This is a genomic window from Aliidiomarina quisquiliarum, assembly GCF_023922585.1.
Classification (GTDB): Bacteria; Pseudomonadota; Gammaproteobacteria; order Enterobacterales; family Alteromonadaceae; genus Aliidiomarina; species Aliidiomarina quisquiliarum.
In genome coordinates this window covers 56,443-114,113 of record NZ_JAMFTN010000020.1, presented here as the reverse complement: position 1 = coordinate 114,113, position 57,671 = coordinate 56,443, and the positions used below count along the sequence as shown (strand labels likewise).

The 57,671-nt window shown below is 46.2% G+C and carries 58 protein-coding genes and 1 pseudogene (2 of these 59 only partly in view); 30 read left to right on the top strand and 29 right to left on the bottom strand.

Annotated elements, in window-relative coordinates; all coding sequences use genetic code 11:
• From M1L23_RS07435 to dprA, 9 genes are all read right to left on the bottom strand, one after another.
• A protein-coding gene (locus M1L23_RS07435; RefSeq protein ID WP_252626714.1) for a TetR/AcrR family transcriptional regulator crosses the window boundary here: on the bottom strand, window positions 1-23 show its beginning. 718 nt of this gene lie to the left of the window's left edge; 23 of the gene's 741 nt are visible here — the first part of the coding sequence; the start codon lies at window positions 21-23; its stop codon lies off the left edge, out of view.
• Window positions 24-44: 21 nt separating this feature from the next.
• Entirely contained in the window at window positions 45-2,051 is a 2,007-nt protein-coding gene (locus tag M1L23_RS07430) for an SLC13 family permease (protein WP_252626713.1), read from the bottom strand.
• Complete coding sequence (gene aroE / locus M1L23_RS07425; protein WP_252626712.1) at window positions 2,048-2,893, bottom strand: shikimate dehydrogenase; 846 nt, start codon at window positions 2,891-2,893, stop codon at window positions 2,048-2,050. The genes M1L23_RS07430 and aroE overlap by 4 nt, the downstream gene beginning before the upstream one ends.
• Before the next feature lie 96 nt (window positions 2,894-2,989).
• On the bottom strand, window positions 2,990-3,658 hold the full coding sequence (locus tag M1L23_RS07420) for a hypothetical protein (protein ID WP_252626711.1): 669 nt from the start codon (window positions 3,656-3,658) through the stop codon (window positions 2,990-2,992).
• Window positions 3,659-3,728: 70 nt separating this feature from the next.
• Window positions 3,729-4,661 (bottom strand): oxygen-dependent coproporphyrinogen oxidase, encoded by a 933-nt coding sequence (hemF, locus tag M1L23_RS07415; protein WP_252626710.1) that lies wholly within the window; start codon window positions 4,659-4,661, stop codon window positions 3,729-3,731.
• Window positions 4,658-5,233 carry an L-threonylcarbamoyladenylate synthase type 1 TsaC gene (gene tsaC / locus M1L23_RS07410; protein ID WP_252626709.1) on the bottom strand — a complete coding sequence of 192 codons (576 nt, stop codon included), beginning with the start codon at window positions 5,231-5,233 and terminating at the stop codon, window positions 4,658-4,660. The genes hemF and tsaC overlap by 4 nt, the downstream gene beginning before the upstream one ends.
• Before the next feature lie 86 nt (window positions 5,234-5,319).
• Window positions 5,320-5,874: a DNA topoisomerase family protein gene (locus M1L23_RS07405; RefSeq protein ID WP_252626708.1), complete on the bottom strand. Its 555-nt coding sequence runs from the start codon at window positions 5,872-5,874 to the stop codon at window positions 5,320-5,322.
• A 15-nt stretch (window positions 5,875-5,889) separates the two neighbouring features.
• Window positions 5,890-6,366 (bottom strand): DUF494 family protein, encoded by a 477-nt coding sequence (locus M1L23_RS07400; protein WP_252626707.1) that lies wholly within the window; start codon window positions 6,364-6,366, stop codon window positions 5,890-5,892.
• Window positions 6,367-6,371: 5 nt separating this feature from the next.
• Window positions 6,372-7,487, bottom strand: coding sequence for a DNA-processing protein DprA (gene dprA, locus M1L23_RS07395; RefSeq protein WP_252626706.1), 1,116 nt, complete (start codon window positions 7,485-7,487; stop codon window positions 6,372-6,374).
• A 130-nt stretch (window positions 7,488-7,617) separates the two neighbouring features.
• Between dprA and def the strand changes: the two genes are divergently transcribed.
• The 4 genes from def to trkA are packed head-to-tail and all read left to right on the top strand — an operon-like array spanning window position 7,618 to window position 11,827.
• Window positions 7,618-8,130: a peptide deformylase gene (def, locus tag M1L23_RS07390; RefSeq protein WP_252626705.1), complete on the top strand. Its 513-nt coding sequence runs from the start codon at window positions 7,618-7,620 to the stop codon at window positions 8,128-8,130.
• A gap of 15 nt (window positions 8,131-8,145) precedes the next feature.
• Window positions 8,146-9,099, top strand: a complete 954-nt coding sequence (gene fmt, locus M1L23_RS07385) for a methionyl-tRNA formyltransferase (protein WP_252626704.1) — start codon at window positions 8,146-8,148, stop codon at window positions 9,097-9,099.
• Window positions 9,096-10,403 (top strand): 16S rRNA (cytosine(967)-C(5))-methyltransferase RsmB, encoded by a 1,308-nt coding sequence (rsmB, locus tag M1L23_RS07380; RefSeq protein ID WP_252626703.1) that lies wholly within the window; start codon window positions 9,096-9,098, stop codon window positions 10,401-10,403. The genes fmt and rsmB overlap by 4 nt, the downstream gene beginning before the upstream one ends.
• Window positions 10,404-10,450: 47 nt before the next feature.
• Window positions 10,451-11,827, top strand: coding sequence for a Trk system potassium transporter TrkA (gene trkA / locus M1L23_RS07375; RefSeq protein WP_252626702.1), 1,377 nt, complete (start codon window positions 10,451-10,453; stop codon window positions 11,825-11,827).
• Window position 11,828: 1 nt separating this feature from the next.
• Here trkA and M1L23_RS07370 read toward each other — a convergent pair whose 3' ends face one another.
• The 3 genes from M1L23_RS07370 to M1L23_RS07360 are packed head-to-tail and all read right to left on the bottom strand — an operon-like array spanning window position 11,829 to window position 16,635.
• A complete protein-coding gene (locus tag M1L23_RS07370) occupies window positions 11,829-13,277 on the bottom strand; it encodes a TrkH family potassium uptake protein (protein ID WP_252626701.1) in 1,449 nt (482 codons plus the stop codon).
• Entirely contained in the window at window positions 13,277-14,608 is a 1,332-nt protein-coding gene (gene pepQ / locus M1L23_RS07365; RefSeq protein ID WP_252626700.1) for a Xaa-Pro dipeptidase, read from the bottom strand. The genes M1L23_RS07370 and pepQ overlap by 1 nt, the downstream gene beginning before the upstream one ends.
• Window positions 14,609-14,622: 14 nt before the next feature.
• Window positions 14,623-16,635 (bottom strand): transglycosylase SLT domain-containing protein, encoded by a 2,013-nt coding sequence (locus M1L23_RS07360; protein ID WP_252626699.1) that lies wholly within the window; start codon window positions 16,633-16,635, stop codon window positions 14,623-14,625.
• A gap of 115 nt (window positions 16,636-16,750) precedes the next feature.
• Between M1L23_RS07360 and fadB the strand changes: the two genes are divergently transcribed.
• From fadB to tusA, 3 genes are all read left to right on the top strand, one after another.
• The gene (gene fadB / locus M1L23_RS07355) at window positions 16,751-18,892 is read left to right on the top strand and encodes a fatty acid oxidation complex subunit alpha FadB (protein WP_252626698.1); all 2,142 of its coding nucleotides are present in this window, start codon (window positions 16,751-16,753) and stop codon (window positions 18,890-18,892) included.
• A gap of 18 nt (window positions 18,893-18,910) precedes the next feature.
• Window positions 18,911-20,074 carry an acetyl-CoA C-acyltransferase FadA gene (gene fadA / locus M1L23_RS07350; protein ID WP_252626697.1) on the top strand — a complete coding sequence of 388 codons (1,164 nt, stop codon included), beginning with the start codon at window positions 18,911-18,913 and terminating at the stop codon, window positions 20,072-20,074.
• A gap of 84 nt (window positions 20,075-20,158) precedes the next feature.
• Window positions 20,159-20,398 carry a sulfurtransferase TusA gene (tusA, locus tag M1L23_RS07345; RefSeq protein WP_252626696.1) on the top strand — a complete coding sequence of 80 codons (240 nt, stop codon included), beginning with the start codon at window positions 20,159-20,161 and terminating at the stop codon, window positions 20,396-20,398.
• A gap of 5 nt (window positions 20,399-20,403) precedes the next feature.
• Here the strand turns inward: tusA and M1L23_RS07340 are convergent, their stop codons facing one another.
• Window positions 20,404-20,886, bottom strand: a complete 483-nt coding sequence (locus M1L23_RS07340; protein ID WP_252626695.1) for a GNAT family N-acetyltransferase — start codon at window positions 20,884-20,886, stop codon at window positions 20,404-20,406.
• A gap of 121 nt (window positions 20,887-21,007) precedes the next feature.
• Complete coding sequence (locus tag M1L23_RS07335; protein ID WP_252626694.1) at window positions 21,008-21,607, bottom strand: DNA-3-methyladenine glycosylase I; 600 nt, start codon at window positions 21,605-21,607, stop codon at window positions 21,008-21,010.
• Between the two features lie 118 nt (window positions 21,608-21,725).
• On the opposite strand from M1L23_RS07335, the gene glyQ reads away from it, so the two are divergent.
• Both glyQ and glyS read left to right on the top strand, forming a co-directional pair.
• Window positions 21,726-22,730 (top strand): glycine--tRNA ligase subunit alpha, encoded by a 1,005-nt coding sequence (gene glyQ / locus M1L23_RS07330; RefSeq protein WP_252626693.1) that lies wholly within the window; start codon window positions 21,726-21,728, stop codon window positions 22,728-22,730.
• The gene (gene glyS, locus M1L23_RS07325) at window positions 22,727-24,799 is read left to right on the top strand and encodes a glycine--tRNA ligase subunit beta (protein ID WP_252626692.1); all 2,073 of its coding nucleotides are present in this window, start codon (window positions 22,727-22,729) and stop codon (window positions 24,797-24,799) included. Before glyQ ends, glyS begins: the two co-directional genes overlap by 4 nt.
• 94 nt (window positions 24,800-24,893) lie before the next feature.
• On the opposite strand, the gene gyrB is transcribed toward glyS, so the two are convergent.
• The 4 genes from gyrB to dnaA form a co-directional block, all read right to left on the bottom strand.
• Window positions 24,894-27,317, bottom strand: coding sequence for a DNA topoisomerase (ATP-hydrolyzing) subunit B (gene gyrB / locus M1L23_RS07320; RefSeq protein WP_252626691.1), 2,424 nt, complete (start codon window positions 27,315-27,317; stop codon window positions 24,894-24,896).
• Window positions 27,318-27,321: 4 nt separating this feature from the next.
• The gene (gene recF / locus M1L23_RS07315) at window positions 27,322-28,416 is read right to left on the bottom strand and encodes a DNA replication/repair protein RecF (protein WP_252626690.1); all 1,095 of its coding nucleotides are present in this window, start codon (window positions 28,414-28,416) and stop codon (window positions 27,322-27,324) included.
• Between the two features lie 3 nt (window positions 28,417-28,419).
• Entirely contained in the window at window positions 28,420-29,520 is a 1,101-nt protein-coding gene (gene dnaN, locus M1L23_RS07310; RefSeq protein ID WP_252626689.1) for a DNA polymerase III subunit beta, read from the bottom strand.
• A 66-nt stretch (window positions 29,521-29,586) separates the two neighbouring features.
• Window positions 29,587-30,966: a chromosomal replication initiator protein DnaA gene (dnaA, locus tag M1L23_RS07305; RefSeq protein ID WP_252626688.1), complete on the bottom strand. Its 1,380-nt coding sequence runs from the start codon at window positions 30,964-30,966 to the stop codon at window positions 29,587-29,589.
• A 264-nt stretch (window positions 30,967-31,230) separates the two neighbouring features.
• Between dnaA and rpmH the strand changes: the two genes are divergently transcribed.
• The 7 genes from rpmH (at window position 31,231) to M1L23_RS07270 (ending at window position 37,370) form a co-directional block, all read left to right on the top strand.
• Complete coding sequence (gene rpmH, locus M1L23_RS07300) at window positions 31,231-31,365, top strand: 50S ribosomal protein L34 (protein ID WP_252626687.1); 135 nt, start codon at window positions 31,231-31,233, stop codon at window positions 31,363-31,365.
• A 38-nt stretch (window positions 31,366-31,403) separates the two neighbouring features.
• The gene (rnpA, locus tag M1L23_RS07295) at window positions 31,404-31,796 is read left to right on the top strand and encodes a ribonuclease P protein component (protein WP_252626686.1); all 393 of its coding nucleotides are present in this window, start codon (window positions 31,404-31,406) and stop codon (window positions 31,794-31,796) included.
• Window positions 31,730-32,032 (top strand): membrane protein insertion efficiency factor YidD, encoded by a 303-nt coding sequence (gene yidD / locus M1L23_RS07290; RefSeq protein WP_252626685.1) that lies wholly within the window; start codon window positions 31,730-31,732, stop codon window positions 32,030-32,032. Before rnpA ends, yidD begins: the two co-directional genes overlap by 67 nt.
• Window positions 32,033-32,034: 2 nt before the next feature.
• Entirely contained in the window at window positions 32,035-33,720 is a 1,686-nt protein-coding gene (yidC, locus tag M1L23_RS07285; RefSeq protein WP_252626684.1) for a membrane protein insertase YidC, read from the top strand.
• A 122-nt stretch (window positions 33,721-33,842) separates the two neighbouring features.
• On the top strand, window positions 33,843-34,541 hold the full coding sequence (locus tag M1L23_RS07280; protein WP_252626683.1) for a substrate-binding periplasmic protein: 699 nt from the start codon (window positions 33,843-33,845) through the stop codon (window positions 34,539-34,541).
• Window positions 34,542-34,626: 85 nt separating this feature from the next.
• On the top strand, window positions 34,627-36,003 hold the full coding sequence (mnmE, locus tag M1L23_RS07275; protein ID WP_252626682.1) for a tRNA uridine-5-carboxymethylaminomethyl(34) synthesis GTPase MnmE: 1,377 nt from the start codon (window positions 34,627-34,629) through the stop codon (window positions 36,001-36,003).
• Between the two features lie 170 nt (window positions 36,004-36,173).
• Window positions 36,174-37,370, top strand: a complete 1,197-nt coding sequence (locus M1L23_RS07270) for a site-specific integrase (RefSeq protein ID WP_252626681.1) — start codon at window positions 36,174-36,176, stop codon at window positions 37,368-37,370.
• Here M1L23_RS07270 and M1L23_RS07265 read toward each other — a convergent pair.
• The 6 genes and pseudogenes from M1L23_RS07265 to M1L23_RS07240 form a co-directional block, all read right to left on the bottom strand.
• A pseudogene (locus M1L23_RS07265) lies at window positions 37,335-37,427 on the bottom strand (helix-turn-helix domain-containing protein); the annotation flags it as partial. The gene M1L23_RS07270 and the pseudogene M1L23_RS07265 overlap by 36 nt on opposite strands.
• A gap of 171 nt (window positions 37,428-37,598) precedes the next feature.
• Window positions 37,599-38,057, bottom strand: a complete 459-nt coding sequence (locus M1L23_RS07260) for a hypothetical protein (RefSeq protein WP_252626680.1) — start codon at window positions 38,055-38,057, stop codon at window positions 37,599-37,601.
• Between the two features lie 300 nt (window positions 38,058-38,357).
• The gene (locus M1L23_RS07255) at window positions 38,358-38,555 is read right to left on the bottom strand and encodes a helix-turn-helix transcriptional regulator (protein WP_252626679.1); all 198 of its coding nucleotides are present in this window, start codon (window positions 38,553-38,555) and stop codon (window positions 38,358-38,360) included.
• A gap of 651 nt (window positions 38,556-39,206) precedes the next feature.
• On the bottom strand, window positions 39,207-39,758 hold the full coding sequence (locus M1L23_RS07250; RefSeq protein WP_252626678.1) for a cysteine hydrolase family protein: 552 nt from the start codon (window positions 39,756-39,758) through the stop codon (window positions 39,207-39,209).
• 43 nt (window positions 39,759-39,801) lie between these two features.
• A complete protein-coding gene (locus M1L23_RS07245; RefSeq protein WP_252626677.1) occupies window positions 39,802-40,233 on the bottom strand; it encodes an MBL fold metallo-hydrolase in 432 nt (143 codons plus the stop codon).
• Window positions 40,230-40,472 carry a hypothetical protein gene (locus tag M1L23_RS07240; RefSeq protein WP_252626676.1) on the bottom strand — a complete coding sequence of 81 codons (243 nt, stop codon included), beginning with the start codon at window positions 40,470-40,472 and terminating at the stop codon, window positions 40,230-40,232. Before M1L23_RS07240 ends, M1L23_RS07245 begins: the two co-directional genes overlap by 4 nt.
• 123 nt (window positions 40,473-40,595) lie before the next feature.
• Between M1L23_RS07240 and M1L23_RS07235 the strand changes: the two genes are divergently transcribed.
• Window positions 40,596-41,570, top strand: a complete 975-nt coding sequence (locus M1L23_RS07235; protein WP_338021835.1) for a GlxA family transcriptional regulator — start codon at window positions 40,596-40,598, stop codon at window positions 41,568-41,570.
• A 439-nt stretch (window positions 41,571-42,009) separates the two neighbouring features.
• On the opposite strand, the gene M1L23_RS07230 is transcribed toward M1L23_RS07235, so the two are convergent.
• Together M1L23_RS07230 and M1L23_RS07225 are read right to left on the bottom strand one after the other, a co-directional pair.
• Window positions 42,010-43,356 (bottom strand): PDDEXK-like family protein, encoded by a 1,347-nt coding sequence (locus M1L23_RS07230; protein ID WP_252626674.1) that lies wholly within the window; start codon window positions 43,354-43,356, stop codon window positions 42,010-42,012.
• A gap of 10 nt (window positions 43,357-43,366) precedes the next feature.
• Entirely contained in the window at window positions 43,367-44,206 is an 840-nt protein-coding gene (locus M1L23_RS07225) for a hypothetical protein (RefSeq protein WP_252626673.1), read from the bottom strand.
• Between the two features lie 25 nt (window positions 44,207-44,231).
• Between M1L23_RS07225 and M1L23_RS07220 the strand changes: the two genes are divergently transcribed.
• A complete protein-coding gene (locus M1L23_RS07220) occupies window positions 44,232-45,155 on the top strand; it encodes a GGDEF domain-containing protein (protein WP_252626672.1) in 924 nt (307 codons plus the stop codon).
• 95 nt (window positions 45,156-45,250) lie between these two features.
• A complete protein-coding gene (locus M1L23_RS07215; RefSeq protein ID WP_252626671.1) occupies window positions 45,251-46,396 on the top strand; it encodes a dicarboxylate/amino acid:cation symporter in 1,146 nt (381 codons plus the stop codon).
• Window positions 46,397-46,441: 45 nt separating this feature from the next.
• Here the strand turns inward: M1L23_RS07215 and M1L23_RS07210 are convergent, their stop codons facing one another.
• From M1L23_RS07210 to M1L23_RS07200, 3 genes are read right to left on the bottom strand one after another with little or no spacing between them, the layout of a single operon-like run.
• Window positions 46,442-46,864, bottom strand: coding sequence for a hypothetical protein (locus M1L23_RS07210; protein ID WP_252626670.1), 423 nt, complete (start codon window positions 46,862-46,864; stop codon window positions 46,442-46,444).
• A gap of 57 nt (window positions 46,865-46,921) precedes the next feature.
• The gene (locus M1L23_RS07205) at window positions 46,922-47,779 is read right to left on the bottom strand and encodes a universal stress protein (RefSeq protein WP_252626669.1); all 858 of its coding nucleotides are present in this window, start codon (window positions 47,777-47,779) and stop codon (window positions 46,922-46,924) included.
• Window positions 47,780-47,792: 13 nt separating this feature from the next.
• Window positions 47,793-49,280 (bottom strand): SulP family inorganic anion transporter, encoded by a 1,488-nt coding sequence (locus M1L23_RS07200; RefSeq protein ID WP_252626668.1) that lies wholly within the window; start codon window positions 49,278-49,280, stop codon window positions 47,793-47,795.
• Between the two features lie 377 nt (window positions 49,281-49,657).
• On the opposite strand from M1L23_RS07200, the gene M1L23_RS07195 reads away from it, so the two are divergent.
• The 11 genes from M1L23_RS07195 to atpA all read left to right on the top strand — a co-directional run.
• Window positions 49,658-50,098, top strand: a complete 441-nt coding sequence (locus tag M1L23_RS07195; protein WP_252626667.1) for a flavodoxin domain-containing protein — start codon at window positions 49,658-49,660, stop codon at window positions 50,096-50,098.
• A gap of 426 nt (window positions 50,099-50,524) precedes the next feature.
• Window positions 50,525-52,438, top strand: coding sequence for a tRNA uridine-5-carboxymethylaminomethyl(34) synthesis enzyme MnmG (mnmG, locus tag M1L23_RS07190; protein ID WP_252626666.1), 1,914 nt, complete (start codon window positions 50,525-50,527; stop codon window positions 52,436-52,438).
• Window positions 52,438-53,091, top strand: a complete 654-nt coding sequence (rsmG, locus tag M1L23_RS07185) for a 16S rRNA (guanine(527)-N(7))-methyltransferase RsmG (protein WP_252626665.1) — start codon at window positions 52,438-52,440, stop codon at window positions 53,089-53,091. Before mnmG ends, rsmG begins: the two co-directional genes overlap by 1 nt.
• Window positions 53,092-53,114: 23 nt before the next feature.
• Complete coding sequence (locus M1L23_RS07180) at window positions 53,115-53,897, top strand: ParA family protein (protein ID WP_252626664.1); 783 nt, start codon at window positions 53,115-53,117, stop codon at window positions 53,895-53,897.
• A 10-nt stretch (window positions 53,898-53,907) separates the two neighbouring features.
• Complete coding sequence (locus tag M1L23_RS07175) at window positions 53,908-54,792, top strand: ParB/RepB/Spo0J family partition protein (protein WP_252626663.1); 885 nt, start codon at window positions 53,908-53,910, stop codon at window positions 54,790-54,792.
• Between the two features lie 156 nt (window positions 54,793-54,948).
• A complete protein-coding gene (locus M1L23_RS07170; RefSeq protein WP_252626662.1) occupies window positions 54,949-55,347 on the top strand; it encodes an ATP synthase subunit I in 399 nt (132 codons plus the stop codon).
• 15 nt (window positions 55,348-55,362) lie between these two features.
• On the top strand, window positions 55,363-56,214 hold the full coding sequence (atpB, locus tag M1L23_RS07165) for a F0F1 ATP synthase subunit A (protein ID WP_252626661.1): 852 nt from the start codon (window positions 55,363-55,365) through the stop codon (window positions 56,212-56,214).
• Between the two features lie 100 nt (window positions 56,215-56,314).
• Window positions 56,315-56,584, top strand: coding sequence for a F0F1 ATP synthase subunit C (atpE, locus tag M1L23_RS07160; protein WP_126756117.1), 270 nt, complete (start codon window positions 56,315-56,317; stop codon window positions 56,582-56,584).
• 38 nt (window positions 56,585-56,622) lie between these two features.
• Window positions 56,623-57,093 carry a F0F1 ATP synthase subunit B gene (gene atpF / locus M1L23_RS07155; protein WP_252626660.1) on the top strand — a complete coding sequence of 157 codons (471 nt, stop codon included), beginning with the start codon at window positions 56,623-56,625 and terminating at the stop codon, window positions 57,091-57,093.
• A 17-nt stretch (window positions 57,094-57,110) separates the two neighbouring features.
• Window positions 57,111-57,644 (top strand): F0F1 ATP synthase subunit delta, encoded by a 534-nt coding sequence (atpH, locus tag M1L23_RS07150; RefSeq protein WP_252626659.1) that lies wholly within the window; start codon window positions 57,111-57,113, stop codon window positions 57,642-57,644.
• A 14-nt stretch (window positions 57,645-57,658) separates the two neighbouring features.
• Window positions 57,659-57,671: the 5' portion of a F0F1 ATP synthase subunit alpha gene (gene atpA / locus M1L23_RS07145; protein WP_252626658.1), read on the top strand. The gene runs 1,529 nt beyond the window's last position; only the first 13 of its 1,542 coding nucleotides appear in the window; the start codon lies at window positions 57,659-57,661; its stop codon lies beyond the right edge, outside the window.

The following is a 57,671-nucleotide window of genomic DNA, read 5'->3' as shown; positions in this document are numbered from 1 at the left end:
TTTATTTTGCTTGAGTCGGACATGGTTGTTCCTGCTCCATTTTCTTACAGTGGCCATACTATTGGTAGCATGATCATGGCAATAATAAACACCAATATTTCCATGGGTAAGCCAAGTTTCCAATAGTCGCCAAAGCGAAATCCGCCTGGCCCTAATATTAACGTATTATTTTGGTGCCCTATTGGCGTAAGAAATGCGCACGACGCACCCACTGCAACCGCCATTAAAAATGCGTCGGGGTTTACCCCCAACTGCAAGGCTGCACTTATTGCTACCGGACACATTACCGCTGCTGTAGCGGCGTTATTCATAAAGTCTGATAAGGTCATAGACAAAATTAAAATAACGCCTAATGCCACCAGCGTATGGCCTTGGGCCACATACTGCAGCATTCCATTGGCCATCCAATCGGCGGTACCCGTGGTTGACATTGCACCTGCTACTGGAATAAGTGCTGCTAACAGCACCACAATAGACCAATCGATACTTTCATACAGTTGCCGTAATGGAATAAGCCTAAAGGCCATTAATGCCACCACGCCACCAGCAAAAGAAAGTGCCGCTGGCATTAAACCTAGCGCCGCACCCAACACCGCCAATAACATAATACCCGAGGCCATAAAGGCACGTTTTTTACTTGGCACACGAATGGTACGCTCCGCTAAAGGTACACAACCAAACTGAGAAGCAAACCCAGCTAGCCGTTCTGGCTCGCCTTGCATTAAAATTACATCGCCAGCCCCTATTTTGGTTCGGCGCAAGCGGTCAATAGAATGCTTACCATGGCGAGAAATAGCTAACAAATTTAAACCAAAGCGCGAGCGCAGCTCTAGGTCTTGTGCCGTGTGGTGAATTATTTTCGCATTAGGTAACACCACCATTTCTACTAAAACAATTTCTCGGCTGTCGGAGCTACCCCCGCTTTCGCTTACGGTTGACGTGGTTGGATCGCGCATACCTACTTGAAAACCACGTAGAGTACGTTCACTCGACACGGTAACCCGGCGGTCAAACCAGTTGCCCGCTAATTGCGCTACGGGTTTGGTGGGTATTTCTGTGGTTGGTTGTACCGGCAGCGAACCATGCGGCACGCGTTCACGCTCAAGCTTTACCGACAACACGGTAGCCAAAACATGCTCTTCAGCTTTTTTCGGCGTTGGTTTTACGTTTTCTAGTAATTGCAGGCCAAAGGCCGAGAGTAACTGGCTTAGTTTGTCTGGCTCGGCTTCTAGCATAAGTAAGTCGCCGGCTTTTAGAACTTTATTCCAATGGGGGGTAATTACTTTTTCGCCGTCTCGCACCATGCCTAATAGCTGGCCTTCTGAATCGTCTATGGCGCGCTCTAAATGCCAAATTGTCATGCCTTCAGCTTTACCGCCAGCAACTACCTTTACTTCAATTAAATAGCGCCCGGTATCGAAGCTTGCGGCGTCCATGCGCTGCCGTGCGGGCACTAAACGCCAACCTGCTAAAGCTAAGAAAGTGACACCAATAAAAGCCACCGCAAAGCCCACTGGGGTAAAAGAAAACATACCGAAGCCCTGATCAGCATATTCTGCTCTAAACCCAGCTACTATTAAGTTCGGCGGCGTTCCTATTAGAGTTGTCATGCCGCCGAGAATAGCTCCAAATGCAACGGGCATAAGTACCTGTCCAGGGGCAATTTTAAGCCTATTCGCTAACTGTATTGCCACCGGCATTAGCAACGCCATAGCACCAACGTTATTCATAAATGCCGACATAACTGCTGCTAGTCCAGTAAGCGCTGCAATAGTTAAGGTGGGCGACGTAGCTTTTGGAGCTAGCTTATTTGCTACCACGTCAATGGCACCAGTACGCTGTAGGCTGTAGCTCATAACTAACACACAAGCCACGGTAATAACTGCCGGATGGCTAAAGCCACTAAAGGCAATTTCACCTGGCACTACACCTACTGCAACGCAGGCAGTTAAGGCAAACAAAGCGACCACGTCGTGTCGCCATTTCCCCATAATAAACAATATGATAGTTACAAATAATATGACGAGTATTAATATTTGATCAACGCTCATAAAGAGCTCCAAAGGCCAAGCCGTTTGCGTAACAGTAGAAGTACTGGGGCTGTGTCAGGGGTTGCCTTTGTCCATCGCTGAAAACTTGCCGCAGCCTGATGAACCAGCATACCTAAGCCATCGGCAACCGGGCAATTATTATTCAATGCCCACTGCATAAAGGGTGTTGGCTGTTCGCCATACACCATGTCGTAACTAAAGGGTTGGGTTGTTAAAATTCGGCTTGGTAATGTTAACGACTGCCCTTGCAAACCGCTTGAGGTGCTATTTATAACGACTGTAAATGGGCTACTAGGAATTGCGTTAAGTGAGCCTGCACTAAGCTGTGCCAGTGGTGTGGTAGGTGCATGGCGAATAACATGGGTAATAAGTGCTTCGGCTCGTTCTGGGGTACGGTTAGCCACATGAACCCTGGCTACCTTTGCAGCCAATAAGGCCGGCATGACACCGCGTGCGGCACCACCCGCACCAATTAACAGCACCTGCGCACCAGCAAGCTTAACTTTATGGTATTGTAAATCGGCAACTAAGCCTATGCCGTCGGTATTTTCACCCAGCCATATATTGTTGTGCTTTATTAAAGTATTAACGGCACCCGCTTGGGTGGCTGCAGGGCTACATTGGTCGGCCCGTTCAAATGCCAACTGTTTCAACGGTAGGGTAATATTGGCCCCTACACCACCTTGGCGCACAAAGGCCGCAAAGCGATCGGCAAATTCTGTTGCCGACGCTTGAATGGGAATATAATCAATAGCTAAACCCACCTGCTTTGCGAACTCCGCATGAATTGCAGGCGACAAACTATGACTTATGGGGTCACCAAAAACAGCTAGTTTAATCATATTTACTCGTTTGGCTTAGCGCAGTGTAGGCAACGTTCAGGCGAACACAACTGCGGACACACCCCATGCCTGATCCATCATTTTAATTAGTTCAGTTTACTTGGCTTGCTTCTGTCGAGCTTTAATGCGCTCTATTCGACCTGCAAAACCGCTTTTAGTTTTGTCGTCTAGCCCAAACTTCAGTGCCTTTTGACACACCTCAATGGCCTCGTTATAACGCTCGTCTTCAAGTAGTAAATTAGCGTAGTTTTGGAAGGTCATTACTTGCGGTAATTTACCACCGTTGCTTTTCTTTAGCGGCGCTTTAATTTTTTCAAACTCGTTAATATGTAAAACAGAAAAATAATCGCATGCAGCGCGGTATTGCGCGTCTTTTCGTTTTTTGTAAGTTGTCTCCGTAATTTGCGACAACCAACGGTGTCGTGCTAAGGCGTCTTTCTCGCCCGTTAACGCACTAACCGCTTCCGCTAGCGCTTCAGGCAAATTAGGCTCTACCTGGGGGTATTCTTCTTCCACCACTGCTTGCGGCTTAATTGTTAGCGGTTGGTCTTGCTTAACTTCGGGCTGTTCTGTTTCTGTTTCTGTTTCTGTTTCTGTTACCGATGGTTCTTGTTCCGTTGGTTTAGAATCAACATTTGTTGGTTTTGCTACTGCCTGCTTAACCGCTTTTGTGTGGCTACTAGCGGTTGCTGTTTGCATTTTACGGTAAATTAATACGGCAATAACTACCACCACCACTACAATAATAAATATTATATTTCCCATTACGCTGTCCTGTTCAATTTTCAACCTAAGGCAGCTTAATACGGAATTACTTTGCGAGCAACACAGCCCATTATTTTCTGTTTAACCAATCCCTTGGTTTTAAATAATATTCTAGTTCTGCTTCAGCAGTGCCGGGCCTTGGCTCGTATGCATACTCCCAACGGGCTAAGGGCGGCATCGACATTAAAATTGATTCTGTGCGCCCTCCGGTTTGTAAGCCAAACAAGGTGCCGCGGTCGTACACTAAGTTAAATTCTACATAGCGGCCCCGCCGATATAGCTGAAACTCTCGTTCCCGCTCACCAAAAGGTAATTCTTTGCGCTTTTCAGCAATAGGAGTCCAAGCTTTTAAATAGTGTTCACCCACTGAACGCATTAAGGCAAAAGCGTGTTCAAAATCTAGTTCGCCAGCTGGGTTGGTATTTAAATCATCAAAAAACAAACCGCCAACACCACGAGTTTCATTACGATGCTTTAAATAGAAATAGTCGTCGCACCAACTTTTATAACGATGGTAATAATCGTCGCCGAAGGGTGCCACCGCAGCACGCGACATTTCATGCCAATGTACCACGTCATCTTTAAAGGGATAAAATGGCGTTAAGTCGAAACCGCCTCCAAACCACCAAACAGGTGCTTCACCTGGTTTTTCGGCAATGAAAAAACGCACATTAGCATGCGACGTGGGTACATAGGGGTTATGCGGATGCAATACTAATGACACGCCGCAGGCGTGAAAGCTGCGGCCTGCTAATTCTGGCCGATGCGCCGTAGCAGAAGCCGGCATTTGTGCGCCATAAACATGGCTGTAATTCACACCGCCCTGTTCAATTACTTTGCCATGGCGCATAACTCGAGAACGACCACCGCCACCTTCTTCTCGCTCCCAGTCGTCTTCAACAAAGGCCCCGCTACCATCAACGGCCGTTACCCCAGCGCAAATGTCGTCTTGTAATTGCATAAAAAATGCTTTTACCCGTTCTAAATAACGCTCTTCTTTCATGGCCGCAATATGTCTCCGGTTAATGGGTTTAAAATACGACTTGGCTGGGTGTTGCTACCTACCGCTACAGGCATGATCCAGTCGACTTGGTCACCAAATACTTGTTCTAATTGTTCAGCACTAGTGAGCGCTTGCCCACCCTGAACATTCGCGCTACTCGACACTAAGGCCGTGCCTAGTGCTTTACAAAGTTGCCGAGCTGGCTCAAAAGCAGTTACGCGTACGGCAATGGTATCGTGATCGCCGCGTAAAAACCGCGGTACGTCTGGCCGGGCTGGCAACACTAAAGTTACTGGTCCGGGCCATTGCGAAAATACTGCAAAGCGTTTGTCTTGAGGAATTTTGCTGTCGTCGACATAACTTAATAGTTGGCTGTAGTCGGCAGCAATTAAAATAAGCCCTTTGTCTGCCGCTCGTTGCTTCATAGCCAGCAGTTTACGCACCGCAATTTCGTCGTATGGGGCACAACCTAAACCAAATACAGCTTCTGTTGGGTAACCAATAACGCCGTGATTTGCTAACGCTGCACGGGCGCCAGCAAACTCATCGCTTTTTATATTTTTATCTGGCATGCCAGTAGGGGTCCTTTTTCTGGTGGCTGGTTCGGCGTTGAATATAATAAACGCCGCTGCTGCTCAACTATAATAAGCCATTATAGCTATTCAGCGCGGTAGCCGCATGCCTTTTGCGGACAGCGTAAACTATTGCGGCCATGCTGCCGATACTTTATCAACACTTGCCAACCGCAGTTAGGGCAGTGTTGGGCAACCGGCTCGTCATTTAATGAATAGCGACATTGTGGAAAGCTGTCACAGGCGTAAAACGATTTACCATAACGGCTAGTGCGTTGCACCAAGCGCCCTTTTTGACATTCTGGGCATGTGGGTGCCTGCTTTTCAGCAGGCGCATTGGGGTCGGCCATGTAATGGCACTGAGGAAAAGCACTGCAACCGACAAAAAAACCATACCGACCTTTTTTTAATACTAGTTCGCTTGCACAGTCGGGGCAGTGCTGCCCAGGTAAAGGTTGTGGTTCAAAGTCTGATTGTTCATGCGCTGAGCGAATATAGTCGCAGCTTGGGTAGGTAACACAGCCCCAAAATGAGTTTTTGCCACTATGGCGCAAACGCAACTGAGCCCCGCACTTTGGGCAAGGCTCAGTAGATTCCGGCGGGTGTCGTTGAACGTTCGAAAAAAGGTCGTGATCACTCATGGATAGCCAGCAGCATTAATGCAACAAGCCTTCGGGCTCATCAAATAATAGCTCTTCCATGCGTGAATAAGCGTCTTCATGGCCAGGCACGTTAAATAGCACCATAAGCACAACCCACTTTAAGTCTTCTAACATGAATTGGGGCGTGTCGAGTTCCATAACCCGATCAATCACCATTTCACGTGTGGTAAAATCCAACACTCCAATTTGTTCGAGATACATTAAGAAGCCACGGCTGGCACTGTCTAACCGAGCTTCTTCTTCCGGCGTATAGGCACGAAACGAACTTAACGGAGCCGTTTGTATAAGATAAGGCTTGTCTTGACTGTCTTGTAAGTCAGCAAGACGCTCAAGCCAAATCAAAGCCTTGCCAATTTCCTGACTATGGAAACCTGCGCGGGTAAGCTCATCGGTTAATTCGTCGTGGTCGACTACGACTTCCATTTCCGAGTGGATGTAGTTCTCAAACAAATACATGAGGATATCAAACATAATTACTACCCCCTCATTCTGACATAGCCACCAGGCACTGCCTTAATCCATCCATCTACTTCAAGACTTACCAATTCATTCATTACTTCTGCAACTGATAACTGACTACGTTGCAGTATTTGTTCAAATGACGTGGTTTCGAAGCCTACGTTAACTAACATTGCCGAGTTTTCCAACCCCGTTGCAAACATTTCATGCTGACTTTCTTCTGCAGGGCTATTAGTTGCTAAATTTAGCGTGGGCCACTCTTCTATTATATCGGTTGCACCAGTAACTAATTTAGCCCCTTGCTGAATAAGCCAATGACAACCAGCTCCAGTGGGATCATGCAACCCGTAAGGCACTGCAAAAACATCTTTTCCTTGTTCTGCAGCTAACCGAGCGGTAATTAACGACCCACTGCGCTTTGCTGCGGCCATTACCAGCACGCCCTTACTTAACCCACTTATTATACGGTTTCGCGCAGGAAAATGCTCTGTTTTTGCCGCGGTGCCGGGTAAATACTCGCTAACCACCAGACCATGCTGCTGAATTTCTTTTTTTAATTCCCAAGCTCGCGGCGGATAACACATATCGATACCACACCCGAGCACCGCACAGGTTGCTTTTGCTTGGTTTAGTGCCGCCCAGTGGGCGGCGTTATCAACCCCCATAGCTAGGCCACTGGTAATGGTTAACCCAGCTAGGGCAAGGTCGGTAGCAAACTGCGTGGTATTCAATAACGCCTGCGGCGAGGCTTTTCGGCTACCTATAACCGCCACTTGTTGGGAATGAGCAAAGCTTGGGTTACCTTCCCAACATAATAACCAAGGCGGATTAGCCACGGAACTTAATTGGCTAGGATATTCCGCTTGGCCTAAAACCCAAAAGCCTCGTTCGAAATCACTTTCATGCTGAAACCAGCACCAACTTTTTTCCAGCAATGCTGAATTTATTTCCGGTAGCTGTTTACGCCAAAACAAAGGAATGTGGGCAAAGGGTTCGCGCCAATTTTGCGGCCCTGGTAGTTCATGTGCTACTTGTAACTGCTCTGCATACTGTTTACTAATTAACCGCCTTATTTTTGCCGGTGCTAATGCTAACCGCAACCAGTCGTGAAGTATCTGTTTGGTCCATGCCATTTTCGCCTCCTTGCGCGCTTAAAACGAAGCAAGCCTAGGCAGGTAACTCGAAACAAACAATGGAAAAGGTGTTTTTTAAGCCTTGAACCGTTAAAATAGAATTATACCTATGAATAAAGGACCGAATAATATGGCAATTATGCACGTTTTACGTTATCCCGATCAGCGCCTACGCACCCAAGCCGTGCCGGTGGTTACTGTGGATGACAATTTACGTACCGTGATCGACAACATGTTTGAAACCATGTACCACTCTCAAGGCGTTGGCCTTGCGGCTACTCAAGTAGATATTCACCAACGGTTATTTATTGCCGACTGCGGCACTGAACAAAAAGAGCCTTTGGTGTTTATTAACCCTGAAATTATTGAGCAAGAAGGCCTATTTGAAAATGAAGAAGGCTGCTTAAGCTTCCCTGGTGTTTACGCCTCGGTTGAACGCGCTGGTACCGTAAAAGTAAAAGCCCTCGACAGAAATGGTGAGCTCTTTGAAATGGAAGCCGATGGTTTACTGGCTATTTGTATTCAGCATGAAATTGACCACTTAAACGGCAAACTGTTTGTTGATTATTTGTCGCCGTTAAAGCGCGACCGGATACGCAAGAAGCTGGAAAAAGAAGCTCGTTTTGCAGAGCGTGAAGCTTAATTGAAAGGAAGTAATGTGCGCATTGTATTTGCGGGAACACCAGATTTTGCGGCACAACATTTAGCCGCCTTAATTGCAGCCGAAAACTTCAATGTGGTGGCGGTGTACACCCAGCCCGACCGCCCCGCTGGGCGCGGCAAGAAACTTCAACCTTCGGCAGTAAAGTCATTGGCGCTTGACCATGATTTACCTGTAGAGCAACCCATTAATTTTAAAGCGAGCGACGCCGTAGCAATACTAGCGGCCTACAACGCCGATATTATGGTGGTGGTGGCTTATGGCTTACTGCTACCGCAAGTAGTGCTCGATACTCCGCGCCTAGGCTGTGTTAACGTGCATGGCTCGTTATTACCCCGTTGGCGTGGTGCGGCGCCTATTCAGCGGGCGATTTGGGCCGGCGACACTGTTACTGGCGTAACCATTATGCAAATGGACGCTGGCCTAGATACCGGCCCTATGCTAAGCAAGGTTGAATTACCTATAGCCGCCGACGACACTAGCACCACCCTTTACCACAAGCTGGCAGCCATAGGCCCTACGGCCTTGGTAGACACCTTAAAAAAGTTGGCTAAAGGCGAACTAACCGGTGAAGTGCAAAACGACAGCGACGCCACCTATGCGAAAAAACTTTCAAAAGAAGAAGCAGCCATTGACTGGCATTCCGATGCAACTTTTATCGAGCGCTGCATTCGTGCTTTCAACCCTTGGCCTGGCACCGAATTCTACTGTGGCGACCAACGCATTAAAGTTTGGCAAGCGCAGGCCCTAGCCAACGCTGGCAAAACGTTAGCACCACCAGGCACTGTATTAGCGGCGAACAAAGACGGCATCGACATTCAATGTGGCAATGGCGTTTTACGTTTATTGTCGTTACAAACCCCGGGCAAAAAGCCCATGCCCTGCCAAGACATACTAAATGCCCGCAGCCACTGGTTTGCCGTTGGCGAGCTAATTGGAGCCAATGCATGAGCGCTAAAGCCGCTTCAAGCCGCGCTGTAGCTGCTCAAGTGCTACAAAATGTTTTACAACACGGCCGTTCTTTATCGGCCGTACTACCAGAGTTACAACAACAACTTGCCCCTGCCGATCGGGCTTGGGTACAAGCAGTATGTTTCGACGTAATGCGGGAATTACCGCGGTATGAATGGCTTATTCAGCAACTAGTCGACAAACCATTAAAAAGTAAGGTGCGCATTGTGCACTACTTAATTATGGTTGGCCTGTCGCAACTACGCACGCTAAACACCCCGGAGCATGCGGCCCTTTCTGAAACCGTGAACGCTGCTAGCCAAGTGCGCCAAAAAGCTTTAAAGGGTTTAATTAATGGGGTTTTGCGTAATTATTTACGCCATCGTGACGCCCTAGAAAGCCAACTTAGCCAACAAGTTCCCTTAGCCGACTGTTTTCCACGCTGGATGCGCGAGCGTATTCAACAAGCCTGGCCGAAGCAAAGTGACGCTATTTTTAATGCTAGCCAACAACGCCCGCCCTTATGGCTGCGGGTGAATGCTAAGCAATTCTCTGGGGCTGAATACCTTCAGCTACTTAGCGAGCAAAACATTACTGCCACTGTTCACCCACAGCTAACGCAAGCGTTAAAGTTGTCAGAGTCGCTCGACGTACGCACCCTGCCGCATTTTGCCGAGGGCGCCGTTTCTGTCCAAGACATTAGTGCCCAATGGGCCGGCTACTATTTGCAAACGCAACCTGGCATGCGGGTACTCGACGCCTGTGCTGCTCCTGGTGGCAAAAGTGCTTTGTTATTAGAGCAAACCGCTGGTATTGAATTAGACGCACTTGATTTTGAAGAAAGCCGTATTCCGCGCATGATAGAGAACTTTGCTCGATTACAATTAACTGCCAATGTTATTCAAGGCGACGCGGCCAACCCTAGTGATTGGTGGTCAGGCATTGCTTACGACCGTATTTTGCTCGACGCACCTTGTTCAGCAACAGGAATAATGCGGCGCCAGCCAGACATACGCTGGCACCGCCGTGAAAGTGATATAGGCCCATTGGTTGAGCTACAACAACAAATTTTAACCGCCCAATGGCAGCTACTGAAGCCAGGTGGAATTTTAGTTTACGCCACTTGTTCTATACTGCCGGAAGAAAACGAACAGCAAATAGTGAATTTTTTAGCCAACACCAGCGACGCCAAACGGGCTGATCCGCTAGTTGAGCAAGGGCGCCAAATTTTACCTGGCGACCCAACCGGTGAAGACGGAGACGGTTTTTATTATGCTGTACTTCAAAAGCTAGGCAGCTCATAGTCAGCTTGTAATAAGCCACTTAAGCTAAAAGGATAAACGCAGGCACAATGAAAATTATAATTATTGGCGCCGGACAAGTGGGTGCTACCTTGGCTGAAAGCTTAGTGTCGGGCCGTAACGAAATTACTGTTGTTGATCAAAACCAACAGCTGCTAGACGAACTGCAAGACAAGCTCGACTTAAGTGTGGTGCATGGCAACGGCGCTCACCCCGATATTTTACGCCGGGCCGGTGCCGAAGACGCCGATCTTCTTGTTGCCGTAAGTAGTAGCGACGAAGTGAATATGGTGGCTTGCCAAGTTGCCCATAGCGTGTTTAAAACCTTCAAAAAAATTGCTCGTATACGCGCCCCGCAATATATTCGTTATGCGGAACAGCTGTTTCATAAAGACCACATGCCCGTTGATCATGTTATTGCTCCTGAAGAGCTAGTTACGGCCTATATCAAGCGCCTTGTAGACTACCCCGGTGCACTGCAAGTGTTGGAGTTCGCCGAAGGTAAAGTAAGCTTGGTTAGTGTGCGTGCCTATTACGGTGGTAAATTAGTTGGCCATGCAATTTCTGCCTTACGTGACCACTTACCCAACGTTGACGTGCGGGTAGCCGCTATTTTCCGCCAAGGCAAAGCCATACGGCCTTTAGGCACCACCATTATTGAAGCCGGTGACGAAGTGTTCTTTGTGGCTTCAACCCAGCACATTCGGGCCGTTATGGAAGAGCTACAACCCCTAGAACAGCCTTACCGCCGCGTAATGATTGTTGGTGGTGGCCTGGTGGGCGCAGGTTTAGCACGTGCGCTTGAAACAACACACCGAGTAAAGCTGGTAGAGCATAATGAACAACGAGCCATAGAACTTAGCACTGAATTGCAGCACGCCCTGGTACTTCACGGAGACGCCGCAGACCAACGGCTATTAAACGACGAGCGTATTGAAGAAATAGACGTGTTTATTGCCGTAACCAATGACGACGAAGCAAATATTATGTCGGCCATGCTAGCTAAACGCATGGGGGCTAAAAATACTTTAGTGCTTATTCAGCGCTCGGCTTATGTCGACCTTGTGCAAGGTGGCGAAATAGACATTGCCATTTCACCGCAACAAGCTACGGTGTCGGCTTTGTTACGCCATATACGCCGCGACTTTTTTGTTAATGACTATTCGCTTCGTAAGGGTGTAGCAGAAGCGGTGGAGTTAATAGCGAAAGGCGATGAAGCCACGTCGAAGGTGGTGGGCCGTGAATTGCGCCAGCTCGATCTTCCGCCTGGCACCACTGTAGGTGCTATTGTGCGCGGTAACGAGGTACTTATTGCCCATAACAAGGCAATTATTGAGCACGACGACCATATTATTTTATTCTTGGTGAATAAAAAATATGTGGAAGACATTGAACGGCTATTTACCCCTGGCGCGCTCTACTTTTAACTTAGTCGCGCCAAAAAGCTGGGCTAAATAAAACCAGCAAGGTAAATATTTCTAACCGACCAAACAGCATAGCTAATATTGCAATCCATTTCCCACCGTCACTCACTGCCTGAAAGTTGCTTGCCACTGCACCTAGGCCCGGGCCTAGGTTATTTAAGGTGGCTGCTGTTGCCCCAAAGGCCGAATAGTCGTCTAGGCCGGTGGCTATAAAGCCAAGCATTAGCAGCACAAACAACAACGCATAGGCGGCAAAAAAGCCCCATACCGCCTGCACCACTCGGTCGGGTAGCGCTCGCTTGCCCCAGCGCACCGAAAACACCCCTTTAGGATGGATTAAGCGATTAATTTCACGCTTGCCTTGGCGGTACAACAAAGCCACACGAATAACCTTCAAACCACCTGCCGTTGAGCCTGCACTGCCACCAATGAAGCTGGCGAAGATAAGTAAAATAGGCAAAAACAACGGCCAAACACTATAGTCGGCGGTAGTAAACCCGGCGGTTAAGCCAATAGATGCCGCTTGAAATATCCCGTCTATCCAGGCAGTGCTCAATGCAGCATCAGACTTCCACCACAGAGTAAGCACTGTTATAAGCATTATCGTGCCCTGTATGGCCAGTAACGCCCGAAATTCAGGATCGTACCAATAAGCTTTTAAGCTTTTTCCCCGGTAAGCAGCAAAGTGAAGTGAAAAGTTAACCGCAGCAATTAACAAAAATACCACGCAAATAAGATGTATAACCCAGCTATCGTAATGGCCCATGCTGGCATCGTAGGTAGAGAAGCCACCTATGGCCACGGTGGAGAATGAATGGCCGATAGCATCGAACGCATTCATACCTGCCAACCAATATGCGGCGGCGCAGGCAATGGTCATGCCTAAGTAAATAAACCACAAATGCTTGGCGGTGTCGGCAATGCGCGGGGTTAGCTTGCTGTCTTTCATTGGCCCGGGTATTTCTGCCCGATACAACTGCATGCCGCCTATGCCTAGTAAAGGTAATATCGCTACCGCCAACACAATGATACCCATTCCCCCCATCCATTGTAGCTGTTGGCGGTAAAAGCGATATGAATGTGGTAGCTCTTCGATGCCCGTTAATACCGTGGCGCCCGTAGTGGTTAAAGCTGAAAACGATTCAAACATGGCGTTGGTAATACTGAGTGTGTAGTCGTCGGGCATTAAAAATGGCACCGCCCCAACGGTACCAAGCACCACCCAGAACATAACCACAATAACGAAGCCTTCTCGGGTTTTAAGTTCTTGTTGGGCCTTTCTATTTGGCCACCATAATAGTAACCCTGCCACTAAGCTTAGAATAAATGCAGCAACGAAGGCCCAGCCACCACCGTCTTTATAAAAGTAAGCAAATAATGCGGGTGGTAAAAGGGTTACACTGAACAGTGCTACTAACAACCCAAGTATTCGTAATATGGTGCGAATTTGCATTAATGAAGCCCTAGTTCTCGAGTAATGTTCTCGTTACCTTCTCGGTGAATTAATATATTGTCTTCGATACGAATACCCCCATACGGGGCGAACTCGGCTATGCGCTGCCAGTTTATGTTTTTTGAGTAGTCGCTGTCTTGTAATTGATTCAACAACGTATCGATAAAGTAAATACCAGGCTCTATTGTTATGGCCATACGGGGCTGCAATTCGCGGGTGGTTTTTAATTTTGGGTAGTGCTTCGGCGTAGGTGCTAGCAAACCGCGTTCGTCTAGCAAATTTGCCCCCACGTCATGCACCTGCAAGCCTATAAAGTGGCCTATGCCATGGGGCATAAACACATGGCTAATTTGTTTCGCAACCATGTCTACTGGGTCCATAGTGCAAAAGCCAAACGCGAAAAGCAGCTGCGCTATTTGTAAATGTCCACGGCTATGCAGCTCGGCAAAAGCCATACCCGGCCTTGCTTCCATAGCTAACGCCTGAGCAATTTGGTCTACCGCCATAATAAGTTCAGCAAACTCATCGCTTGCTGCTACGCCAGCATAGGTACGGCTAATATCTGCAGCATAACCCGCCCAGTTGGCGCCTGCGTCTAGCATAAATGATCGCTGCTGATTAAAGGGTAACGCCTGCGTTGACCTTCCCGCATAATGCACCATAGCCGCGTGTTCGTTTTGAGCAATAATATGCGGATAATGCACTTCGTTTTCACCTTGTTTGCTGGCCTTCATGTAGGCCAACAAGCAGTCGAACTCCGAAGCCCCTGCATGCCAAGCATCTGCCGCGGCTAAATGTCCACGAATGGCAATTTCATTCGCTCGGCGCAAACATTGTTGTTCATATTCTGTTTTTAAACCACGATAAAAGTTTAAGTAACTTAACACTGGTTCTGGGTTTACGTGGGTAAAGCCTAATGCTTGCGCTACTTCTATATGTTCACCTAAATACACTACGCGGCTTTTATCATAGGGTAACAAACGGTCAATTTGATCAGGGCGGGCAATAAGTTCCACATGGAACATATTCAACCAAGCTTCCCTATCAAGGTTCGGTTGTTCTTGCCAAAAGTCTTCAGCACTTAAAATAACCAGAGTAGGTTTTTCTTGCTGGGCAGAAACCAACACCCAACTATGAGGAGCATTACCTAACGGGCACCAAGCTTTAAAATGCGGGTTGGCTTTAAATGGGTATTCCATATCATCTAGAAACTGCCGCTTTACCTGGCCAGCATGAATAGCAATTAAGTCATAGCCTTCTCGCTCACACAGATTATTAGCACGTAACTTCATTTCCGCTATATGGGCAGGAAACAAGGTGTGAAGTTCCATAGCTTTCCCTATTATTAACCGCGGTGTTCCGCATACATTTGTAAACTTATTAAAGGGGCAAGCACATGATCTTTCTTGCCCATTAAAATAGTATATATTTGCTGGTAGGCCAGCACGTTTTTTACATAGTCTCGCGTTTCTTGATAGGGCATGGTTTCTACCCATATATCAAAGTCGGTCGGCTGTTCTGGTAACCATTCAACCACCCTATTCAACCCAGCATTATAAGCTGCCGTTGCTATAATCCAGTTATTACCTGTGCGCTGAAGTAGCTCGCTCATATAACGTGTACCCAGCTGCACATTTTCTTCTGGGTTTAGCAGGCGGCTTTTAGAAATTCTACCTTGGTTAGGCCCCGGTGTTCGGCGTACTAGGTAATTCGCTGTTTCTGGCATTACTTGCATTAAGCCACGAGCGCCAGCTGGCGATATTGCATCGGTACGAAAGGCGCTTTCTCGGCGTACAATAGCGAACACCCAAGCGGGATCTAAACCTTGATTTTCTGCATGAGTACTTAATAGCTCTTTAAACGCTAAAGGAAAACGGCGCTCTACGTCATTAAACAAACCCGTGCGTGCCAAGCCAAATATGGCTTCTTCATAGCGGCCATTTTCATGGGCAAAAATAGCACTTAATACTTGCTCTTCGTAGCTACCCCGATAACCAATAACGTTCCATTCGCGCCTTGCTGCAAGTGTGCGGTCTAGGGCGTACAGCTCCATTGCACGCTGCATGGAAGGTTTATGCCGAAGTTGTTCTAGGGCGGCGGTTTCATAGTGTACTTCTTCTTGGCGTAAAGAAGGCGCCAAGCCTAATCGTGCACTGGCTAAAAACCCATAATAACTGCGGCTTTGTGCTACCTCCTGTAGCTCTTGTTCGCCGTCTGCAACAAAGCCAAGCTCAATTAATGCTCGTCCACGCCAGTATTGCCACTGATCTTTTTCTTGCTCTTCTTTAGCTAGGGCATTAATTAACATAGCTATACGGTCATACCGTTGTTGCCGTAACAATGAAGCCAAAAGCCATTGCTGCCCTGTCGCAGAAAGCTGCTGTACAGGCACTTTTTCTAGCCAGGCCAAGGCCCCCGCTTCGCCCCGTACCGACAAAGTAATACCTATGCGTTCATGCATGTCGTGTGTTTCGCTGCTACTGAAACTATATACATTTTGAAAATGCGCCCAAGCACGCTTAGCGTTACTTACATCGCGCCAAATTAACCGGTGCAAGGCCGAAGTTACTATTTCTTGCTCGCGAGGGTGTGTATTGGTGAAGTCGTTAAAACGCAAAATGGCTGCTGGGTTAGCTTGTACACGTCGACTTAACACTGCAAGGTAACGGTGCTCTTCTGGTAATAGTCGTGTTAAATAGCCAGCTAAACTATATTGTTTTGCCTTTACCGCTAACATTAAACGTTGCCATACAGCTTCTTCGGTACGCATTCCTGCTTCTACCCAAGCATTGAATACCCTGTCGCATGCAGCTGGCTGGCTACGTTCACTTATCCACTGATTACTTACCTGCGGCCATAATGCTGATAGGTTATCCGTGTGTTGCCATAAATAGTCTAAATAACGGCATTGCAATTGAGCGTTGCCACTGCCCTGATAATAATTTAGAAACACTTCTGCTTTGTTCTGCTCAGCTAAAAACTCGAGCCATGCGGTACGCAACTTTTCGGCAACTGGGGTATCTGCATACTCCACAAGAAAGTCGCCGATTAGTGCTTCGTTCGCTAAACTAAGATTCTGTTGCAGAAAAGCCGCTTCTAAGTAAGGATATAGAGCATAGTCCTGTAACTGGCTCATATTCTGCCGTGCTAGGCTAAATCGGCGAGCATTGATTTGCTCTTCAGTTAGCAAAAAAAGTTCACGTTGCTCAGCAACAGTCAGTGCTGAAGGCGTTGTGTTTTCAGAAGCTTGCGCAGAGTATAACGCTGCAGCAACCGCGGATATATTCCCGCACAGTAACAGCACAAACAGCAACAGCCGAGTTTGAATTTTAAACACCTGTTTAATTTTATTTCGCATTATGGGATGATGACAGCTAAGTGTTGACCATTCTTTTGTATCATAGTGTGGCTACAACTCAAGAGTATTAAGTATTTGTCGGCAGATTTTCTGCTAACAATTCAGGAGACCGAAGATGATCTATCAAGGTGACAACCTAAGTGTTGATATCGTAGAACCTGGCATTGCCGAACTAAAGTTTGACGGCCAGGGTTCTGTCAACAAGTTTGATGAGAAAACCCTGAATGAATTCAGCAGCGCCCTCGACGCCCTTCACGTTAACACCGACGTGAAAGGTGTGCTAGTTACTAGCGCCAAGCCTACATTCATTGTTGGTGCAGACATTACCGAGTTTTTAACTCTGTTTGCTGATATTGAACACACCAAGAAGTGGGTTCATACAGCTTCTCGGGTATTCGATAAGCTTGAAGACCTGCCCGTTCCTACTATTGCAGCTGTGAACGGCTTTGCTTTAGGTGGCGGTTGTGAGGCTATTTTAGCCTGTGACTTCCGTATTGCCGATGAAACAGCCGTTATTGGCTTGCCTGAAGTTAAATTAGGCCTTATTCCTGGCTTCGGTGGCACAGTGCGCTTACCTCGCCTTATTGGCCCAGACAACGCCCTAGAAGCCATGACCACTGGCAAGAACCATAAGCCCGAGCAAGCACTAGCGCTAGGCCTGGTAGACGCTGTAGTGAGCAGCGAGCACCTGCGTGAAGGTGCACTAACTATGTTACGCGGTGCTATTGCTGGTGAGTTCGACTGGCAAGCGGCGCGCCAACCTAAACTTGAGCCCTTACAGGCTAACGCTACTGAGCGCTTAATGACCTTTAGTACCGCTAAAGGTATGGTGTGGGCCAAAGCAGGTAAACACTACCCAGCCCCTCATGCTGCTGTTGAAGTGGTTGAACGCGGTGCTGGTGAACCCCGCGATGGCGCCCTACTGATTGAAAATGAATTGTTTGTAAAGCTGGCCCAAACCGATGCATGCCGTGCGCAAGTAGGTATTTTCCTTGCCGACCAATTGGTTAAAAGTAAAAGCAGAAAACTTGCTAAACAAGCAACAAAGCAAATTAAGCGTGCGGGGGTAATTGGCGCAGGCATTATGGGTGGTGGCATAGCTTACCAGTCGGCTGTAACTGGCGTACCTGTAGTGATGAAAGACATTAAGCAAGACGCCTTAGAGCTTGGCTTAACTGAAGCCGCCAACATTTTAGGGAAAGGATTAGAGCGGGGTCGCTTCGACGCCAATAAAGTTGCTAGCACACTAAATAAAATAACCACCACAACCCATAATATTGAACTTGAAAATGTTGATATTGTGGTTGAAGCCGTAGTGGAAAGCCCTAAAGTGAAAGCTTCGGTACTTTCTCAAATAGAAAAAGTGGTCGCCGACGACACTATCATTACCTCGAACACTTCCACTATATCTATTGACCGCCTTGCTGAAAGCCTTGAACATCGCGATCGCTTCTGCGGCATGCACTTTTTTAACCCAGTGCACAAAATGCCATTAGTAGAAATAATTCGTGGTAAAAAAACCTCTGATGAAACCGTCGCTACGGTAACGGCGTACGCCGTGCAAATGGGCAAAACCCCTATTATTGTGAACGACTGCCCCGGCTTTTTAGTAAACCGCGTATTGTTCCCTTACTTTGCTGGTTTTAGCATGCTGCTTGACGACGGCGTGAACTTTACAGCTATTGATAAAGTAATGGAAAAAGACTTTGGTTGGCCTATGGGTCCTGCCTATTTATGCGACGTGGTTGGCTTAGACACGGCTGACCATGCTAGTGGTGTGATGGCTGCCGGCTTCCCTGAGCGTATGCCTCGCGATGAGGAAGGTGCCATTGCAAAGCTAGCTGCAGCTGAACGCTTCGGCCAGAAAAATGGCAAAGGCTTCTATGAATATGGTGTCGATAAGCGTGGCAAACCAACCAAAGTAGTGAACGACGACGTTTATACTGTAATTGGCGAAAAAACCAGCGAAGCAGACAAAGAAGAAATTATCTTACGCTGCATGATTCCAATGGTGAACGAAATGGTTCGTTGTTTGGAAGAAGGCATTGTCGACTCTGCTGAAGAAGCAGATATCGCACTAATATACGGTTTAGGCTTCCCTCCTTTCCGTGGCGGCGTAATTCGCTACCTAGAAACGGTTGGCCTGAAAAAATTTGTTGAGTTAGCCGACAAGTACGCCCACCTTGGCGAACTTTACCAAGTAACCGACAGCCTACGCGCGAAAGCCGAAGCTGGCGAAACTTACTTTAAAAGCTAACTGCGAACGGAGAGTATTATGAAAGATGTCGTTATTGTAGATGCAATTCGTACCCCTATGGGGCGCTCGAGAGGCGGAGCATTTCGCAACGTTCGTGCTGAAGACTTATCTGCTGCATTAATGAAAGCTTTACTTGCACGCAACCCAGAAGTAAACACCGATGAGCTTGAAGACGTATATTGGGGCTGCGTACAGCAAACCTTAGAGCAAGGCTTTAACATTGCCCGTAACGCTGCGTTGTTAGCAGGTATTCCTCACCATGTGGGCGGCGTAACTGTTAACCGCCTGTGTGGCTCGTCAATGCAAGCCATTCATGACGCAACCCGCGCTATTCAAACTGGCAATGGCGAAATATTCATTGCCGGTGGCGTTGAGCACATGGGCCATGTGCCAATGATGCACGGTGTAGACTTTCACCCAGGGTTGAATATGACGGTTGCAAAAGCGGCTGGGTCTATGGGTTTAACAGCGGAGTTATTAGGTAAGAAATTCGGTATAACCCGTGAAGAGCAAGACGCCTTTGGTGCCCGCTCGCACCAGCTTTCTCACCAAGCCACCTTGCGGGGCGAATTCGATGCCGAAATTCTGCCTATTCTAGGTCATGATGAAAAAGGCGTGTTGAAAAAATTCCGCCACGACGAAGTCATTCGTCCAGACACCACTATTGCTACCCTTAGCACCTTACGGCCAGTATTTGATCCTGCTAACGGTACCGTTACTGCAGGTACTTCGTCGGCCATTTCCGACGGCGCGGCAGCAACATTAATTATGTCGGCCGACAAAGCTAAAGAGCTTGGCTTAAAACCACGGGTACGTATTCGTGGAATGGCTATTGCTGGGTGCGACCCGTCTATTATGGGTTATGGTCCAGTGCCTGCCACACAAAAAGCCTTGCAGCGTGCTGGCGTAAGTATTGGCGACATTGACTTGTTTGAGCTCAATGAAGCCTTTGCTGCACAAGCCTTAGCGGTGCTACGTGGGTTGAAAATTGAAGACCAAATGGACACTAAAGTGAACTTGCACGGTGGTGCAATTGCGCTTGGGCATCCTCTTGGTTGCTCTGGTGCACGTATTAGCACCACTTTAATCAACCTTATGGAGCAAAAAGACGCGACCTTAGGTTTAGCCACCATGTGCATTGGTTTTGGCCAAGGTATTGCAACGGTCTACGAGCGTATTTAACTAAGCCCTAACGCTGAAACAAAAAAGGCGATGTGCGTGTTATAATACGCCCTCGCCTTTTTTTATTTTAACGAGTAGTGCCTTATGGACTCTTTTTCCAACCCCACCGTACAGCTTGATACCCTAGGATTACGCTGCCCTGAACCGGTTATGCTAATTCGTGGCCGTATTCGCAAAATGAATAGCGGCGACACCTTACTGGTAATTGCCGACGACCCTGCCACCACCCGCGACATACCTGCTTATTGTCGCTTTATGGATCACCCTTTAGTTGCTTCCGACACCAACAGCACGCCATTCCGATATTTAATTCAAAAAGGTTAACTTGGTTATAGTTTGTATTCCCAAAATTCTGCTTGTCCCATACTCGGATCAAGCTGGTAAGGGGCAAAGCCAAACTTGCGGTAAGCCAACCGTGCCGGCTCGTTACCGCCTAGCACTTCTAAAGTAAGCTTACAGCAGCCACGCTTAGTGGCCTCTGCTACTACCGCTTGCATTAACTTTTGCGCTAAACCTTGCCCACGCAACCCAGCCCGAATAGCAATGTCATGAATGTTACATACGGGTTTGGCAGCAAAGGTAGAAAACCCTTCTACACAGTTTACTAGGCCCACCGCTTCATGGTTATCGTTCCATGCGATAAAACTAAACACGCCTGGCCGCTTATTCATTTCAGCTATTAGCACCTTTTTTGTTGTTGCTGGTAAAGCTTCTCCACCACCCATTTCGTCTTGGGCATAGTGGTCTAACATTTCTAAAAGTGCCTTTGCATGTGTTTCATTACTGTAATCAACTGCTTCTATTCGTACCATGGAGAAAAACATCCTCTGCTTGTTTGTAAACTGATTAAATAAACCTATGTATTGCTCACTACCGCCTTATAAACATGTTCTAAGCCATAGCCTTGAAAGTGATTATTCACCCAATAGCGCGCTATTTAAGTTGCTTGTGGCGGTAACAATGCACTAGGTGATCGTTCACCATGCCAACGGCCTGCATAAAGGCATAAACAATAGTTGGGCCAACAAAATTGAAGCCGACTTTTTTCAAATACTTCGAAAGTGCTCTCGACTCTTCTGTTTCAGTGGGAACCTCCGCCATGCTTTGCCAATTATTTTGGATTGGTGAGCCGCCCACATAAGACCAAAGTAATTCGCTGAAATCTATACCCTTTTTCTTTAACTGAAAATACGCGTCGGCATTTTTAAAAACTGATGCCACTTTTAGTTTATTGCGGATAATGCCGGCATTGGTTAATTGTGTAGCTATATGCTGCTCCCGCTCAGCCCCCTGCACCGCAGCAAGGCGTTCTGGGTTTAAATTAAAAAATGCAGCATGATAATTTTCTTGTTTGCGTAGAATAGTTATCCAACTTAAGCCTGCTTGTTGGCCGTCTAACACTAACTTAGCGAACAGTTGTTTGCTGTTATATTCCGGCACGCCCCAAATTTGGTCGTGATAAGCCACATAATCTTCGGCTTCGCCACACCACGGGCAACGTGCTAGCTGTGTATTTAATTCTGAATACGCCATAGAAACCTCATGTACTGCGCATTTCCTTTGCGTGTAACTGTAAAATTAAGCGCTGCTCAGGGTATAATCAACTTAATTACATTTAGCAATAAATAACCACAGGCGAATTGAGACTTTTATGGATAAATTTGACGTGAAAACATTTCAGGGCCTTATTATGGCGCTGCAAGACTTTTGGGCCCGCCAAGGGTGCGCCATTGTGCAGCCATTAGATATGGAAGTAGGCGCAGGCACCTTTCACCCAATGACATTCCTGCGCTCGATTGGCCCCGAGCCTGCAAGTTATGCCTACGTGCAACCCTGCCGTCGCCCTACCGATGGCCGCTATGGTGAAAACCCCAATCGCTTGCAACAATACTATCAGTTTCAAGTGATCATGAAACCTTCCCCGGAAAATATCCAAGAGCTATTTTTAGAGTCATTAAAAATGCTTGGCTTCGACCCGCTTGTTCACGACATTCGCTTTGTTGAAGACAACTGGGAATCGCCAACCCTTGGTGCTTGGGGTTTAGGTTGGGAAGTTTGGTTAAATGGCATGGAAGTTACTCAATTTACCTACTTCCAGCAAGTGGGCGGCCTTGAATGCTCACCAGTGGCCGGTGAAATTACCTATGGCCTAGAACGATTAGCTCTTTATATTCAAGGCGTTGACAGCATTTATGACTTGGTATGGACCGACGGCCCCCGTGGCGTTATTAAATATGGCGACGTGTTTCACCAAAATGAAGTAGAACAGTCGACCTATAACTTCCAACATGCGGAAGTGCCGGTGCTGTTTGAACGGTTCGACGCTGCTGAGCGCGAATGCGAGCACTTATTAGCGAATAACCTACCCTTACCTGCCTATGAGCAGGTTATGCGTGCATCTCATGCGTTTAACTTATTAGACGCCCGCCAAGCCATTTCTGTCACCGAGCGCCAACGCTATATTTTACGCGTGCGCAATTTAGCCAAAGGCTGTGCCGAAGGGTATTACGCTGCCCGTGAAGCCCTTGGTTTCCCATTGGCCGATCCCGAGTCTATTGCCATGAAGGCGGTGTTAAAGCGCGCAGAAGAACGCAACAAGAAAGAAGCTAAAAACAAACAGAAGAACACTAATGCCCAGGAGAAGAAAAACCCATGAGCCAATTCGCTAATTTACTCATTGAACTGGGTACGGAAGAATTACCACCAAAGTCATTAAAGGCGCTGAGCACAAGCTTCACCCAGAGCGTTGTTGAACAATTAGAAAGCTTAGCGATTAGCTTTGGCAATGTACAAAGCTTTGCGACACCACGCCGTTTGGCTGTATTGATTGCCAATACGCAATTAGTGCAAAACGACGAGCTTGTGGAAAAACGTGGCCCTGCCGTTTCCGCCGCCTTTGATGCCGACGGCAACCCAACCCGTGCAGCACAAGGCTGGGCCCGCGGTGCCGGCATAGACGTAGCCGACGCAGAGCGCTTAGTTACCGACAAAGGTGAGTGGTTACTACATAAAGCCACTGTGCCTGGCAAGGCCTTAAGCGAATTACTTCCTGAAGTTGTTAGCCGTGCGGCAAAGCAACTGCCGGTACCAAAAACCATGCGTTGGGGTAACGGTGAGTTTGCCTTTATTCGCCCCCTTAAACGCCTTACGGTGATGCTAAATAGCGACGTAGTCGATATGTCGTTATTCGGCATTAACAGCAACAACAAATTATTAGGCCACCGCTTTCATAGCGAAGGCGATATTGTTTTAGCGTCTGCAAATGACTATGAAGCCGCCCTTAAACATGCTTATGTTGTCGCTGACTTTGCGAAACGCCGTGAATTAGTGAAAGAAGGTGCAGAAACCCTTGCTAGTAGCATTGGCGCCCTACCTGTTTGGGACGACGAGTTACTCGACGAAGTCGCTTCACTGGTTGAATGGCCGGTTGCTTTGCTAGCTGAATTCGATCCGGCATTTCTCGATGTTCCTAAAGAAGCGCTAATTTACACCATGAAAGACGACCAGCGTTACTTTCCCCTAGTAGATAAAGCCGGTGAACTGTTAGCTAAATTTGTATTTATTACTAATATTGAAAGCCGTAACCCGGCCCTGGTGGTCACTGGCAACGAAAAAGTAATCCGCCCTCGCCTTGCCGACGCTGAGTTCTTCTTTAGCAACGACAAAAAAGTAACCCTTGAGTCGCGCATTGAAAAGCTAGACGACGTTCTTTTCCAAAAACAGCTAGGAAGTATTGGCGACAAAGCACGCCGTATTTCACAGGTTGCTGGCGAAGTTGCCGGTTTAATTCAAGCTGATCAAGCAATTGCTAGCCGTGCGGGTTTGCTCGCTAAAGCCGACCTTGTTACCAACATGGTAATGGAATTTCCTGAAGTACAAGGCGTTATGGGCATGCACTATGCCCGCCATGATGGCGAAGCCGAAGGTGTTGCGGTTGCAATTGAAGCCCATTACCACCCACGTTATGCAGGTGACAGCTTACCGGCAACCAAAGAAGGTGCTGCTGTTGCAATTGCCGACAAACTCGACACTTTAGTTGGTATATTTGCCATTGGCCAAACCCCACGGGGCGATCGTGACCCCTTTGGTTTGCGCCGTGCCGCCATAGGCTTATTGCGTATTCTGGTTGAGCTTGAACTAAACCTCGACTTTAAAGAAGTAATAACACTTGCAGCCAATGCTTATAAAGGAACGATTGACGTAACCGCTGAAACGCAAAATGATATTTTTGAGTTTTTACTGGGTCGCTTCCGGGCTTGGTACCAAGAACAAGGCATTGCTGTTGATGTCATTCAATCGGTATTGGCTCGCAAGCCTCAAAAAGCACTCGACTTTGATCGCCGAGTAAAAGCAGTAACGGCCTTTATTCAATTAACCGAAGCAGACGCACTTGCTGAGTCGAACAAACGCGTGAGTAACATTCTTGCTAAAGCAGAAGGCACACCAACTTCTGTTGATGCAAACCTACTTCAAGAGCCCGCTGAAAAAGCTCTGTATGAAGCTCTAGCAGCAATGAAAGACGAAATACAGGCAAGTACTGCCGCAGGAGATTACAGCGCAGTACTAACGCGCTTAGCCAGCTTGCGTAGCCCTATTGATAACTTCTTTGCCGACGTTATGGTGAATGCAGACAACCCTGCCGTACGAAACAACCGTTTAGCAATTCTTACGGAATTGCGAAATCAATTTTTAGGTGTTGCAGATATATCACTACTTCAAAGCTAGTTTTTTAAAGGTTTTACGGAAATAAAAAAATCCCGCGCTTCAGTTATTGAGGCGCGGGATTTTTTATATCTACTGCTTTATTAAAGCATATTCACTACACGTCTAAGTTCGCTACTCGTAGTGCGTTGTCTTCAATGAAGGCACGGCGTGGTTCAACCTGGTCACCCATTAAGGTGGTGAACAACTGGTCGGCACCAATGGCGTCTTCAATGGTTACTTGCAGCATACGGCGGCTGTCTGGGTCCATGGTGGTTTCCCAAAGTTGATCTGGGTTCATTTCACCTAGCCCTTTATAGCGCTGAATGTACAAACCGCGTTTAGACTCATTAATTAGCCACTCAATAGCTTCAACGAAGTCTTTCACTGGTTGTTTTTTCTCACCACGTTGTACATAACCACTTTCTTCCATTAAGTCTTCAATATCGTCGCCTACGGTTACTAAGTGGCCGTAGTCTTTCGACACTAAAAACTCATAGTTCAGTAGGTAGTCACGTTCAACACCATGGCGTAACAAACGCACTACAGGTAAGTAAACATTACGCTCTGTGTCTTTTTCTACCAAAACATTGTAAGTAGACGACTGTGATTCAGTGGCCATTAAGTCTTTGGTGTACGCTTCAGCCCATGAACGTACAAAGGCTTCGTCTTTTAAGTTCTGCGTTGTTAAGCGTGGAGCATACACTAAGCGCGACAAAATATGCTCAGGTAAACGGCGGCTTAAACGCTGAATTGAGTCCATGGCATATTGGTAATCGCGTACCATTTTCTCTAATGCAACACCGGTAATACCTGGTGCGTCGGCATTAACATGTAACGACGCTTTGTCAAGCGCTTGGCTGGTTAAGTATTCAATAAGTGCTGCGTCGTCTTTTATGTACTGTTCTTGGCGGCCACGCTTAGCTTTATACAGCGGTGGCTGTGCTATATAAATATAGCCACGTTCAATTAGCTCAGGCATTTGGCGATAAAAGAACGTAAGTAATAACGTGCGTATATGCGAACCGTCTACGTCGGCATCCGTCATAATAATAATGCGGTGGTAACGGGTTTTGTCTGGGTTATATTCATCGCGGCCAATACCACACCCTAATGCAGTAATAAGGGTAGCCACTTCTTGTGAGGCCAGCATTTTGTCGAAACGGGCTTTTTCCACGTTAAGAATTTTACCTTTCAACGGTAAAATAGCCTGGTTTTTACGGTTACGGCCCTGCTTCGCAGAACCGCCCGCTGAGTCTCCTTCCACAATATAAAGTTCAGAAAGAGCGGGGTCTTTTTCTTGGCAGTCGGCTAACTTGCCTGGCAAACCAGCTAAGTCGAGCGCACCCTTACGACGTGTCATTTCACGGGCTTTACGCGCAGCTTCACGTGCTCGAGCCGCATCAATAATTTTAGTCACAATTACTTGCGCTTCTTTGGGGTTCTCCATTAGGAAGTCCCACAACTTCTCGTTCATTGCTTGTTCTACCGCATTTCTCACTTCAGAAGAAACAAGTTTTTCTTTTGTTTGCGAAGAAAACTTAGGGTCTGGAACCTTAACAGAAATAACTGCGGTTAAACCTTCTCGGGCATCGTCGCCCGAAGCATTGGTTTTAGCTCGCTTACTATATCCTTCTTTGTCCATATAGTTATTCAGCGTGCGAGTAAGTGCAGAGCGGAATCCTGCCATGTGTGTTCCACCATCTCGCTGCGGTATAGTGTTGGTGTAGCAGTAAATATGCTCTTGATACGAGTCGTTCCACTGCAACCCTACTTCAACTGTAATACCGTCTTCACGATCAAGCTGAAATTGAAACACCGTTGGGTGAATTGGGGTTTTTTTGTCATTTAAGTAACTTACAAAAGCACCAATTCCGCCGTCGTAATGAAAATGGTCTTTCCGTTCTGAATTTTCATCTAGCAAACGAATAGACACACCAGAGTTCAAGAAAGAAAGCTCGCGTAACCGCTTGGCTAAAATGTCATAATGAAATTCAATGTTAGTGAAGGTGTTTTCACTTGGCCAGAAACGTATTTCTGTTCCCGTTTCATTAGTTTCACTAATCGCCTTTATATCGGCTTGGGGTTCACCATGTAGATAAGTTTGTAAGTACTTTTTACCGCCACGCTGAATGGTTAAGTCTAGCTGTTTAGATAAAGCGTTAACAACCGACACACCTACGCCGTGCAAGCCACCTGAAACTTTGTACGAGTTGTCATCGAACTTACCGCCCGCGTGAAGTACTGTCATAATAACTTGAGCAGCAGAAACCCCTTCTTCCGGGTGTATTTCAACTGGAATACCACGACCATCATCGCGAACAGAAATAGACCCATCGTTATGCATGGTTACATATATTTCAGAACAGTGGCCAGCTAACGCTTCATCAATTGAGTTATCGACAACTTCAAACACCATATGGTGAAGGCCGGTGCCATCGTCGGTATCGCCAATATACATCCCTGGACGCTTACGTACCGCGTCTAAACCTCGAAGAACCTTAATATTCGATTCATCATACGTATCATTTTGTTGTGACATAGATTCATCCTGTCGTTGTATCTAAAATTGCCCCATGTTCCACGTGGAACAATCGGGTCTCGGCCCGTGTGAAATGGCTGAGAATATTGTTTTTGTCTATCGCCGTTACAAACACCTGGCTTTGCGTGTCTAAAATGGCTTGGCAGAGTTTTGCTTGGTTATCGACGTCCAATTCTGCCGGTAAGTCGTCGATTAAATATATGCACGAAGTACCTGTAACTTGGCGGTAATGTTCGCCTTGTACGAATCGTAATGCTGCCATTAGTAATTTGAGTTGGCCTCGGCTAAGGCGCTCACGGGCGTCAGCGCCATCGGCCCTTATTTGCCATTCAGCTTTACTTGGCCCAACACTGGTAAAGCCCTGCCGTAAATCAAGCTCTACTCGTTCAGCTAAAGCTTCTTCAAAAGAAGCAAAACGTTCGCTCCATCCCGGCATAAGTTTGAACTCGAAATTAATTTTCGGTAAAAAACGTTGGCAGTACTCGTTAAGCTGTTCATTCAGCGCTGTTAAATACCGTTGCCGTGCATGGGTTAACTCTGTTCCTGCCTGTGATAGTTGCTGGTCCCAGAAGGCCCCACCATCTTGAATAAATCGTCCCGAACGCAGCAGCGCATTGCGTTGCTTTAGCAAACGTGAATACTGCAACCAATGAACGTAATCCGATTGTTCCACGTGGAACAATCCCCAATCCATAAATTGTCGCCGCGCTTTTGGTCCATCTGTAATAAGCTCTACGCCCTCAGGCGTTATTAACTGTACTGGTACATAACGGGCTAATTCAGAAAACCGACGGCCGCGCTCCCCATTTATTCGGGTGTCACTTTCTCCTTGTCGGTTTCTTTGAAAGCCAACCCGCGTTTCGTTTTCAATACCGTCTAATTTTGCAAATACTGTAAAAGCATCCGACTCGGTTTGTATAACCTGTCTTGCTTGGTGCGTGCGAAACGAACGACCGAAACCCAAACAATATATAGCCTCTAACACACTCGTTTTACCGCTACCGTTTTCACCATAAACAATATTAATGCGGTTCGTGTTTTCTATTTCTACATGGCTTAAATTGCGTAGGTTTGAAATGGTTAACGAGCGTATTTGCATTCATTAAAGTCGCATCGGCATGATAACGTAAACGGCACCATCGGTTGCTGCGTCTTCAACTAAAGCACTGCTGTTTTCATCGGTTAAAGTAAGCTTAACTTGTTCGCCTTCAATTGCATTAACAACATCTAGCAAGTAGTTCACATTAAAGCCAACTTCCATGCTTTCACCGTTGTAGTTTACTTCTAACCGCTCGTCTGCTTTTTCTTGTTCTTGGTTGTTGGCAGTTAACGACATTTCTTGGCCATCGAGGGTTATACGCACGCCACGGAATTTCTCGTTCGACAAAATAGCCACTCGAACACAAGACTGCTTAAGTAATTCACGACTAGCAATAACAATACGATTTCCACCGGTTGGAATAACGCGGCGATAATCAGGAAAGCGGCCATCAAGTAATTTACTGGTAAAGGTCATGCCGCCGGTTTGTACACGAATATGATTTTGGCCCAAAGACAATTCAAGTAGCCCGTCGTCAGAATCAAGTAAGCGCATAAGCTCGCTAATACCCTTACGCGGAACTATTACCTGCTTGTGCGGCAATGCACTTTGTTCTAAGGGGCTCGAAGCCATAGCAAGGCGGTGGCCGTCGGTAGCAACCGTACGTAACACATTATCGTTTACTTCAAACAACATGCCGTTTAAATAATAGCGAACATCTTGGTTAGCCATTGAAAAGTGGGTACGTTCAATAAGATGCTTAAGTTTACCCTGGGTAATTTCAAGCTTAATTTCACTTTGCCACTCTTCTATATTCGGGTAGTCGGTGGCAGGCAAACTACTTAGAGTAAACCTACTTTTACCAGACCGAACAATAACCTTGTCGTCGGCTGCTTCAATGCGAACATCGGCGCCTTCACCAAGGCTACGCACAATATCGAGAAGCTTTTTTGCGGGCACAGTAATGTCGCCTGGCTCTGCACCTTCAAGGGTAACCGAAGAAACCAGCTCTACCTCTAAGTCTGTGCCTGTCATGCGTAGCGAATCTTCGCTCACTTGCAGTAACACATTGCCTAATATGGGCAATGTTGAACGGCGCTCAACAGCGCCACTTACTATTTGCAGCGGCTTTAATAAAGCGTCGCGGGTGATGGTGAATTTCATATCACTGGCTCTCCTATTCTTATTATTGCAGCCATTGTGCAACTACGTTTTAAACAAACAACGGTTTTAAACAGACAAGGTGCGGTTCAAGTTGCGATAGTCTTGTTGTATTTCGTGACTTTCTTCACGTAACGACTTTATTTTACGACATGCATGTAGCACAGTCGTGTGATCTCGCCCACCAAAAGCGTCGCCTATTTCAGGTAAGCTATGGTTGGTTAATTCCTTTGCCAGCGCCATGGCAACCTGTCGTGGTCGGGCAATTGACCTACTACGACGTTTTGAAATTAAATCTGAAACTTTAATATTATAATATTCCGCTACCGTACGCTGAATATTATCAATAGTGACCATTTTTTCTTGTGCTATTAAAAGGTCGCGCAGGGCTTCTTTCACGAAATCAATAGTGACTTCTTTACCGGTTAAATTCACATTAGCAATAACACGGTTAAGTGCACCTTCAAGTTCACGAACATGCGAACGCAACCGCTTAGAGATAAAAAATGCCACTTCAGGTGGTAACTTCATACCCCGTTCTTCAGCTTTACGTTCTAATATTGCTACGCGAGTGGGTAAGTCTGGTGGCTCAATAGCCACCGTTAAACCCCAGCCAAAACGACTTTTCAAACGATCGTCAACGCCGTCAATTTCTTTGGGATATACATCACTAGTAAGAATAACCTGTTGATTTCCTTCAAGTAACCAGTTGAAAGTGTGGAAAAACTCATCTTGAAAATGTTCTTTTTTGGCAAAAAACTGAACGTCGTCAATCAGCAACGCTTCAACAGAGCGGTAGCTTTCTTTAAAAATATCAATTTTATTGTGCTTCATGGCATACACCATGTCTTGCACAAAACGTTCCGCCCGCAAGTAGTACACTTTAGCTTCAGGATTACGTTCTAAAATAGCGTTACCAACCGAATGCAAAAGGTGAGTTTTACCAAGGCCCGTACCGCCATATATAAATAAAGGGTTATAAGCACCGCCGGGGTTCTCTGCCACCTGCATAGCTGCCGCTCGCGCCAATTGGTTTGATTTACCTTCAACGAAGTTATCAAAGGTGTGGCTTGGCGCTAAATTAGAGTGTTGCAAAGAAATAGGACGGTCACCCACAGCGGCAATTTGCCGTGGCCGTGCCGTTTGTGGTTGTCGATACCCACTTGAGGTGCCCGCTACTGGCTGCTCAGCGCTAGGTACTTCTTTGCGAGAGCCTACCCGCAACTCTACATTAGGAGCCTTATCGCCCGCTGTTTCACGTAGAAATGTGATAATTTGTTTTAAATACTTGTCCTTTACCCAATCCATAACATAGGGATTAGGCGCATACAAAAAAAGCGTGTTTTCTTCTATATCGGACTGCAGGGGTTTAATCCAGGTATTAAAGTTTTGCAACGACAACTCGCCCTGTAAGCGAGTAGCACATTGCTGCCACAAAGAATTACCCACGAACCCCCTCCCATGAATTTATAAGAATAGTTTTTGGTAGCTGTTAACCAAACAAGGCCTCTGGAAACCAAATTGTAGGGCTTTTACCCTTACGTTATAATTAGCCTATCATACGAAATTCAGGCCATTTGCGCCACCTTTTTACCCGAACTTCATGGAAGTTATCCACAGGGCAAGGTTCTCTTTAGTATTTGACACTGATCGATTTAATAGGTAAGATCCGCGCTCATTTTGACACACTGATCAGCAACGGAAATTAGAGCGATGAAAAGAACATTTCAACCAAGTGTAATTAAACGCAAGCGCGACCATGGCTTCCGTGCACGCATGGCAACTAAAGGTGGCCGTAAGGTACTGGCTCGCCGTCGTGCCAAAGGGCGTAAAGTACTGTCTGCTTAATTGCAGGCAGTATACCACCCTATTGTGAAGCACTTTATGTGAAGCACTATGCATATTCACGGGAGTTACGCCTGTTAACTCCCGCGCATTTTCAACGCGTATTTCAACAGCCTCCTGTTAAAGCCGTTAGTAAGCATCTAACCTTTCTTGCCCAACCGAATTCCTTAGCATACCCTCGTCTTGGTGTTACTGTTAGCAAACGTAACGCGCGTTTAGCCGTACAACGAAATCAAATTAAACGTATAATTCGAGAAACCTTTCGGTTACAGCAGCACAAACTTGTTGGCTTTGATATTATCGTCATCGCCAAGCCTGGGGTAACAGATTTAGACAATGCGGCGCTCAGAGAACTATGCAATTATTTATGGCGAAAATTAAGCAAGCGCTGCAAGCAATACTCGTCGGCATTATCCGACTCTACCAGCTCTTAATTAGCCCATTACTCGGGCCCCGTTGTCGGTTTGTGCCCACATGCTCCGAGTACGCAATTCAAGCCATAAAGCGATTTGGGGTAATAAAAGGTAGTTGGCTCGCCATGCGGCGAATAATTAAATGTCACCCGGGAAATCCGGGTGGTTTTGATCCTATACCGGGTGACGAGCTTTCGAGCGACAGTACCCATGAGTCTAGCGAGCAATCGCTGAACAAAAAACGAGAGAAGAAGTAACTATGGATTCGCGACGCACAGTACTAATCATACTTTTCTTGGTTATGTCATTTTTTATGTACCAGCAATGGTTATTAAAAACCACAACCAACACTCCTGGCGTTCAAGCGCCAACCGCAGAAACAATAAGCGGTGGCAACCAAACACTGGGTGATGGCAGCCTAAGTTCAACCGCTGGTAGTTCCACAACAGCCAGTGGCGACGTACTACAGCAGGCTACTTTAGGTGGGTCTGAAACCATAGTGGCAGGCACTAACAACAGCGAAACTATTCGTGTTACTACCGACTTGTTTGACATATCCATTGCCCTTGAGGGTGGTGACATTGTGCGTAGTGAATTACGTGAGCATGCTGAAACGCTTGGCGAATCTGCCCGTTATAGTATTTTATTTCAACGCCAAAGCGGTGAACTGCATATTGCTGAAAGTGGGTTAAATGCAGAAGCTGGCTTTTATGGTTCGGTGAAACGGCCTACCTACACCGCAGCGGCAAATAGCTATGAATTAAGTGGCGAAACCTTAACAGTGCCCCTTACATACATAGCTGACAATGGTAGCCGTATTACCAAAGAATTTGTTTTTACTCGTGGTGACTATGCGGTAAATGTGCACCATAAAGTTGAAAACAACACCAACACAGACATTCAAATGCAGTTATATGGGCGTTTAATTCAAAGCATGGTCGATAACGGCCGGAGCATGTTTATGCCCACTTACCGTGGGGCGGCCTACTCGTCTGAAAGCGAAAGATATAAAAAATATAGTTTTAAAGACATTCAAAAACGCGCTCTAAATCAAAATACCGAGGCTGGCTGGGTAGCCATGCTAGAACATTACTTTGTTACTGCATGGGTTCCCGATCAAACAGCTAGAAACACGCTTAAAAGCCAAATTGTTAGCGGTAATAATGCCCGTATTAGCTTTGAAGGACCTATTGTAACCGTAGCTGCTGGCTCTAGTTACGACTTTGAAAGCAATATTTATATGGGCCCGAAAAACCAAGAGCGCCTAGCAAAACTTGCCAAACACCTCGACTTAACCGTGGATTATGGCTTTCTGTGGTGGTTAGCCCAACCTATTCACTGGTTAATAGCTTTCTTGTTTGGCTTTGTGAAAAACTATGGTGTGGCCATTATTTTAATTACTATTATTATTAAAGGGCTGCTCTACCCGCTTACTAAAGCACAACATACCTCTATGGCAAAAATGCGCAAAGTAGCACCGCGCATGGCAGAGCTTAAAGAACGCTTCGGCGACGACAAGCAGAAAATGTCGCAAGCAATGATGAAAATGTACAAGGAAGAAAAGGTAAACCCGCTCGGTGGTTGTTTGCCTATGTTCCTACAGTTACCTATTTTCTTATCGTTATATTGGGTGCTGTTGGAAAGCCCGGAAATTCGTCATGCCGACTTTATGCTGTGGATAACCGACCTTTCAAGCCGCGACCCCTATTTCATTTTACCGGTGTTAATGGGTGCTAGCATGTTCTTTATGCAGCGTTTGCAGCCAACACCGATGACCGACCCCATGCAGCAAAAAATAATGCAAATGATGCCGGTGGTGTTTACGGTGTTTTTCTTATTCTTCCCCGCAGGTTTAGTATTATATTGGTTAGTAAGTAACTTAATCACTATATTGCAAATGCTATGGATATATCGTCAGTTCGATAAAGAAAACACTGCAAAATAATATAAAATTCATTTTTTCCCATATAAAACCCGACCTAGCGTCGGGTTTTATTTAGTGACAGTTAGCTATCGTTAGATTACAATATAACAACATTTAACTTATATTGGGTTTTAGCCGTACTAATGAAACTTCTGTATTCTGCGCTCTGCGCCGCCATTTTTTCTTTTACTGTTAGCTCTACGAGCATTGCAGAACACTTCGGCGAGCCTCATTTCGATCTTGTCATAGGCACAATGCAAGAAGTCGACACTTCACATGTTTCTTTCAAATATGTAGAAGCTGCATATGCTAAAATTGGCTACCATATTTCATTATTGCCAATGCCCTATGCCCGTAGTTTTTATGAAAGTAACCGCGGTGAAATACTCGATGGTGAACTTGCGCGAACTGAAGACGCCGGCTTAAAAGCTCCAGACATGATACGAATTCCCGTACCATTGGAAAAAGTTGCTGCTACCGTATTCACCAATGACTATTTATTTCACCCAACCAGTTGGGCTGACCTGCGTGGCAAACGTATTGATATTTTAGAAGGCACCGACATTATTTTAGGCCGCCTTGGTGACATTCCTTCCACTAGCGTGACAACCTTAGAGCAAGCTTTTTTACGTTTGCAGAGCGGTCGTACCGACGCTGTTATTGTACCCGGTGAAATAGCCCAACAAGTACTTGACCACATGCATGTAGACAATATTTATCGGGTTACCCCAGACTTAGAAACCTGGCTGGTGTATCACTATATTCACAAACGTCATGAAAACCTTGTAGAACCACTAACAACCGCCTTAACCCAAGTAATGCAGCAACATTCCTTAGACTAGGCAATAGCACAAAGTGCTCTATGTTAATTCAGCTAGCTCGGTATAATAGCTTCTATTCTTAGTTGCACTTTATACGGGTTACTTCATGAGCGATCTTACTTTCGACACCGACACCATTGTTGCCCAAGCAACGCCACCTGGCAAAGGTGGTGTTGGTATAGTTCGTGTAAGTGGTTCCCTAGCAAAGCAAATAGCCATACAAATTGTTGGCCAATGCCCTAAACCCCGCTACGCCTTATACACAGACTTTAGAGACGCCAACGGCATTCTAATCGACCAAGGTATTGCCCTGTTTTTTGAAGGCCCTAACTCGTTTACGGGTGAAGACGTATTAGAACTACAAGGCCATGGTGGCCCCGTGGTCATTGATATGCTTATTCGCGCCATTTTAACCAATAGCAACGTTCGCTTAGCACGCCCAGGTGAGTTCAGTGAGCGCGCTTTCATGAACGATAAAATTGATTTAACCCAAGCAGAAGCCATTGCCGACCTAATTGATACTAACTCAGAGCAAGCTGCCCGTATGGCCTTACAAAGCTTACAGGGTGAATTCTCGCACCGTATAGACCAACTTGTAGACGCAGTAATTCATTTGCGCATGTATGTTGAAGCAGCTATTGATTTTCCCGATGAAGAAATAGACTTTCTCAGCGACGGCAAAGTTGCTGCCGACTTAGAAGCTATTCTTAACGCATTATTAAAAGTAGAAAGTGAAGCCAAACAAGGTAGTTTATTGCGCGAAGGTATGCGTGTGGTTATCGCCGGACGGCCGAATGCAGGCAAGTCGAGTTTGCTAAACGCCCTGGCTGGTCGAGAATCGGCTATTGTTACCGATATCGCCGGCACCACCCGCGACGTGCTACGGGAACATATTCAAATAGACGGTATGCCGTTACATATTATCGACACCGCTGGCCTGCGCGAAAGCCCAGATAAAGTAGAACAAATTGGTATTGAGCGCGCCTGGGCTGAAATTGAACAGGCCGACCGCGTATTATTTATGGTCGACAGCACCGAAACCAATGCCATTCATCCCAACGACATTATGCCTGAGTTTTTTCACCGCATGCCGCACAATATTCCATTCAGTGTTATCCGCAATAAAGTCGACTTAACCGGAGAACCCGCTGGTTTAACAGAGTATGAAGGTATTCCTGTTGTCGCTCTGTCTGCATCTGGTGGCGACGGGCTTGCCACTTTGCGCGAACATTTAAAAACCAGCATGGGCTTTAATACCAATATGGAAGGTGGCTTTATGGCCCGTCGACGCCATTTAGAAGCCATAGAACGGGCCAAGAAGCATTTGTACATTGGCCAAGAGCAGCTTGAAACTTACGCCGCGGGCGAAATACTAGCCGAAGAGCTACGCTTGGCGCAGTCACATTTAAATGAAATTACTGGCGAATTTACTAGCGACGACCTGCTTAGTAAAATTTTTGGTAACTTTTGCATCGGGAAGTGAAACGGCCAAAAAGATCGAAAAGCATCCAATCAAATACAAATAAGCCATTGTTTTACAAATAATTTTATTCTGTTTCTTTGCAAGCAGTTTGATCCGTTTTGCCCCCTCTTGCTCCGTGTGTGCTCCGAGTATAAGTTTTCGGAGCACTCGGAGCACAAAAGGAGCAAAACATGAAAATCACTATCCAGAAACGCGAACCAGACAAGAACGGCCACCGTGTCTTGCGACTGGTCTACTATCAAGGTTCTAAGACGGGTCAGGACGGTTCTCGGCCGCAGAAGCGCTCATATGAATCCCTGAACCTGTTCCTCTACGACAAACCCCGCCTTCCGGCGGAGCGTGAGCACAACAAGACCGTGAATCAGAAGGCTGAGGCCATCCGGGCAAAGCGGCTGTTGGAAATCGAGTCGTCACGACATGGATTGGATGATCGGACCAAGCTGTCTGCCAGCTTCTTCGATTACTTCGACCAGTTGACCGACGAGAAGGCTTCCGGAAGCAAATCCAACCATTCGATCTGGATCTCCACCCGTCATCACCTGCACCGTTACCATGGCTTGTCTGAACTTACCTTTGAACAAGTCGATAAGCGATTCTTGGAGGGGTTCTGGCACTACCTTCTGCATGAGGCCACCACCAAATCGGGTACCAAACTGGCCAAGAACACGACCAGCAGTTACTTCAACAAGGTTCGGGCAGCGCTCAACCAGGCCTATCGAGACGGCATTGTCCGCGACAACCCGGTTCAACAGGTTAAATCCATCAAGCCGGAAAACACGAAACGGACTTACCTGACCTTGGAAGAGGTCCGGGCTCTGACCAAAGCCGAATGCCGGTATGACGTGCTGAGGCGGGCTTTCCTGTTTTCCTGCACTACTGGCCTTCGCTGGTCAGATATCCACAAGCTGGTCTGGGGTGAGATAGAGGAATTCGCCGATGGCCACTACCGCATCATTTTTCGGCAGAAGAAGCTGGTGAACGCCGGGAACTCACTGCAATATCTGGATCTTCCAGACTCAGCGGTGAGATTGTTGAACCTGGAGAGTCGCGGTAAGCCAGGTGATAGGGTATTCAAGGGTCTGAAGTATGACTCCTATACCAACGTTGCGTTGGCGCAATGGGTCATGCGGGCAGGAATCACCAAGAACGTCACTTTCCATGCCGGACGGCACACCTTTGCGCTCAATCAACTGGCCAGGGGTGTGGATATCTACTCGGTGGCTCACCAGGTGCTGAGCAGCCGACTGCTCGATCTCGTCCGCCGTCGCGATCCGGTTGGACTGGAGCCACTTCAAGATGTCTGCGCGGCGAAAGAAAATCCGGTGACCATTTGGTTTGAAATGAGGAATCTTCTTTTGGGAGGTTAGCTGGTACAGGGTGCTTTTCTTCAGCCCCGTGTATTCCGCACAGTCTTCAAGACTCATGATCTCCTTGTCGGCTTCTGGGGCCTTGCTGCCACTGATATGGTCCAAAATTATCTTCTTGAGAACCATCATGTCCTGCAACACCCGTTGCAGCATTTCTTTTTCTGTCATCTCTCTACCCCTACACCGCCATAACCAAAGTGGGAAAACTGGGAAATTGGGAACACCAGGTCAGTCCTCATGTTCAATCTCACTGAGAGTGCGCTCCCAGACTTTCATTGCCCGCTCCAGCGCTTTGAGAAGACGGAATTCCTCAGAGTTTCTGGAGTGGCTTCTATTATCCAGCCAAGCCTTCAGAGTTCTGTGGACTGCCGGCAGAGACTCCTCTTCGGACCATGGGAGGATGAAATTTCTGCTTCCAAGACAAAGTGCTGCACCAATCAAGGCAAAACGCCGGATGACTCGTTGCACCTGGGATACCATCTGATCGTTTGTCCAAACACTGCTCAGACGACCAACCTCATGATTTAGATACTGACTGAGCTCAGTGTGACGCTCGATCAGCAATGACACCCACTCCCAGATGACAGTGCCGTGGTAACGCTGACAAGACGATTTCAGCTCGTCCACAAATTGCTGAGGATGATTGTGGCCATGTAATTCGTCGAACGCACCGTAGGTGCCAAACACCGGGAGCTCCACCAGACGAATCTGCTGGCCTGCCCGGGTGTCAGTGGATAACCGGTATCAACCAGCATATCTCGCACCTGTCGGGCATTATCGCTGTTGAGATCTCGGGCATAGACGACCTCACGTAGCTTCACACCATCGAAATTCTGCCATTCAAGCAACGCTCCGTGTCCGTGCCGTTTGTCGGTTAATCTGGTTCGAGCCATTACCTGAATCCAACCGCCTACACGCTGCCAGTGGCCACCTGACAATGCATAGAGCCCATCTTCTTGAACTTTATATTGCATCAGCTCCACCCTCTCACAGCTTGTCCAACCACGCTTTTACGTCCTGGTAGCGAAAGCGAACAGCCCTGCCATTAGGGTTCGGCTTCATAGGTGCCGGGAACCGACCTTGTTTTACATAGCGGCGTAACGTTGCCTGCGATGTCTTCAGAACAGTGCAAACTTCTTCGTACGTCAGCTGAAGCTCTGTCGTGTTACTTGATTGTTTCCTCATGACTACTCCCAGTTGCTTATGATTTGACAGGAGCTATCATCGAAAATATTGGTCTGGAGGGAGAACCGTGGAATTGCCCTTAAAGGGCACAAAGGCGAGGATGGCTAATAAGCCATTGATAATTAATAGATAAAAACAAACTAGAAAAAAGAAGACATTATCGGAAAAACAGGACATATCCCAAGGAATTAAGAGTGTTTTGTAACCACATAGCCTTGTGACTTTCACATGTGAAAGTCATTGTCTGATCTCGTACCATTTTTTGATTCAATGATGATGGATGGATTTATAGTCACGTCCTTCATAACGACCGAACCGATGGGCGAATTATTTAAAAAAGGCTTTTTGAGGGCGTTTCAAACCAGATTGGACAGCACAGTCAAGCCGTTAATCGAAAATAGCCTCCTAAGAGTCTGTTCTGAGGCCCCTTCGTCGCTTCGCACCAGTAAGAAGTCAGGCTCTAAAACATCAAACAAATATGCAAAAGGTCCTTTTTGAAGCTCTTAGAAAAAATGCCGAAGCGAAGAACCCTGCCCGCTAACATAGGTAATTAATCACCAAAGTTTATCGGCAATCATCACATCGGAGACATGAAGCGGCCAGCCAGGAACTATTCCTAGCTGGTTAGTCAGCTCCAATAGGTTGAAATGATCAATAGCTGTTAATGAAACCTGCTGTGGATTTTATACTCGCATAGGCGAACTCAAGAGCTGCCATAGCAGTGGCATGAACTTGCGCCGCAGGCACTTTCACACCATTGAATTCCAAATCCAATGTGGCGCAGGCATCCTCGACAACTGTAACCTTATATCCAAAGTCTGAAGCGGCGCGGCTAGTCGCTTCGATGCACATGTGGCTCATGGCACCAATCACTACTACTTCCTCAATGCTGTTGGTATCCAGCAGCTCTTTCAGGTTGGTATTCAGGAACGAGTTGGGGTAATTTTTCAGAATTACCGGCTCATCGCCATCAGGGGCGACGGATTCGTGAATCTCAACGCCGTCGCTGCCCGGTGTGAATAGCGGCGCATTCGGATCGGGAAACTCATGGTGGACATGAATCAGAAGGTTCTTGTTCTGACGAGCCATCTGTATGACTCGTGCAGCATTGGCCGCAGCCTGCTCTATATTCACCAATGGCAGTTTGCCAGATGAAAAATATTCATTTTGGATATCAACAACAATAACGGCTCTTTTGCTCATTTGATTGCTCCTTTCTCGGTAATATTTTCCGGATGTGTTTGAATTAAAAAGAAATAGTTTCGCCATCCGCCGGAATCAAAACATGCTCTTCAATTCCCGCGTTTTGCACAAAATCCGCCAGTCCTTCGCGACTGAGAGTCATGTGGTTAACCGCATCCATGTGTACGGCAACGATAGTCGCTTCCGGTGCGGCACGGTGAACCCGCAAAGTGTCCTCTTTGCCCATGATGATCGGATCGCCCTCAAAACCGTTCACTTCGGCAGCACCAGTGTTCAGCACAATTACGTCGGGGCGGTAACGGTCCAGTGACTGCATAACTTCATCGCGCCATACGGTATCGCCCACAACATAGGTTGTTCTCTGCCCCTCGGCCTCGAAAACAACGCCCATCACCTCGCCTAAAGACTCGGCCAGCTCGGGAACGGCATAAAGATTATCGGAACCGTGCTGCCCGCCGGTTTTGTGGAGTGTCACGCCACCAAAGGATTGCGCAGCTCACTGCGGTAAGTGTTTTCAAAGCCAGGATAGGTTCCTTTATCTGCCAACATGGGATCTATCAGAAACGTGGTTTCACCGTAGGTAACCTTTATTGTGGCGTTCCGAATGTGCTGCATTTCCTGGGTCAACGTGCCTGAGCCAGACTCCGCGAAAGCACTGCCTACAAAAGCAGCGGATGCCAGCAACAGTGTGCTAGCGATGGTTTTAATCAACATGGTGTTTGTCCTCCAAATGGGTGTTCGTTGATGGGTAAAGTGTAGGGAGTTTTGGTCGCCACAAATATTGACCTGAAAGACAATCATCGAAAAGATCGGGCCAAAGGGTTATCATCGGGTCGGATGAACCAAAGGAGTATGACCATGAGGCGACCCAGAGTTGGGCTTATCCTTCACCCGCAATTCAGTCCTTTCCATTTCTCGGTGCCCTACATGGTTTTCAGTATTACCCTGCCTGATGGCCCGTTGTTCGAATTGGTGATTGTGGCTCCGGGAGGACAGCCTCTGAATTCCGAGCGGGCAATGACTATTGAGCCTGATGGAGGTTTGGAGCTACTGGATAACGTTGATATTGCCGTGGTGCCCGGCTGGCATGACTTGAACGAGGCGCCACCGTCAGAATTAACAGAGGCGCTTGCTCGTTGCCATGAGCGCGGCGCGCATGTGGTCGGCCTTTGTTATGGAACCTATGCTCTAGCCTACGGGGGATTGCTGGACAATAAACGAGCTTCAACCCACTGGCTGGCTGAGCAGGACTTTCTCGAGCGCTTCCCGAAGGTAAAACTCGATACCAATGCCCTTTATGTTGAGGATGATCGGCTGGTCACTTCCGCAGGAACGGCTGCGGGGCTGGATTGCTGCCTATTCCTCGTGCGTGAATACTATGGCGCCAAAACGGCCAATACGATTGCCCGACTCATGGTACTCCCGCCTCATCGGGAAGGCGGTCAGGCTCAGTTTATTGAACAACCCGTCGCGATCTCTACCCAGGATGCCCACATCAACCGGCTTCTAGATTACCTGCGGGAAAACCTGGCCGACACCCACACCATTGATGAGCTCGCCGCCCGTACCGCTATGAGCCGACGCACCTTCACACGTCATTTTCAAAAAGCTACCGGCATGACGGTGTTGGAGTGGTTGGTGAGTGAGCGGTTACGGCAAGGGCGTGAGCTACTTGAAACCACATCGCTGTCTGTTGAAGCCATAGCGGAAAGAATTGGCTTTCATACAGCTACTTCTTTCCGACAGCACTTCAAACAACGGCATCATGTGAGTCCGCGAGACTGGCGCAAGACGTTCGGGGATGCCGTCTAAGTGCGTGCCATTTCCATCTGATTTAGAAAACTCACGCCCTGGAATTCCGACGAAAACTTATCCAGATTAATAGCGTATGTGCTGCTCATATCTCCAAGAGGCGACCTATTAGAGCGCATGGAATGAGCTCAAAGTTATCCAAATCAGATAGGTATGTGTAGCGATTGGAAAGTCCTCCAGGGCGGTAATCCTCTCGTCCTGGAGAAATATCGGAGCAGGCTTGCGTAGATGCCGGCACTAATGACACGTCAGTACAGGCTTACGCATTCCGTAACTCTTCAAACTTACTCCGAGGCAGCCACTCAATTGCCAGATCACGGCCGCAAACTTTTACAACGCCCTGGCTAGCGTTCGGTTTATCGTGTTCGGCGCGATACACCAGCAAGGTACTGTTCCGCCAGTTGGTTGAGTCGGGTTTGATCAAAGTTAGCGTCGTAGCTCATATCTCGTTTCCTTCTGATAATGTCGTGCTATCAGCACAACCCAAGCTTGTTAAAAGTTCGCCCAGAATTTCCCGCTGTGGGCTGTTAGAAAAGTCGGCAAGGTGGATGATGCCTTGGTACTCAAGGGCTTCGGCGTATGTCATAACCCGAGGAAATATCTTGCTTTTCAGTGCAGCAGGCTCTGAAAGCTTCAGAGTCGGCATCAGGCCCTCTATAGAGCGATCAGCATGCTCTGTCAGCAGGCAGCCCACATGGAGCATCTTGGAGCCGTAAAACAGCATAAGAACCGCCTCTTTGGCCCATGGCCCGGTCTCCAGTCGATAGAAAGCGCCACGGTTACGCGTCCCATTACCCGCTCGGAAAAAATTAAATCTAGGCGCGTACAGGAGGCCGGAAGCATCTTTTTGAAAAGCGGTATGGACGAAGGGGCTCAGCAACTCTACGTTTTCCGGCCCAATCCTGGTCATGTCACCATTACCGACAAACGGCTCGAATAGCTCTTCGAGATTGCTTGTTAATGCTTGTTCAAGCCAACTTGCGTGTATGGCAGGTAATTCTCTGGTCAACTGGATTGCCTGCTCATGGTGTCGCTTTCCCTCGGCAATGCCCTCTTCGAGAATGTCTTTTAGCGTTTTCACCTTGCTCACATACTCCTTCGTTGCCCGTTCTACCACTGCCTGATAATCCCGCAACGCCCAAGCGATGTGAGATTGCCGGTCGACAGCGTTGACGCATGACTCAAGCCAAGTATGAATACTGTCTTGTTGGGTATTTTTCCGGTAACTGAGATTTTGATAGTGAGCGACCGGTTGGCTGCTGGTGTTGAGCAAACGGGATGTCCGGTGACAAACCGTTAACCCACCCAAACCAAAGGCAGAGGGGGCCTGTCGATTTTTAGTCAGGTAAATAAACAGCGTCTCGTCTGCCTGTGCCGGATCCGTGGCATTAATCACCTCAAGGTAACGCGCAACCTGCCGGGGCTGGTCCTGCGCATTGAGTTTGTTTTCGACAACGATCTGACGTTTACCATCAGTTATCCACAGGTCAATCTGATCTCCCTGGCCATCCGGACAATGTTCTTTCAGCACGGTTACAGATGTCGGATCCAGCCAATCCTGTCGTCCGATAACCTCCAGGAAGAGTTCAAGAAATCGCGTTCCCTGATAATGCTTCCCCTTCGGATTCAGCAGAGCATAGATAAACCGGGTATGAAGCCGGACTTCATCATTGACGGACAGAACCGAGCTGAGCAGATTGAAGTCATTCAATCCCTTTCGTTTTTGTTCTGCTTGTTCCTCGTCAAACGCTTCCAGCGCAGCGAAGAGTTCTTCCCATGATTCCATTTCGCCTGCCTTATCCCGTCTCAACGCTGGTTTTGACCTGGTTATACACAGCCCGCATCAGGTACTGAGAAGCGATATTACGGAAGGACTCGTCGTTCATCAAGCGTATGAAGATGTCCTCGTTGCCGTCCATGCGTTCTACAAACAAGTTCTCCAGGCTGTTGGCCATGACGGCCTGCCGTAGCTGTTCATTGGCAACGGCGGTTTCCTTCACCTGATCGAAGAACAACTGATCCGCCGGGGTAAACTCTGTGCCAAACCGTTCGTTCAGCTTGTCGACCAGTGTCGATAACTGTACCTCTTCATCAGCTTGCCCCGTACCAACCTCGGTCGGGCCATACAAGGCATCTGGTTCACCAGCCTTCAGGTCGATGGCGCCCTCACTGATTTTCTGCAGCCGGTAGTATTTCAGCTCTACCTCGTCATCAACCTGAACCGTGCGCGTATCGGCGGTGTAAGGCAGTTTGGTGAGCAAGAAGCGGGAATAGGTGTACAGCTTCTCGTGGTCCGAGCCCTGATAAGGAATAATCTGGGCAACGAAGCCGTACAGGTTACGGAAGCTGACCAATTGCCCCTTGAACAGGGCTTGGTCTTCCTCGCTCAATTTCTTGAAACGCTCGACAGCCAGGTCAATCAGACTATTCAGCTTCTTGTGTTCACCGCCCGTCGGGTTCAGTCGGTTGCGGAACCAGATCTCGCACCAGGCGCTCACCTCTCCCTCCGTGAAAATCTGCCAGGTGGACAGGGTGTGGGCCAGGTTATTGAGCTGTTGCGGGTCGGTATCCTCTTCCTTGGTGGTCACCTCGTAATAGGGTTTGAACGCTTTGTAGATTTCATCCGGCTCGTTCACGAAGTCCAGGACAAAGGTATCTGTCTTGCCCCTGGCCGTTCGGTTAAGCCGCGACGACTTAAAAGTACAAGTTTGGCACCCTGAATTATGGCAACTAATGCAAGCTTCCTCTGCTGGCAGTGTAAATATTAACGGTCATTTATTTACTTATGAACGAATCAACATAGCCAATGTTTATGAACAAACCTCCCATGCACGCTATTTAGACGACTTAGGCATAACCAACGACGTTCAGCAATTAGAGTGGACCATACTAGTGCAATCAGAACCGTCGCAATGGCAACAGCTTGCCAACTTCCGCGATTTATATGAGAACGCTCCCATTGGCTACATTACCCTTTCGAGCGACGGTTTAATTACCAATGTAAATAAAATGGTATTAGCATATTTAGGTTATGAGCGCGAAGAATTGGTAAATAACCGTAACTTCAAAGACCTTGTCGTTGAGAAAAACGATAAACCGGCAGAAGAACTACTAAATGCATTAGAAACAGCGCGCGACCAACAAACCCGCTTACAAATGCGTGGCAAAAATGGTCAAATTATTGAAGTGGCTTGTAACCTTTCATCACGAGTTAACAATGAACCAACTCTTGAAGTGGGCCGCTGTAGCGTACTCGATATTAGCGATGAAGTACTAAAAGCTTTAGCTGAATGTTGTGAAAATATATTGCGTGTTACCGACATTATGGCTCGTTTTGGTGGGGAAGAATTCGTAATTTTACTTTCCGATACTAACTACACAGAAGGTTTGGCCAAAGCAGAAGAGCTTCGCCAAGCCTTAGCTAAGCTACCGATTTATTTGCCCGACGGCACAACGTTTTACTTTACCGTGTCATTTGGTGTTGCTAGTTTATCGGCAGAACTTGATTCCATAGAAAAACTATTAAAAGCTGCCGACACGGCGCTTTATAAAGCCAAGCAAACAGGGCGCAACAAAGTATACTAACACATTGCCCTTGGTAAGCTTCACATGGTCCGGTGCCGCATTTCATTCAGCCATGTTATGATGCGGCAAGAACTAAAATAATTTTGAGACCCCCTATGAAACTCATACTTAAATTAATTGCTGGTATTGTTCTTGGCTCCTTGGTGGGCCTATTTGCACCGGAATTTTTCATTCGTTTACTACTTACCTTTAAAGCTTTGTTTGGCGAATTCCTGTTTTTTATAATTCCCTTGCTTATATTGTTCTTCATCACCAGTGGTATTGCTGCCCTGCCAAGAAATAGTGGTACCTTGTTGGGTCGAACCCTAGGTATAGCCTACCTTTCAACCATTGTTGCCGGTGTTGGGGCTTACTTTGTGGCCCGAATTGTAGTGCCCATGCTAACCACTGGAAGTAAAGCAGTGGTAGACACCGCTACCAATGGCTTACTGCCCTTTATAGTGATGGATGTGCCGCCAGTATTTAGCGTAATGACAGCGCTAGTATTAGCTTTTGTGCTGGGTTTAGGAATTTCGGCTATTAAGGCAACCACTATTAAAACGGTTAGCGACGAAGGCCGCGACATTATTGAACGCTTATTGGTTAAGCTTATTATTCCGCTGCTACCTTTTTATATTGCAGGTGTTTTTGCTGAAATGGCCGCCGCCGGCACCGTATTTGAAACCTTAAAAACCTTCGGTGTAATACTTGTTTTAGCAGTTGCTCTACACTGGGTGTACTTAACCAGCATGTTTGTTCTTGCCGGTATTAAAGCGGGTAAGTCGCCTGTAAAGCTAATAAAAAATATGCTTCCGGCCTACTTTACTGCGCTTGGAACCATGTCGAGCGCAGCCACCATTCCGGTAACTTTACAAAGCGTAAAAAATAATGGCGTTAACGACGACATTGCTAACTTTACGGTACCCTTGTGTGCAACCACTCATTTAGCCGGTTCCACCATTACTATTGTTAGTTGCACCATTGCTGTTATGGTGCTGCATAGCGAGCTTGTTATACCGTCTTTCACTACTATCCTGCCGTTTATACTAACTTTAGGCGTTGTTATGTTAGCAGCTCCTGGTGTGCCTGGTGGTGCGGTTATGTCGGCGGTGGGCTTATTAGGTTCAATGTTGGGCTTTGGCGATACCGCAATAGCCCTCATGATTGCTCTATACATGGCCCAAGACAGCTTTGGAACTGCCTGTAACGTAACCGGCGACGGCGCAATTGCGTTATTTGTGAATACTGCAGCTAAAAAATAACGTTTTAACGATAAGTAAAAGTTTTAAGCAGAAGCCCTCAGCAATTTATATGCTTGAGGGCTTTTTTAATGGGGGTCGGTGATAACGGCTACGAATCCAATTTAGCGAGCGTAAAACACCTGGCTTACATACCAACCAACGTTCTACTTTATATTTACCTGGTAAATCAGACACCATAACGGCCATAAGTATGGTTAACAACCCTTGGCCCGGCAACACGAGCATGGCAAGGCCCGCCAACAAAAGCAGCAAGGCTACACTATTGCGAAGTATATAGAATAGTTTTCTAGGTAAGGTCCACTTACGAACACGCCGCTTACCCACAAAGTAATGCGACGGCATACGCACCACTAATATAGGCAGCACAAACAACGAAATAAGTAGCGACACCACACTTACACTAATAAGTATTGGCAGCCATGGCTCTATCCAAGCCAACCAACTAGGTAAACGATCGAAATTCAACATAGCTTTCTCATTAATACATAGCCGTTATTTTAAATCGAACTAGTTTAAACCCACTGGTTAACGTAACAACAACACCGGTATAACAGCATTTTGTATTAATGCATTGGTATGGCTACCGACGAAAAATTTACGGATACGAGAATGGCCATACGCGCCCATAACCATGGCATGTATATTATGGGTTGCGGCATAGTTATTTAATACTTGCTCAACTTCACCCGCAATTAGCGCGGTTGTAACTTCAAAACCTTGTTGGCTTAATTTGGTTTCAGCCCATGTTAGTTGCGCACTATGGTCGGCCGTTTCTGGGCCAACCATCACCACGTGTACCGGCAAGCCTTTAAATAAAGGGCTATTAGCAACCATAGTTACTGCCTTCTGGGCCGTTTTACTGTGGTCGTAAGCAAGCATAATGCGCTCGGGCTGTTGAAAATGACCATGCACCACCCACACTGGACAAGACACCGTGCGAATAACCCGTTCCACCTGATGTCCAATTCGCTGCCCAACGCGATTAGTTTGGCCTCGTTTACCTTGGCGGCCAATTACTAACAAACGAATATCGCTTTCAATAGCGCTTAATGCCCCAGATAAATCACCATGGCGTTGGCGTAATAAAGGCTCTGCATACTGCTTTTCTATGTGGGCGCGAGCAGCTTCCAAAAATACCAAGCCTTGTTGACGAGCTAATTTGGCCCGTTGTTCTTCTAAATCTGCTATGTCAGCTAAAATACGTACGCGCTGATCAATACTTATTTTGCCACTAAAGTCGCTCTCATCCGCCCCACGTGCATCGTCAAGCACATTCAATAATACAAGTTGGCTATTCATGCGATTAGCCGACCAAGCGGCGTAGTCTGCTACTGTGTCGCTTAATGCAGAGCCGTCGATACATGCAACTGTGTTTATTGTCATTGTAGTGCCCTTATTAAGAATGATTCGACAAATGGTCTATAGCGTCGGGTTTATCCGACAAGCCAAATTTATCAACAACAGTTGCCGTTGCTTTATTCATGCTTTCAACCACTACTTCTGTGCCTTCACGACGGAACTTTAGTATCACTTTGTCAAGCGCACCTACGGAAGTAATGTCCCAAAAATGTGCTCGGTCTAAGTTTATCGTTACCTTTTCTAGGGCTTCATGAAAGTCGAACGACTCACCAAATTTTTCCGATGAACTAAAAAATACTTGCCCTATTACATTGTACTGCCGCTCTCTGCCGTCAGCTGAAAGGGTAGACGACACATGCATATAATTACTTACTTTAGCAGCAAAAAACAGTGCGGCTAGTAGTACCCCAATAAACACACCTAAGGCTAAGTTGTGAGTCCACACTACTACCACAACGGTAGCTATCATAACGATATTGGTACTCATAGGGTGTTTTTTCAAATCTGCTATCGACTGCCAACTAAAGGTACCAATAGACACCATAATCATTACTGCAACTAGGGCCGCCATGGGAATTTCCGACACCCAGTCACTTAAAAACACCACTAAAATAATAAGCCCAGTACCTGCTACTAGCATTGATAAACGGCCGCGACCACCAGACTTTACATTAATTACCGACTGACCAATCATGGCACAACCTGCCATACCACCCATAAAACCAGCCCCAATATTAGCAATACCCTGGCCTCGACATTCTTTGTTGCGATCCGATTTAGTGTCGGTCATATCGTCTACAATAGTTTGGGTCATCATTGATTCAAGCAAACCTACCATAGCTAATGGAAACGCATAGGGCAGAATAATTGTTAAGGTGTCCCAGTTAAGCGGAATATTAGGTAAGAAAAATATTGGTAAGGTGTCGGGTAGTTCACCCATATCACCAACGGTACGTACATCAATGCCAAAGTACATCACCACCGAACTAATAACTATAATAGCCACTAAAGGCGAAGGTATGGCTTTAGTAACATAAGGCAAGCCATAAATAATACCCAAACCCGCTAAGGTAAGCGCGTATACATGCCATGTTATGTGCTCTCCTATTAGTTCGGGTATTTGCGCCATAAAAATTAAAATAGCCAAGGCATTAACAAAACCCGTAACTACCGAACGCGACACAAAACGCATTAAGCTGCCAAGTTTAAGCAAACCAAAAATAAGCTGAATTACACCCGTTAAAATAGTTGCAGCTAGTAAGTAATCGAGCCCATGGTCGCGTACTAAGGTAACCATTAACAATGCCATAGCACCCGTGGCAGCCGATATTTGTCCTGGGCGACCGCCTATAAAGGCCATAATTACACAAATACAAAACGAGGCATATAAACCTACTTTTGGATCAACGCCCGCAATAATAGAAAAGGCAATGGACTCTGGAATAAGCGCTAACGCCACCACCAACCCGGCTAGGATGTCTGGGCGAATATTGCCAAACCATTCACTTTTCCAATCACTTTTCATTGTTTTTCCTATTTAGTAAAAATACATTTATAAAACGTACACGCGTAATTTATCTGCACCTGGTTACTAACTAACCACCATTAAATTAAATTAAATCATTAAATAACAGATACTTACAATAAATATAAGCTTTATTTACAACGATAAACTGATGCGGCGAGCATAATAATGACTTTTTACAAGCAACCCCTACTATTTACTATGAATTGCCTGTAACTGAGTCCATTAACAAGGGATAAATACAAATAAGGGGCGAATAATAAACATACAGATAGCGACTTACAAGCTGGTTAAGCATAAAATTCATGGTTCTCATTGATTTTTTCATCAATAAGCTTCAAATTAAAACTTATCTACCATCTTAAAAAGATTCTTTTATGGCCTTACCTATCGAAATTTTAGTTGGTTCAACAGCTGGTAATACAGAGTATTTGGCCACTGAAATTGAACAAAAACTAAACGCTAGTAATCATACAACACAATTTCACGACTTCCCTAAATGGGAGGAAATAAACTTTAATGCCACTTTTTTACTCTGTATTGCTACTCATGGTGCAGGCGAGTACGCAGAAAGTATAGTTGATTTTATGGAACATCTGGAACACCGGCAGCCAGATCTTACCCACCTGAAATTTGCTCTTATTGCCATTGGAGATTCAAGTTACGACACCTATTGCAGTGCCGGTATTAAAGCCAGTGAATTATTACAACGCCTTGGTGCTAAAGAGATTTCTTCAATGCTAAAGATCGATATGCAAATTACCACCGAGCCAGAAAAGATCGCTTTAGAATGGATCGATCAAATCAGTTGGCCATAGTTAGTTACCAGCTTATACACATGCAATAATCAAGCTTATCAACAAAAATAAGATCCTGTGGACAAACTATGATCTTACCTGTGATCTGATCGGGGTACAGATCTGGGGATAACTTAGTCTGTGCATAAGTCGATAGTTATCCCACTGGTTATGCTTACTGATCAAAGGCTTTTACCCACAACCTAAACCGACACTCAACTTATTGTTTTATAATGATTAATTGCAGTTAACCACAGAAAACAGCTTAGCTAGTAATAACAATAATAATCTTCTTTAAAAGAATATAGATCTTATAACTACTACCGCAGTAGCCATTTCACGATCCTGAACAAGCAAACATTGATCGTTTAATATTCTGCTCGATCCAAGGTATACTAGGCCGATCATTTGGTAGTGACTGACTACATTTAACAGCTAGGGTTTTGTATGACGGTAGAAAATAAGTTTGATGTAATTGTAATTGGAGGAGGACACGCTGGAACTGAAGCTGCTTTGGCAGCAGCCCGTATGGGCCAACGTACTTTACTGCTAACTCACAACATCGACACCCTTGGCCAAATGTCTTGTAATCCTGCCATAGGTGGTATTGGTAAAGGCCATTTAGTTAAAGAAATTGACGCTTTAGGCGGTATAATGGCCAAAGGCGCTGATCGAGCAGGCATTCAATTTCGTATGCTTAACGCCTCTAAAGGGCCTGCAGTACGTGCCACCCGCGCCCAAACTGATCGACAGTTATACCGTACTTTTATTCGCAGAACACTTGAACACGCACCTAATTTAAAACTATTTCAACAAGCTGTTGACGACTTAATTGTTACCGAAACAGGCCAGGGACCTCGTGTTGAAGGTGTTGTAACCCAAATGGGGCTAAAGTTTTATGCTTCCCGAGTGGTGTTAACTGTAGGTACTTTTTTAGGTGGCCAAATTCATATTGGCATGTCGCAATATAGTGGCGGCCGAGCCGGTGATCCGCCTTCCATAGCTCTGGCAAAACGTTTACGTGCGTTACCATTGCGGGTTGATCGATTAAAAACTGGAACCCCACCCCGTATTGACGCAAATACGGTCGACTTCTCAGTTATGCAGGAACAGCCAAGCGACGATCCACGGCCAATATTTTCTTATACGGGTTCAAATGCTGATCAACCACGGCAAATAAGCTGTTTTATTACTCATACCAACACTCAAACTCATGAAATTATTCGCGGTGGCTTAGATCGATCGCCCATGTATTCAGGTGTTATTGAAGGTGTTGGGCCGCGTTATTGTCCTTCTATTGAAGACAAAGTAATGCGTTTTGCCGATAAAAATTCACATCAAATATTTGTTGAACCCGAAGGTTTAGACTCTTGTGAACTTTATCCAAATGGCATATCAACCAGCTTGCCTTACGACGTGCAGCTTGACCTGGTACATTCTATTCGCGGCTTTGAAAATGCCCATATTACCCGACCTGGTTATGCCATTGAGTATGATTTTTTTGATCCGCGCGATTTAAAGCAGTCATTAGAGTCAAAATTTGTTGAGGGTTTGTATTTAGCCGGCCAAATAAATGGTACCACCGGTTATGAAGAAGCCGGCGCTCAGGGCCTTATTGCAGGCATGAATGCCGCACTAGCAGTGCAAGGTAAAGAATTTTGGTCGCCCCGCCGTGATGAAGCATACATTGGCGTGTTAATAGACGACCTTGCCACTTTAGGCACCAAAGAACCGTACCGTATGTTTACCTCGCGGGCAGAATATCGTTTGCTGCTGCGAGAAGACAACGCAGACGTACGTTTAACCCAAAAAGGCCGTGAATTAGGTTTAGTAACTGATCATCAATTTGCTTTATTTGAACAAAAAATGGAACAAATTGAACATGAAAAACAACGTTTGCGTGCCACTTGGGTGCATAAAGACCACCCAGGGGTAAATGAACTTAATACCTTATTGAAAAACCCATTAAGCAAAGAAGCTAATTTAGAAGAGCTTGTTCGCCGCCCTGAAGTACACTACCGCGACTTAACGGCACTACCCTCGTTTGGTCCCGGTATTGAAGACCAGCGCACAGCTGAACAAGTTGAAATTCAAATTAAGTATGCGGGCTATATAGAGCGTCAAAAAGACGAAATAGCGAAAGCAATTCGACATGAAAATACCCTGCTACCGCTTGATTTCGACTACGGTATTATTTCTGGATTATCCAATGAAGTAATCGCCAAATTAAACGAACATATGCCAGAAACCGTTGGCCAAGCAGCTCGTATTTCAGGAGTTACCCCTGCGGCTATTTCAATGTTATTAGTGCATTTAAAAAAGCTGGGCTTGTTACGTAAATTTGATAGAAAGCGAGCATAATGAAGAACAATTTCCCCATTGAAAAACTAAGTAAAAGCTTAGCCAATGCGCTTCAGCAGCCACAGTTTGAACAATTAAAAATTTCGCTTGAGCAACAACAGCAACTGTTAGAGCTGCTGGCCCAGCTGCATAAATGGAATGGCGCTTACAATTTAACCTCGGTGCGAGATCCTCAAGAAATGTTAATTCGCCATGTTTACGACAGCATAGCTGTGAGTACATTTTTACATGGTGAACGCATTATTGATGTGGGCACAGGTCCGGGTTTGCCAGGCTTGCCTTTAGCTATTATTAATCCAACTAAGGAATTTGTGCTGTTAGATAGTTTGGGTAAACGAATTTCATTTATTCGCCAAGTGGCGCATTTATTAGGACTTAAAAACGTTACTGCAGTACAGTCTCGAGTGGAAGACTACCAACCCGAACAAAAATTCGACAGTGTTGTAAGCCGTGCGTTTGCCTCACTTGCAGACATGCTCGGCTGGTGTCATCATCTAAGTTCTTCCACGGGGCGGTTTATTGCCCTCAAAGGTCAGCTATACGACGAAGAGCTTGCTGATGTAGTACCACCCTTTCAAATTATGGCTACGCATGCTATTGACGTACCAGAACTTGATGCAGCTCGTCATGTGGTTGAAATAATAAAACAATAATTTCCTTTTAAAGGTACTCAATCGTGGGAAAAGTAATTGCCATAGCCAACCAAAAAGGCGGCGTCGGTAAAACGACAACAGCTGTGAATTTGGCTGCCTCAATGGCGGCCACGCGACGTAAAATATTATTGATCGACCTTGATCCTCAAGGTAATGCAACAATGGGTAGTGGTGTCGACAAATACCAAGTTGAACACAGTATTTATGATTTGTTAGTCGACAATAAACCCGCTGACGAAGTAATTGTTAAAGAAACCACTGGAAAATATCATTTGATAGCTGCCAACAGTGATGTAACAGCAGCAGAAATAAAACTAATGGAAGTATTTGCACGAGAAACCCGATTGCGCCGCGCATTAGAACCAGTAAGGGATTATTACGATTATATTTTTATTGACTGCCCACCGTCGCTGAACTTATTAACCGTAAATGCAATGGCCGCAGCCGACTCGGTATTAGTACCTATGCAATGTGAATATTATGCGTTAGAAGGTTTAACAGCATTAATGGACACCATTGAACAGCTTCGCAGCGTAGTGAACCCGGATTTGAAAATCGAAGGTTTGCTAAGAACCATGTATGATCCACGTAATCGTTTAGCCAATGATGTTTCTGAACAATTGAAAAATCATTTTGGCGACAAAGTATACCGTACGGTTATTCCCCGTAACGTTCGCTTAGCGGAAGCACCAAGTTTTGGTTCTCCTGCTATGTATTATGATAAAAGCTCGACCGGTAGTCGGGCATATTTGGCTTTAGCGGGTGAAGTTATTCGACGTGACGAAACCGCTAGCCAGGCATCTTAAAGGGTTTTCCATGACGGCAAAAAAAAGAGGGTTAGGGCGAGGACTAGACGCACTACTTGCTACCAGTGCAAGTGCCGCCGCCCGTCATGACGCCAGTGAAACGGCGAAAATTGTAAATGAAAAAGGTGAGCTACAAAATTTACCGGTTGAATTTCTTAAACCCGGCAAATACCAGCCTCGTAAAGAAATGGCCCCAGAAGCACTAGAAGAGCTTGCTAGTTCAATAAAAACACAAGGTATTATTCAGCCAATAGTTGTGCGTTCTATTGGTACTAATAAGTATGAAATTATTGCTGGTGAACGGCGTTGGCGAGCAGCTCAAATAGCTCAGTTAGCTGAAGTGCCTTGCTTGGTAAAAGACGTTCCCGATCAAGCAGTAATAGCCATAGCACTAATTGAAAATATTCAGCGTGAAGACCTAAACGCGCTTGAAGAAGCAGTTTCTTATCAACGTTTAATCGACGAATTTGATATGACCCACCAAGCTGTAGCAGAAGCTGTTGGTAAATCTCGCACTACGATAACCAATTTGCTGCGTATAAATTTACTAAACGACGAAGTAAAACTACATTTAGAACGTGGCGACATAGATTTAGGCCATGCAAAAGTGCTATTGGCTGTGCAAGGCGAATTACAAAATGAACTGGCCCGTGTAATTGTTGCTAAGGGTTTAACGATTCGAGAGTCAGAAAAACTAGTCAATCAAGCACTTAACCCTACCAGTCCAAAAGAAACAGCTAAAGTCGACCCCGATGTGCAACAGCTCGAGCAGCGGCTAGCTGAAAAACTTGGTGCAAAAGTGTCTATTAGCCATAACCGTAGAGGCAAAGGAAAGTTGGTTATAAATTATACTAGCCTCGACGAGCTCGATGGAATTTTGCAGCATCTATCTTAATTATTTTGATTGTTACCATAATGTGTTGGTATTCCGACTAAAATACACTCAGACCTTGTTCTAAGGACAGAACAAAGGTCAACTTTGGTTGCAATTTAACAGTAAAACCTTATAATCGGCGCAGTTTTCACGGAACAGTGCTAAAAAGGCTTCGCAATGACGAAAAAAACGAACAACCGACTTACTTTGGCTGGTCGTCGTCTTGCAAAACGTCTTTTAGTTGTACAAGCAGCAGCGACTGTTTTCTTCGTTGTTTTTTTTGCTTGGTTATATGGTGCCTCAGGGGCCAAAACCGCCTTTGCAGGTGGAATTATAAGTTTGGTTCCAAATACAGTTTTTGCAGTGTACGCCTTCCGTTTTGGCGGCGCACGCTCAGCATCCGAAGTGGTGCGAAGTTTTTACGCTGGTGAAGCAGTGAAAATGGTTTTAACCATGGTTCTCTTTGCTTTAGCGTTTATCACACTAAGTGGGCCTTGGTTGCCACTGTTTATCGTGTTTAGTGTGGTAACATTTATGCACTGGCTCATACCGTTTCTAAACTTTAAATCTAACTAAATTGGGTTGTTGAACATGGCCACAAATGGAACCTTAACTTCCACAGACTACATTAAGCACCACTTAGATCCACTTCAAATAGGCGAAGGCTTTTGGGCCATTAATCTTGACTCGCTTGGTATTTCTATTCTGCTTGGTATCTTTTTTATCTGGATATTTTCGAGTGTGGCGAAAAAAGCCACCACGGGCGTACCCGGAAAACTTCAAACCTTTATCGAAATGGTGTTCGGCTTTGTTGATACCACGGTAAAAGATAGCTTTCACGCCAAAAGTAAGCTTATTGCCCCATTAGCACTAACCATTTTCGTTTGGGTAGTACTAATGAACACCATGAAGCTTATTCCCGTCGACTTCTTACCCGTAATAGCCGGTACCCTAGGCATGTGGTTTGCAGCTGACAAAGCAGGCGGATTTGTTGCTGAAAACTCAACCTTTGTTGAGCGTGCTATGGACCACCCGTGGAGCTACATTAAAGCGGCTCCTACAACCGACTTAAACACAACAGTTGCCTTAGCGTTGGGTGTTTTCATACTTATTATATATTATTCAGTAAAACATAAAGGCTTAGGCGGATTCATTAAGGAACTAACCTTAAGCCCATTTAACCACTGGTTACTTATTCCATTTAACTTAGTACTTGAGCTTGTAGGGCTTATTGCTAAACCGCTTTCCTTGTCATTACGTTTATTCGGTAACATGTACGCTGGTGAACTAATCTTCATTCTTATCGCGATGATTGGTCTTTGGCAGTTACCGTTACACTTCCCATGGGCAGTGTTCCACATTCTAATTATTCTATTGCAAGCGTTTATATTCATGATGCTTTCAATCGTTTATTTGAGCATGGCGAGTGAAAAACACGAGTAGGAACAGAATTTGAGCACCCTTTGAAAAGGGTGTGCAATAAAACTTGGCTTTTAATTTAATTTTACTTTTAACTTTAACTATCTGAAAACTGGAGAAATCAATGGAAACTGTTGTTTCGTTCACAATCATCGGTGTTGCGATCATTATCGGTTTAGCAGCCTTAGGTACAGCACTAGGCTTTGGCCTGATGGGTGGTCGTTTCTTAGAAGCTACTGCACGTCAGCCGGAAATGGCGTCACAAATCCAAATTAAAATGTTCATCCTAGCTGGTCTTATTGACGCTATTGCGATGATCGGTGTTGGTGTTTCATTATTCTTCGTATTCGCGAACCCGTTTGTTGCTACCTTACAACAAGCACTAGCAGGTTAATTGAAACTCAACGCTCATCAACGTAGAGGAATTCCGTTGTGGATATTAACTTAACGCTGATAGGTCAATCGATTGCGTTCGTAGTCTTCGTCATTTTTTGTATGAAGATTGTTTGGCCACCGCTAAACAGAGTTATTGAAGAACGTCAGAAAGTTATTGCTGACGGTTTAGCTGCTTCAGAACGTGCCGGTAAAGACCTTGAAAATGCGCGAGCGACAGCCGAAGAAGAACTCAACGCTGCTAAAAAACAAGCAGCTGAATTAATTGACCAAGCGAAAAAACGTGCGGCCAAATTAATTGATGAAGAAACTTCACGCGGCCACGCTGAACGCGAAAAAATTATAGCTTCCGGTTATTCCGAAGTAGAAGCTGAGCGCGTTCGTGTTCGTGAAGACCTGCGCCAACAGGTAGCAAGTTTAGCTATGGCAGGTGCAGAAAAAATCATAGAGCGCGAACTAGACGCACAAAAACACAGCGACATCGTTGAAAAACTTGTCGCTGAATTGTAATCACGGGGGTTGAGCAGATGTCAGAATTTACTACAGTCGCTCGCCCCTATGCTAGAGCAGCTTTTAACTATGCTTTAGAGCAAGGCGCGATCGAAAATTGGCATGAAATGCTTGCCTTTGCCGCAATAGTGGCTGAGCAAGAAGACGTGAACCGCTTTTTAAAAAGCGCCGCACATCGCGAACAAACTACCGAAGTTTTTATTGGGGTTTGTGGCGAACAGCTCAATGAGAAGGGTCAGAACTTAATTAAAGTAATGGCTTCCAACGACCGTTTGTCTGCATTACCAGAAGTGGCCCGTTTGTTTGGTGAACTTCGCGCAGAATACGACAAAGAAGTTACCGTAGACGTAACCTCTGCAACTGAACTAACAGATGCTGAACTAGCAAATATTAGTGCAGCGTTGGAAAAACGTCTCGAACGTAAAGTTAAGCTCAATTGTAGTGTTGATCCGTCAACCATTGGTGGTTTGCTGGTGCAAGCTGGCGACTTAGTTATTGACGGTACATTACGTAGCAAGCTAGCAAGGCTTGCCAACACACTACAATCATAATCGGGGACGAGAGCATGCAACTGAATT

Bases quoted from the DNA above. Each gene is read 5' to 3' on its own strand.
- M1L23_RS07430 (WP_252626713.1), bottom strand. From the start codon at position 2,051: ATGAGCGTTGATCAAATATTAATACTCGTCATATTATTTGTAACTATC.
- aroE (WP_252626712.1), bottom strand. From the start codon at position 2,893: ATGATTAAACTAGCTGTTTTTGGTGACCCCATAAGTCATAGTTTGTCG.
- M1L23_RS07420 (WP_252626711.1), bottom strand. From the start codon at position 3,658: ATGGGAAATATAATATTTATTATTGTAGTGGTGGTGGTAGTTATTGCC.
- hemF (WP_252626710.1), bottom strand. From the start codon at position 4,661: ATGAAAGAAGAGCGTTATTTAGAACGGGTAAAAGCATTTTTTATGCAA.
- tsaC (WP_252626709.1), bottom strand. From the start codon at position 5,233: ATGCCAGATAAAAATATAAAAAGCGATGAGTTTGCTGGCGCCCGTGCA.
- M1L23_RS07405 (WP_252626708.1), bottom strand. From the start codon at position 5,874: ATGAGTGATCACGACCTTTTTTCGAACGTTCAACGACACCCGCCGGAA.
- M1L23_RS07400 (WP_252626707.1), bottom strand. From the start codon at position 6,366: ATGTTTGATATCCTCATGTATTTGTTTGAGAACTACATCCACTCGGAA.
- dprA (WP_252626706.1), bottom strand. From the start codon at position 7,487: ATGGCATGGACCAAACAGATACTTCACGACTGGTTGCGGTTAGCATTA.
- def (WP_252626705.1), top strand. From the start codon at position 7,618: ATGGCAATTATGCACGTTTTACGTTATCCCGATCAGCGCCTACGCACC.
- rsmB (WP_252626703.1), top strand. From the start codon at position 9,096: ATGAGCGCTAAAGCCGCTTCAAGCCGCGCTGTAGCTGCTCAAGTGCTA.
- trkA (WP_252626702.1), top strand. From the start codon at position 10,451: ATGAAAATTATAATTATTGGCGCCGGACAAGTGGGTGCTACCTTGGCT.
- M1L23_RS07370 (WP_252626701.1), bottom strand. From the start codon at position 13,277: ATGCAAATTCGCACCATATTACGAATACTTGGGTTGTTAGTAGCACTG.
- pepQ (WP_252626700.1), bottom strand. From the start codon at position 14,608: ATGGAACTTCACACCTTGTTTCCTGCCCATATAGCGGAAATGAAGTTA.
- M1L23_RS07360 (WP_252626699.1), bottom strand. From the start codon at position 16,635: ATGCGAAATAAAATTAAACAGGTGTTTAAAATTCAAACTCGGCTGTTG.
- fadB (WP_252626698.1), top strand. From the start codon at position 16,751: ATGATCTATCAAGGTGACAACCTAAGTGTTGATATCGTAGAACCTGGC.
- fadA (WP_252626697.1), top strand. From the start codon at position 18,911: ATGAAAGATGTCGTTATTGTAGATGCAATTCGTACCCCTATGGGGCGC.
- tusA (WP_252626696.1), top strand. From the start codon at position 20,159: ATGGACTCTTTTTCCAACCCCACCGTACAGCTTGATACCCTAGGATTA.
- M1L23_RS07340 (WP_252626695.1), bottom strand. From the start codon at position 20,886: ATGGTACGAATAGAAGCAGTTGATTACAGTAATGAAACACATGCAAAG.
- M1L23_RS07335 (WP_252626694.1), bottom strand. From the start codon at position 21,607: ATGGCGTATTCAGAATTAAATACACAGCTAGCACGTTGCCCGTGGTGT.
- glyQ (WP_252626693.1), top strand. From the start codon at position 21,726: ATGGATAAATTTGACGTGAAAACATTTCAGGGCCTTATTATGGCGCTG.
- glyS (WP_252626692.1), top strand. From the start codon at position 22,727: ATGAGCCAATTCGCTAATTTACTCATTGAACTGGGTACGGAAGAATTA.
- gyrB (WP_252626691.1), bottom strand. From the start codon at position 27,317: ATGTCACAACAAAATGATACGTATGATGAATCGAATATTAAGGTTCTT.
- recF (WP_252626690.1), bottom strand. From the start codon at position 28,416: ATGCAAATACGCTCGTTAACCATTTCAAACCTACGCAATTTAAGCCAT.
- dnaN (WP_252626689.1), bottom strand. From the start codon at position 29,520: ATGAAATTCACCATCACCCGCGACGCTTTATTAAAGCCGCTGCAAATA.
- rpmH (WP_252626687.1), top strand. From the start codon at position 31,231: ATGAAAAGAACATTTCAACCAAGTGTAATTAAACGCAAGCGCGACCAT.
- yidD (WP_252626685.1), top strand. From the start codon at position 31,730: ATGGCGAAAATTAAGCAAGCGCTGCAAGCAATACTCGTCGGCATTATC.
- yidC (WP_252626684.1), top strand. From the start codon at position 32,035: ATGGATTCGCGACGCACAGTACTAATCATACTTTTCTTGGTTATGTCA.
- M1L23_RS07280 (WP_252626683.1), top strand. From the start codon at position 33,843: ATGAAACTTCTGTATTCTGCGCTCTGCGCCGCCATTTTTTCTTTTACT.
- mnmE (WP_252626682.1), top strand. From the start codon at position 34,627: ATGAGCGATCTTACTTTCGACACCGACACCATTGTTGCCCAAGCAACG.
- M1L23_RS07270 (WP_252626681.1), top strand. From the start codon at position 36,174: ATGAAAATCACTATCCAGAAACGCGAACCAGACAAGAACGGCCACCGT.
- M1L23_RS07255 (WP_252626679.1), bottom strand. From the start codon at position 38,555: ATGAGGAAACAATCAAGTAACACGACAGAGCTTCAGCTGACGTACGAA.
- M1L23_RS07250 (WP_252626678.1), bottom strand. From the start codon at position 39,758: ATGAGCAAAAGAGCCGTTATTGTTGTTGATATCCAAAATGAATATTTT.
- M1L23_RS07240 (WP_252626676.1), bottom strand. From the start codon at position 40,472: ATGTTGATTAAAACCATCGCTAGCACACTGTTGCTGGCATCCGCTGCT.
- M1L23_RS07235 (WP_338021835.1), top strand. From the start codon at position 40,596: ATGAACCAAAGGAGTATGACCATGAGGCGACCCAGAGTTGGGCTTATC.
- M1L23_RS07230 (WP_252626674.1), bottom strand. From the start codon at position 43,356: ATGGAATCATGGGAAGAACTCTTCGCTGCGCTGGAAGCGTTTGACGAG.
- M1L23_RS07215 (WP_252626671.1), top strand. From the start codon at position 45,251: ATGAAACTCATACTTAAATTAATTGCTGGTATTGTTCTTGGCTCCTTG.
- M1L23_RS07210 (WP_252626670.1), bottom strand. From the start codon at position 46,864: ATGTTGAATTTCGATCGTTTACCTAGTTGGTTGGCTTGGATAGAGCCA.
- M1L23_RS07205 (WP_252626669.1), bottom strand. From the start codon at position 47,779: ATGACAATAAACACAGTTGCATGTATCGACGGCTCTGCATTAAGCGAC.
- M1L23_RS07200 (WP_252626668.1), bottom strand. From the start codon at position 49,280: ATGAAAAGTGATTGGAAAAGTGAATGGTTTGGCAATATTCGCCCAGAC.
- M1L23_RS07195 (WP_252626667.1), top strand. From the start codon at position 49,658: ATGGCCTTACCTATCGAAATTTTAGTTGGTTCAACAGCTGGTAATACA.
- mnmG (WP_252626666.1), top strand. From the start codon at position 50,525: ATGACGGTAGAAAATAAGTTTGATGTAATTGTAATTGGAGGAGGACAC.
- rsmG (WP_252626665.1), top strand. From the start codon at position 52,438: ATGAAGAACAATTTCCCCATTGAAAAACTAAGTAAAAGCTTAGCCAAT.
- M1L23_RS07175 (WP_252626663.1), top strand. From the start codon at position 53,908: ATGACGGCAAAAAAAAGAGGGTTAGGGCGAGGACTAGACGCACTACTT.
- M1L23_RS07170 (WP_252626662.1), top strand. From the start codon at position 54,949: ATGACGAAAAAAACGAACAACCGACTTACTTTGGCTGGTCGTCGTCTT.
- atpB (WP_252626661.1), top strand. From the start codon at position 55,363: ATGGCCACAAATGGAACCTTAACTTCCACAGACTACATTAAGCACCAC.
- atpE (WP_126756117.1), top strand. From the start codon at position 56,315: ATGGAAACTGTTGTTTCGTTCACAATCATCGGTGTTGCGATCATTATC.
- atpH (WP_252626659.1), top strand. From the start codon at position 57,111: ATGTCAGAATTTACTACAGTCGCTCGCCCCTATGCTAGAGCAGCTTTT.